The 42,759-nt window shown below is 33.0% G+C and carries 43 protein-coding genes and 1 tRNA gene (1 of these 44 only partly in view); 21 read left to right on the top strand and 23 right to left on the bottom strand.

Annotation, left to right across the window (positions count from 1 at the left end):
• Positions 1 to 368: 368 nt before the first annotated feature.
• Positions 369 to 1,007 carry a tRNA (guanosine(46)-N7)-methyltransferase TrmB gene (gene trmB, locus DWW68_RS12625; protein ID WP_021953582.1) on the bottom strand — a complete coding sequence of 213 codons (639 nt, stop codon included), beginning with the start codon at positions 1,005 to 1,007 and terminating at the stop codon, positions 369 to 371.
• A 428-nt stretch (positions 1,008 to 1,435) separates the two neighbouring features.
• Here trmB and DWW68_RS12620 point away from each other — a divergent pair, with 428 nt between their 5' ends.
• From DWW68_RS12620 to DWW68_RS12570, 11 genes are all read left to right on the top strand, one after another.
• Positions 1,436 to 1,759 (top strand): hypothetical protein, encoded by a 324-nt coding sequence (locus tag DWW68_RS12620; protein ID WP_021953583.1) that lies wholly within the window; start codon positions 1,436 to 1,438, stop codon positions 1,757 to 1,759.
• A gap of 4 nt (positions 1,760 to 1,763) precedes the next feature.
• Positions 1,764 to 2,819 carry a V-type ATPase subunit gene (locus DWW68_RS12615; protein ID WP_118590214.1) on the top strand — a complete coding sequence of 352 codons (1,056 nt, stop codon included), beginning with the start codon at positions 1,764 to 1,766 and terminating at the stop codon, positions 2,817 to 2,819.
• Positions 2,819 to 4,738: a V-type ATPase 116kDa subunit family protein gene (locus DWW68_RS12610; protein WP_118590212.1), complete on the top strand. Its 1,920-nt coding sequence runs from the start codon at positions 2,819 to 2,821 to the stop codon at positions 4,736 to 4,738. Before DWW68_RS12615 ends, DWW68_RS12610 begins: the two co-directional genes overlap by 1 nt.
• A gap of 27 nt (positions 4,739 to 4,765) precedes the next feature.
• Positions 4,766 to 5,188 carry an ATP synthase subunit C gene (locus DWW68_RS12605; RefSeq protein WP_118590210.1) on the top strand — a complete coding sequence of 141 codons (423 nt, stop codon included), beginning with the start codon at positions 4,766 to 4,768 and terminating at the stop codon, positions 5,186 to 5,188.
• A 21-nt stretch (positions 5,189 to 5,209) separates the two neighbouring features.
• On the top strand, positions 5,210 to 5,518 hold the full coding sequence (locus DWW68_RS12600) for a V-type ATP synthase subunit F (protein WP_021953587.1): 309 nt from the start codon (positions 5,210 to 5,212) through the stop codon (positions 5,516 to 5,518).
• Positions 5,519 to 5,534: 16 nt separating this feature from the next.
• Positions 5,535 to 6,107, top strand: coding sequence for a V-type ATP synthase subunit E (locus tag DWW68_RS12595; protein ID WP_118590208.1), 573 nt, complete (start codon positions 5,535 to 5,537; stop codon positions 6,105 to 6,107).
• 11 nt (positions 6,108 to 6,118) lie between these two features.
• Positions 6,119 to 7,885 carry a V-type ATP synthase subunit A gene (locus DWW68_RS12590; protein WP_118590206.1) on the top strand — a complete coding sequence of 589 codons (1,767 nt, stop codon included), beginning with the start codon at positions 6,119 to 6,121 and terminating at the stop codon, positions 7,883 to 7,885.
• Between the two features lie 12 nt (positions 7,886 to 7,897).
• Positions 7,898 to 9,280: a V-type ATP synthase subunit B gene (locus DWW68_RS12585; RefSeq protein WP_021953590.1), complete on the top strand. Its 1,383-nt coding sequence runs from the start codon at positions 7,898 to 7,900 to the stop codon at positions 9,278 to 9,280.
• Positions 9,281 to 9,360: 80 nt separating this feature from the next.
• Positions 9,361 to 9,975 carry a V-type ATP synthase subunit D gene (locus DWW68_RS12580; RefSeq protein WP_118590204.1) on the top strand — a complete coding sequence of 205 codons (615 nt, stop codon included), beginning with the start codon at positions 9,361 to 9,363 and terminating at the stop codon, positions 9,973 to 9,975.
• A gap of 243 nt (positions 9,976 to 10,218) precedes the next feature.
• Entirely contained in the window at positions 10,219 to 11,670 is a 1,452-nt protein-coding gene (locus DWW68_RS12575; RefSeq protein WP_118590202.1) for a D-alanyl-D-alanine carboxypeptidase family protein, read from the top strand.
• A 26-nt stretch (positions 11,671 to 11,696) separates the two neighbouring features.
• A complete protein-coding gene (locus tag DWW68_RS12570; RefSeq protein WP_021953593.1) occupies positions 11,697 to 12,434 on the top strand; it encodes a tyrosine-type recombinase/integrase in 738 nt (245 codons plus the stop codon).
• 52 nt (positions 12,435 to 12,486) lie between these two features.
• Here the strand turns inward: DWW68_RS12570 and DWW68_RS12565 are convergent, their stop codons facing one another.
• The 5 genes from DWW68_RS12565 to serS all read right to left on the bottom strand — a co-directional run bounded on the left by DWW68_RS12565 (position 12,487) and on the right by serS (position 16,312).
• Positions 12,487 to 13,491: a 3'-5' exonuclease gene (locus tag DWW68_RS12565; RefSeq protein ID WP_118590200.1), complete on the bottom strand. Its 1,005-nt coding sequence runs from the start codon at positions 13,489 to 13,491 to the stop codon at positions 12,487 to 12,489.
• 177 nt (positions 13,492 to 13,668) lie between these two features.
• Complete coding sequence (locus DWW68_RS12560) at positions 13,669 to 14,139, bottom strand: hypothetical protein (protein WP_118590198.1); 471 nt, start codon at positions 14,137 to 14,139, stop codon at positions 13,669 to 13,671.
• 40 nt (positions 14,140 to 14,179) lie between these two features.
• Positions 14,180 to 14,743 carry a VanZ family protein gene (locus DWW68_RS12555; protein WP_118590196.1) on the bottom strand — a complete coding sequence of 188 codons (564 nt, stop codon included), beginning with the start codon at positions 14,741 to 14,743 and terminating at the stop codon, positions 14,180 to 14,182.
• 138 nt (positions 14,744 to 14,881) lie between these two features.
• Positions 14,882 to 14,953, bottom strand: a tRNA-Arg gene (locus DWW68_RS12550).
• 75 nt (positions 14,954 to 15,028) lie between these two features.
• Positions 15,029 to 16,312, bottom strand: coding sequence for a serine--tRNA ligase (gene serS, locus DWW68_RS12545; RefSeq protein WP_118590194.1), 1,284 nt, complete (start codon positions 16,310 to 16,312; stop codon positions 15,029 to 15,031).
• 195 nt (positions 16,313 to 16,507) lie between these two features.
• On the opposite strand from serS, the gene DWW68_RS12540 reads away from it, so the two are divergent.
• A complete protein-coding gene (locus DWW68_RS12540; RefSeq protein WP_118590192.1) occupies positions 16,508 to 17,245 on the top strand; it encodes a phosphotransferase in 738 nt (245 codons plus the stop codon).
• A gap of 66 nt (positions 17,246 to 17,311) precedes the next feature.
• On the opposite strand, the gene DWW68_RS12535 is transcribed toward DWW68_RS12540, so the two are convergent.
• The 17 genes from DWW68_RS12535 to rpmH form a co-directional block, all read right to left on the bottom strand.
• Positions 17,312 to 18,034, bottom strand: a complete 723-nt coding sequence (locus tag DWW68_RS12535) for a LiaF domain-containing protein (RefSeq protein ID WP_118590190.1) — start codon at positions 18,032 to 18,034, stop codon at positions 17,312 to 17,314.
• The gene (locus tag DWW68_RS12530; protein WP_118590188.1) at positions 18,034 to 18,495 is read right to left on the bottom strand and encodes a LytTR family DNA-binding domain-containing protein; all 462 of its coding nucleotides are present in this window, start codon (positions 18,493 to 18,495) and stop codon (positions 18,034 to 18,036) included. The genes DWW68_RS12535 and DWW68_RS12530 overlap by 1 nt, the downstream gene beginning before the upstream one ends.
• Before the next feature lie 175 nt (positions 18,496 to 18,670).
• Positions 18,671 to 19,561 carry a polysaccharide deacetylase family protein gene (locus tag DWW68_RS12525; RefSeq protein ID WP_158576908.1) on the bottom strand — a complete coding sequence of 297 codons (891 nt, stop codon included), beginning with the start codon at positions 19,559 to 19,561 and terminating at the stop codon, positions 18,671 to 18,673.
• Positions 19,562 to 19,594: 33 nt separating this feature from the next.
• Positions 19,595 to 20,455, bottom strand: coding sequence for an RsiV family protein (locus tag DWW68_RS12520; protein WP_118590184.1), 861 nt, complete (start codon positions 20,453 to 20,455; stop codon positions 19,595 to 19,597).
• 25 nt (positions 20,456 to 20,480) lie between these two features.
• Positions 20,481 to 20,969: an RNA polymerase sigma factor gene (locus DWW68_RS12515; RefSeq protein ID WP_207721411.1), complete on the bottom strand. Its 489-nt coding sequence runs from the start codon at positions 20,967 to 20,969 to the stop codon at positions 20,481 to 20,483.
• A 270-nt stretch (positions 20,970 to 21,239) separates the two neighbouring features.
• Positions 21,240 to 21,710, bottom strand: coding sequence for a DUF4446 family protein (locus DWW68_RS12510; protein ID WP_021953603.1), 471 nt, complete (start codon positions 21,708 to 21,710; stop codon positions 21,240 to 21,242).
• A 49-nt stretch (positions 21,711 to 21,759) separates the two neighbouring features.
• Positions 21,760 to 22,695: a ParB/RepB/Spo0J family partition protein gene (locus DWW68_RS12505; protein WP_118590180.1), complete on the bottom strand. Its 936-nt coding sequence runs from the start codon at positions 22,693 to 22,695 to the stop codon at positions 21,760 to 21,762.
• A 103-nt stretch (positions 22,696 to 22,798) separates the two neighbouring features.
• The gene (locus DWW68_RS12500; RefSeq protein WP_021953605.1) at positions 22,799 to 23,554 is read right to left on the bottom strand and encodes an AAA family ATPase; all 756 of its coding nucleotides are present in this window, start codon (positions 23,552 to 23,554) and stop codon (positions 22,799 to 22,801) included.
• 325 nt (positions 23,555 to 23,879) lie between these two features.
• Positions 23,880 to 24,353, bottom strand: a complete 474-nt coding sequence (locus DWW68_RS12495; RefSeq protein WP_118590178.1) for a hypothetical protein — start codon at positions 24,351 to 24,353, stop codon at positions 23,880 to 23,882.
• A 31-nt stretch (positions 24,354 to 24,384) separates the two neighbouring features.
• The gene (rsmG, locus tag DWW68_RS12490; RefSeq protein ID WP_118590176.1) at positions 24,385 to 25,104 is read right to left on the bottom strand and encodes a 16S rRNA (guanine(527)-N(7))-methyltransferase RsmG; all 720 of its coding nucleotides are present in this window, start codon (positions 25,102 to 25,104) and stop codon (positions 24,385 to 24,387) included.
• Positions 25,105 to 25,186: 82 nt separating this feature from the next.
• Entirely contained in the window at positions 25,187 to 27,070 is a 1,884-nt protein-coding gene (gene mnmG / locus DWW68_RS12485; protein ID WP_118590174.1) for a tRNA uridine-5-carboxymethylaminomethyl(34) synthesis enzyme MnmG, read from the bottom strand.
• A gap of 17 nt (positions 27,071 to 27,087) precedes the next feature.
• A complete protein-coding gene (mnmE, locus tag DWW68_RS12480; protein ID WP_118590172.1) occupies positions 27,088 to 28,464 on the bottom strand; it encodes a tRNA uridine-5-carboxymethylaminomethyl(34) synthesis GTPase MnmE in 1,377 nt (458 codons plus the stop codon).
• 115 nt (positions 28,465 to 28,579) lie between these two features.
• Complete coding sequence (gene jag, locus DWW68_RS12475; RefSeq protein WP_118590170.1) at positions 28,580 to 29,209, bottom strand: RNA-binding cell elongation regulator Jag/EloR; 630 nt, start codon at positions 29,207 to 29,209, stop codon at positions 28,580 to 28,582.
• A gap of 11 nt (positions 29,210 to 29,220) precedes the next feature.
• Complete coding sequence (locus DWW68_RS12470) at positions 29,221 to 30,468, bottom strand: YidC/Oxa1 family membrane protein insertase (protein WP_118590168.1); 1,248 nt, start codon at positions 30,466 to 30,468, stop codon at positions 29,221 to 29,223.
• A gap of 16 nt (positions 30,469 to 30,484) precedes the next feature.
• Positions 30,485 to 30,727, bottom strand: a complete 243-nt coding sequence (gene yidD / locus DWW68_RS12465; RefSeq protein ID WP_021953612.1) for a membrane protein insertion efficiency factor YidD — start codon at positions 30,725 to 30,727, stop codon at positions 30,485 to 30,487.
• Positions 30,728 to 30,808: 81 nt separating this feature from the next.
• Entirely contained in the window at positions 30,809 to 31,162 is a 354-nt protein-coding gene (gene rnpA, locus DWW68_RS12460; protein WP_021953613.1) for a ribonuclease P protein component, read from the bottom strand.
• Positions 31,163 to 31,214: 52 nt separating this feature from the next.
• A complete protein-coding gene (gene rpmH, locus DWW68_RS12455) occupies positions 31,215 to 31,349 on the bottom strand; it encodes a 50S ribosomal protein L34 (protein ID WP_021953614.1) in 135 nt (44 codons plus the stop codon).
• A 530-nt stretch (positions 31,350 to 31,879) separates the two neighbouring features.
• Here rpmH and dnaA point away from each other — a divergent pair.
• From dnaA to DWW68_RS12410, 9 genes are all read left to right on the top strand, one after another.
• A complete protein-coding gene (gene dnaA, locus DWW68_RS12450; protein WP_118590166.1) occupies positions 31,880 to 33,283 on the top strand; it encodes a chromosomal replication initiator protein DnaA in 1,404 nt (467 codons plus the stop codon).
• A gap of 290 nt (positions 33,284 to 33,573) precedes the next feature.
• Positions 33,574 to 34,674, top strand: a complete 1,101-nt coding sequence (gene dnaN, locus DWW68_RS12445) for a DNA polymerase III subunit beta (protein WP_118590164.1) — start codon at positions 33,574 to 33,576, stop codon at positions 34,672 to 34,674.
• Positions 34,675 to 34,691: 17 nt separating this feature from the next.
• Positions 34,692 to 34,895, top strand: a complete 204-nt coding sequence (locus DWW68_RS12440; protein ID WP_021953617.1) for an RNA-binding S4 domain-containing protein — start codon at positions 34,692 to 34,694, stop codon at positions 34,893 to 34,895.
• Positions 34,895 to 35,983: a DNA replication/repair protein RecF gene (gene recF / locus DWW68_RS12435; protein ID WP_118590162.1), complete on the top strand. Its 1,089-nt coding sequence runs from the start codon at positions 34,895 to 34,897 to the stop codon at positions 35,981 to 35,983. The genes DWW68_RS12440 and recF overlap by 1 nt, the downstream gene beginning before the upstream one ends.
• Positions 35,984 to 36,012: 29 nt before the next feature.
• On the top strand, positions 36,013 to 37,944 hold the full coding sequence (gyrB, locus tag DWW68_RS12430; protein WP_118590160.1) for a DNA topoisomerase (ATP-hydrolyzing) subunit B: 1,932 nt from the start codon (positions 36,013 to 36,015) through the stop codon (positions 37,942 to 37,944).
• 13 nt (positions 37,945 to 37,957) lie between these two features.
• Positions 37,958 to 40,486 carry a DNA gyrase subunit A gene (gene gyrA / locus DWW68_RS12425; protein ID WP_118590158.1) on the top strand — a complete coding sequence of 843 codons (2,529 nt, stop codon included), beginning with the start codon at positions 37,958 to 37,960 and terminating at the stop codon, positions 40,484 to 40,486.
• 54 nt (positions 40,487 to 40,540) lie between these two features.
• Positions 40,541 to 41,383, top strand: coding sequence for a fumarate hydratase (locus DWW68_RS12420; protein WP_118590156.1), 843 nt, complete (start codon positions 40,541 to 40,543; stop codon positions 41,381 to 41,383).
• Positions 41,384 to 41,473: 90 nt separating this feature from the next.
• Complete coding sequence (locus DWW68_RS12415; RefSeq protein ID WP_021953622.1) at positions 41,474 to 42,022, top strand: Fe-S-containing hydro-lyase; 549 nt, start codon at positions 41,474 to 41,476, stop codon at positions 42,020 to 42,022.
• A 25-nt stretch (positions 42,023 to 42,047) separates the two neighbouring features.
• Positions 42,048 to 42,759 carry the 5' portion of a lysophospholipid acyltransferase family protein gene (locus DWW68_RS12410; protein WP_021953623.1) on the top strand. It continues 5 nt past the right edge of the window, so the window shows 712 of its 717 coding nt (coding positions 1-712); its start codon is at positions 42,048 to 42,050; its stop codon lies beyond the right edge, outside the window.

The following is a 42,759-nucleotide window of genomic DNA, read 5'->3' as shown; positions in this document are numbered from 1 at the left end:
GCATATTTCCTACCGGGAATTTCTTATGAAATCAATCTTTTCCTGGTTTATTTTCAGATTATATTTCTCTCACAGCATCCAAATGATTTATGTACAGTTGAATTTCTCAATTCAAACTTTCCAACCGCCCCATACGACTATTTCCACCGGGGTTTACCTATACTTGTACAGTTGAATTTTTTAATTCTAGCTTTTCAACCGCCCCACATACCTATTTTCACCGGGTTTCACCTGCACTTGTACAGTTGGATTCCTCAATTCACACTTTCCAACCGCCCACGCCTAATTTCCAACCAGCTTCCATTTAGCCTAATTCCCCTATTTTCTGCCATTTTCCCTTTCTACCCATTAGCCACCGGCTTGCCCGTCTACCTGTTAGCCACCAGCTTGTGTATAGGATTTCCCATTTGAGAAAACTTGCTTTCATATTCCGTCATTACATTTCCTTTAACCATTTCGCTATCATTGTGAAGATCCCATGTCTGTGCTACCAGATTCCATCCTGCCTCCGGCACCTGCTCTAAGGAAAACTGGAAAAGCAAATCATTATCTGTCTTAAATTCCACCACTCCGTCTTTTTTTAGAATATTATCATATCTCTCGAAAAACTGCTTTGACGTAAGTCTTCTTTTTGCATGTCTGTCCTTCGGCCACGGATCTGAAAAATTCAGATATATTCTATCAACTTCTTCCTTATTAAATACATCACAAATATACTCCGCCTCCATTCTTATAAAACGGAGATTTGGTACCTCTATATCCTGGCACTTTTCAATTGCTCTAATCAAAACGCTGGAATACTTCTCAATTCCTACATAATTAATATCCGGATTTTCAAGGGCTAACTGTGTAATAAACCTACCCTTGCCCATTCCTATTTCTATTCTTATGGGATTATTATTTCCAAACTCTTCATTCCATTTTCCTTTTAAAACCTGTGGTTCATTTATTGCTAAATTGCTTTCTGCAATAGCTTCCCTTGATCCCGGTACATTTCTTAATCTCATGCCTGTCTCCAATCTGTAAAATACATAAATTTATTTGCCTGATATAGATATTAACTAATCACTTATTATAATGAAAAATTCTAATTGGTTTCATTAATTTTTTCAAGTTTTTATTGTAATTTTTACAAAAAGTGTTAAAGTAGACTTAAAGTCTAAGAAAGGGTATTTGAGCAAATCTGCCCTTGATGTGTAAGTCTCGGTAAGATTGTCACCGGGGCTTTTTGTCTATTATCTTTACTACATATTTTGTTAAATGTATTATTAATTATTATTTAAGGATAATAGTATAATAGAGGGGCAAATGTATTTTTAGTGCCACTCTGTTTTATGCCCAAAACCATATGATATAAAAATCTCACAACATAAAAACATATGGTATAAGATTATATGACATAAAACAATATAACTTAAAATGAAGGAGGCTGCACATGAGTCAGGATATTAACAAAATCATAAACGAATTGGCAGAAATTGATTCAGCTTCAGCTAAAATTATGCAACAATCGCTTAATGAAAAAGCAAAGTATGCAGATTATATTAATCAGCAAAAAAAGCAATACGACCGGGAACTTCAAATGGATGTGGACTCCTGTGTTAATGAATATAAAGAACAGTTAAATAAAGAAAACGAAATAGAAATAGATAAATGCCAAAAGGAATGTTTAAAGGATATAGAAAAGTTAAACAATCTCTTTGCATCAAAGGGTGAAGCCTTAGCGGAAGGTATATTTAACAACATTATAAAGGAGTGAGCCTATGAGAAACGGAAAATTAGTGGCTTACAGTGGCATGACTACCAAAATAAGGGCAATGAAAAAAGGTCTTATTTCCCAGTCTGAATATGATGAGATTGCAAACTTAAAAACCGTTCCTGATTTAATCAGTTATCTGCAAACCTTTCCATCATATGCAGATGTTTTGTCGGATTTAGATGCTTCCACAGCCCATCGTGGAGATGTGGAAAGCCGCATGACCTTTTCAACATACTATGATTTTTCTAAGATATTCCATTTTGCCGGAAACATGCAAAAACGATATTTGGAATTTTATTTTATGAAATACGAAATTGCCACTTTAAAGGCATCCATGCGAAATATTATGGACAGCAGAAATTCAACTATTCCTGTCCTTGTTGATAAACATTTCAAGCGACATTCAAAGCTTGACATAGATAATCTTATAAACTCCTCCAACATGGAGGAATTTGTAAACAATCTTTCAGGCTCTGTTTATGAAAAAACAATTAGAAAGGTTTACGAACTTGACAGTCCTACACTTTTTGATTACGAAATGTCCTTAGACCTTTTCTTTTTCAATTATGTGTGGGACAACAAAAATAAATTTATTCCAAAGGGTGAATGCAAATACTTCCTGGATTCCTTCGGTTCTCAGGTGGATTTGTTAAACATTCTCTGGATTTACCGCTGCAAAAAATACTACACGGTAACAGATTCCCAGATTTATTCGTTTCTGATACCCATTTATCACAATATTGAGAGAAACGACATAAAAGCCATGGTAGAAGCTGAAAATAACGAGGTATTTTTTGAGTTAGTAAACAGGAGCTATTACGGACGTACTTACGGGTTTGAGCCGGGAGAATCAATGGAATCCCAGTTTGGTGGAATTTTAAATACTATATATATGGAAGATTTCCGAACTGCTCCATACTCCTTAGCAGCTATAAATGCATACTTCCACCTAAAAAATTTGGAGGTTGCAAAGGTAGTAACGGCAATGGAGTGCATAAGATACGGATATTCTCCGGAAGTCATTACCCGATACATTAATCAAAAGAAAGGGGTTTTGTAATGATTGAAAAAATGAGTTTTGTGACTTTAGCCGGTCCCAAAAATGAAATCGATTATCTCGTAACCCACTATTTAAGTAAGCATGATATTCACTTAGAAAATGCTTTGGCAGAATTTAGTTCTTCCGACCAGTTCACCACTTACAACGAGGAAAATCCTTTTAAGGATGCCCTTAACAAAAGTCACGAACTTATGGGACTTGTGAAGAACCCTGAAAAGGTAAAAATTGAAAATATCAGTATTAAAAGTGCTGAAGGCTTTATAGATAAAATTGATGACAGGCTTTCAGACATAGAGGATGAGATTTCAAAGCTTAATACTCAGATTCAGGCTCTTGATGCCGACTTCAACTCCCTTGCCCCATTTAAAGGGCTTAATTACACATTAAAAGGAATTTATGATATGGATTTTTTCAAATACCGTTTTGGCAAAATTCCAAAAGTCAATTTTGATAAGTTTGAGTCGTACCTTGACCCTGATATTAACGCAATTTTTATTACTACTTTAGCAGAGACGGAATATGTTTACGGGGTATTTTTTGCACCTAATGAATATTTTGAAGAAGTTGCAAAAGATTTTAAGAACATAAATTTTGATGAAATTGCCATTGCAAAAAAATATAAGGATTTTCCTGACAAGGAATGTGAAAATATTTTAAGTCAGAAAGAAGATTTGCAAAAGCAGGTTCAGGCAAAGGAAGATTCCATAAACGACGTTATTGAAGAAAGCAAAACTAAACTTGTTTCCGCTATCAGACGAATAGAAACTGCATATAGTAATTTTGACGTAAGGAAATTATCAGCGGTTACAAGGGAATCCGGTGTGAATTTTCAGGTTTTATGTGGATGGATGGCAACTAAGGAGGCAAAAAAACTCCAGAAGGAAACCGACGACGATGTAAATGTTGTGTGCATTGTCAGCGATGATGTCACGGAGCATAAAACCAAGCCACCAACAAAATTAAAGAATTTAAAAATTGTAAAGCCTTTTGAATTGTTTGTAAAAATGTACGGACTTCCGGCTTACAACGAATTTGACCCTACTTTATTTTTAACCATAACTTATGCCTTTATTTTCGGCATAATGTTTGGTGATTTAGGTCAGGGGCTATGCCTTTTTATTGGTGGGGCCATTTTATACAAGGTTAAAAAAATGGATTTGGCAGGAATTGTCTGTGCCGCAGGAGTAAGCTCCTGTATATTCGGTGCCCTGTTTGGAAGCTTTTTCGGATTTGAGTTTGATTCCGTCATAAGCCCTCTTAAATCCATGGTAACGCTACCGTTTTTAGGAGAAATTAATATTGTTCTTGTAGCAGCATTTCTCTTTGGTTCATTTGTTATATTAACCACCATGGTGCTTAATATTGCCAATGCTATAAAGCAGAAAAACCTTGGCAAGGCATTGTTTGGGCCTAATGCCGTAACTGGTTTTATCTTTTACGCCAGCGTTATAGCAGTTATTTTACTTTACATGACAGGAAAGCCGTTGCCGGGAACAGTGTTACTTATAATAATGTTTGTTGTTCCCCTTGCTTTAATATTCTTTGAGGAACCTCTTAAGAATTTAATTGCAAAGAAAAAGCCTATAGATGAATCGGCAGGAATTTTTGCGGCAACAGCGTTTTTTGAATTGTTTGACTACCTTATAACTTATTTGTCAAATGCTCTATCCTTTTTGCGTATCGGAGTTTTTGCCATAAGCCACGCAGCCATGATGGAGGTTGTTATGACCTTAGCCGGTGCGGAAAATGGTGGCATGCCAAATATACTTGTAGTCATTATTGGAAACATTATTGTTTTAGGTATGGAGGGACTTGTTGTTGGAATACAGGTACTCCGTCTTGAATATTATGAAATTTTCGGACGTTTTTATGATGGAAGCGGACGTGAATTTGTTCCATTTAGGAAGAATAATAAATAAAAACATAAAAACCAGGAGGAAATTAACATGTTAATTAGTATTTTATTTTTAGTAGCTTTAGTACTTACAATTGTACTTCCAATTATTGTTTATTTTGTAGGTGAGCAGAATAAAGGTCGTTTTAAAAGAACAATGCTTACTAACTGCATTACATTCTTTAGCGTATTTCTTTTTGCAACTGTTTTCTTATTCACAAACACTGCCAGTGCTAAAGTAGCTTCAGATTCTACTATTTCAAGTGGTATCGGTCTTATTGCTGCCGGCCTTGCCATTGGACTTTCATGTATAGGTTCAGGTTATGCCGTTGCAAGCTCAGCCAGTGCAGCTCTTGGTGCATTAAGCGAAGATTCAAGCATTTTCGGTAAAGCCCTTATCTTTGTAGCCCTTGCAGAAGGTATTGCTCTTTGGGGATTCATCGTTGCTTTCCTTATTTTAACACACGTTGCATAAATAACGTTTTTGGAGGCGTATATGAAAATGTATTTAATTAGCGATAATGTGGACACTTTAACAGGCATGCGCCTTGCCGGTGTTGAAGGTGAAGTTGTACATGGTCGCAAAGAGACAAAACAGGCAGTTGAAAAGATTTTAGAAGACAAACATCTCGGTATTCTGCTTATTACGGAAAAATTAAGTTTTGAAATTCCTGAAATAATTGATGATATCAAGCTTAACAGGAAACGCCCTCTATTAGTGGAAATTCCTGACCGTCACGGTTCAGGAAGACAACCTAACTTCATTACCAATTACATTAATGAAGCTATTGGAATAAAACTTTAGAAAGGATGTGGCGCCAATGACTATAGAAGAAAAGATGGAGCACTTCAGAATGATTTCTCTTGAAAGTGCCAATAATCAAAGTGCTGAATCATTAAGCAGCTACAAAAAATCCTTAGACGATGATTTAGAGGTCTATAAGGACAATTCTAAACGACTTGCAGAAGAATCAAAGCGTGCAAGAATTAATCAGGTTAAGTCTGATTGCAAAAAGCAGCTTGCGTCTTCCCAAATGGCAATAAAAAAGGATTTAACAAAAAAACAGTCTGAAATTAAAGTTAAAGTTTTTGACATTGTCCGTAAAAAAATTGCTGATTACAGAACTACTCCTGAATACATTGCAAACATTAAGCATCAGATACAGTCTGTTTTAGATGAATATGGTGATTCTGAGCTTACGGTTTATATTGATTCAAATGACTCAGCTTTACTTGATGAATTAAAATCAGATTTTAACTGCAATATACAGGTTTATGATAAGGATTTTCTTGGAGGCACAAGAAGCATTATTCCTGATAAAAATATTCTGATAGACTATTCTTTTAAGACAAAGCTTATGGAAGAACAGGAAAAATTCGCAATTACATTGTAGGAGGCAGCCAATTGGAAAAAACAGGTATTATATATGGCATTAACGGGCCTGTCGTTTATATTAAAGGAAAAACAGACTTTAAAATGGGCGAAATGGTTTACGTTAGTTCTGAAAGATTAGTTGGTGAGGTAATCGGACTTACTTCAGAAATGACTACAATTCAGGTATACGAAGAAACCAGTGGTCTTAAACCCGGAGAATTGGTGTATGGTACTGACAGTGCTATTTTCGTTACACTGGCTCCCGGCATACTTGATAATATTTTTGATGGTATTGAAAGACCTTTAAGTGAAATAGAAAAACAGTCAGGAGCCTTTATTTCAAGAGGTGTCAGTGTAGATTCCCTTGATACTAAAAAGAAATGGAAGGTTCAGATTAAGGTTTCCGTGGGAGAATATGTTTCCGGCGGTACAATCATTGCGGAAACTCAGGAAACCCGGGCTATTGTCCACAAATCAATGGTTCCTCCATACATAGAAGGAACGGTTATTGATGTGGCTGAAGATGGTGAATATACCATTAACGACACCATCGTTACTATAAAGAAAGAAAATGGAACTATTGTAGACCTTTCTCTTACCCAGAAATGGCCTATCAGACAGCCACGACCTATTGCAAAGCGCTATGGAACAACACAGCCTCTTGTTACAGGTCAGAGAATTATGGACACATTATTCCCATTGGCAAAAGGCGGTACTGCTGCCATTCCGGGAGGTTTTGGTACCGGAAAAACCATGAACCAGCATCAGATTGCCAAGTGGGCTGATGCAGATATTATTATTTATATCGGATGCGGTGAGCGTGGTAATGAAATGACTCAGGTTCTTGAGGAATTTTCAGAACTTATCGACCCGAAATCCGGCAATCCTTTAATGGATAGAACAACACTTATTGCAAATACAAGTAATATGCCTGTTGCAGCCAGAGAGGCTTCTATTTATACAGGTATTACTCTTGCAGAATATTACAGGGATATGGGATATCACGTTGCAATTATGGCTGATTCCACTTCCAGATGGGCTGAGGCTCTCCGTGAGTTATCAGGACGTTTGGAGGAAATGCCTGCTGAGGAAGGTTTCCCGGCATATCTTGCCAGCCGTCTTTCGGCATTCTACGAAAGAGCCGGTTATATGGAAAACCTTAACGGAACTGAAGGTTCCATTAGTATTATTGGCGCAGTTTCACCTCAGGGTGGTGATTTTTCGGAACCGGTTACACAAAATACCAAACGTTTCGTACGTTGTTTCTGGGGTCTTGACAAATCCCTTGCCTACGCAAGACATTTCCCGGCCATTCACTGGCTTACAAGCTACAGTGAATATGTGGACGAACTTGCCAACTGGTACAACACAAATGTAGGCCCTGACTTTACCGAATGCAGAGCTAAAATACTTGCCCTGCTTAATCAGGAAAGCTCTTTAATGGAAATTGTAAAGCTTATTGGTAGTGACGTTTTGCCGGATGACCAGAAGCTTACTTTGGAAATTGCAAGAGTTATAAGACTGGGATTTTTACAGCAGAATGCATTTCATGACCAGGATACCTGCGTTCCGCTGAAAAAACAGCTACTTATGATGAAAACCATACTTTATTTATATGACAAGGCATCAAGTCTTATTTCATACGGCATACCAATGTCAGTTTTAAAGGAAAATAAGATTTTTGAAAAGGTTATTGCCATAAAATATGATGTTCCTAATGATAAATTAGGTATGTTTGATGATTATACAACCGCTATTAATAACTTCTATTCAGAAATAATGGAAGAGAATGCATAAGGAGGGTACCATATGGCTATAGAATATTTAGGATTAAGTGAAATTAATGGACCGCTTGTTGCATTAGAAGGTGTAAAGGATGCGGCTTTTGACGAAATTGTTGAATTTTCCATTAATGATGGTGAGGAAAAACGTCTTGGACGTATTATTGAAATATATGAGGATAAGGCAATAATTCAGGTTTTTGAAGGCTCGGAGGGTATGTCTCTTACCAATACCCATACCAAGCTTACAGGACACCCTATGGAAATTGCCCTTTCTCCTGACATTTTAGGACGTACTTTTAACGGTATTGGCCGCCCTATTGATGGTCTTTCACCTATCAATGGCGAAAAGCGTGATGTAAACGGCAAACCTTTAAATCCGGTAAGCCGTGAATATCCCAGAAACTATATAAGAACCGGTATTTCCGCCATAGACGGACTTACCACATTGATTCGTGGACAGAAGCTGCCTATTTTTTCCGGCAACGGACTTCCACATGACCAGCTTGCAGCCCAATTGGTAAATCAGTCTTCCTTAGGAGACAGTGATGAAAAGTTTGCCATTGTGTTTGCTGCCATGGGCGTAAAAAATGACGTTGCTGACTTTTTCAAAAAGTCTTTTGAGGAATCCGGTGCCTTAGAACATACCGTTATGTTCCTTAACATGGCGAATGACCCTGTTGTAGAACGTCTTATTACCCCTAAGGTTGCCCTGACAGTTGCAGAATATCTTGCCTACGAAAAAGATATGCATATTCTTGTAATTCTTACTGATATGACAACCTATGCAGAAGCCATGCGTGAGGTATCTTCTTCTAAAGGTGAAATTCCTTCAAGAAAAGGTTACCCGGGATATTTGTACAGTGAACTTGCTACAATTTATGAACGTGCCGGCATTATTAAAGGTGCCAAAGGTTCCGTAACCCAGATTCCGATTCTTACAATGCCAAATGATGATATTACTCATCCAATTCCTGACCTTACAGGATATATTACGGAAGGTCAGATTACTTTAGACCGTTCATTAAATGGCCAGGGAATTTATCCTCCTATTAATGTTCTTCCGTCCCTTTCAAGACTTATGAAGGACGGTATCGGTGAAGGATTTACAAGGGATGATCATCAGGATGTTGCAAACCAGCTGTTTTCGGCTTACGCCAAAGTAGGTGATGCCAGAGCTCTTGCTTCAGTTATCGGTGAAGATGAATTATCTCCAACAGATAAGAAATACCTTGAATTTGGTAAAGCCTTTGAGACTGAATTTGTAGGTCAGGGTCTTGGAGTAAACAGAAATATTATTGAAACATTAAATCTTGGCTGGAAGCTTCTTCATATACTTCCTAAAGAAGAACTTGATAGAATTGACACAAAGATACTGGATAAATACTATGATGCATTTGGAGAAAATTAAAGTTTTTCCACTTAAATTGCTAAATGTGATTACACCACTTTTGGTAATTATACACTTACTAAAATAGGAGTGGGTTTATTATGAATTTAAACACAGTACCTACAAAAGGTAATTTGATGTCCGCAAAAAGCTCCCTTACCCTTGCAAAACAGGGATTTGAGCTAATGGACAAAAAAAGAAATATTCTCATTCGTGAAATAATGGATCTTAACGAAAAAGCAAAAGGTATTCAAACAGAAATTGACATGACCTTTAAGGAAGCCTATAGTGCTCTTGAAAAGGCAAATATTGAACTGGGAATTAAAAACGTGGAAACTTTTGCTTTTAACGTTACTCCTGAGAATGACATAAGGATAAAATCAAGAAGTGTTATGGGTACGGAAATCCCTCTTGTAAGACATAAGGAAGAAATCCGAAACCCCGTATATTCTTTTTATGGCACTACGGAATCCCTTGATATGGCAAAATCCTGTTTTGAGAAGGTTAAGGATTTAACCATCAGACTTTCCATGATTGAAAATGCCGCTTATCGTCTTGCTTACAATATCAAGAAAACCCAAAAGCGTGCCAACGCCCTTAAGAATATAACCATTCCAAGCTATGAAGCATTAGTAAAAACCATTGAAAATGCTTTGGAAGAAAAGGAACGTGAGGAATTTACAAGACTTAAGGTTATAAAATCAAGGGTTAAATAAAAAAAACAGTAACCATTGGACAATATTAACTGTTCATTAGTTACTGTTTTTTATTATTCTTATACTATAGTTTACCCTTTACTACGTTAATATTATATACATACAACTATTTATTTCCACTACTTTTTTATCATTATTTTTTTATTCAATATATGATTTATCAAAAATATTTTGTAAATTAATTGCATTTTGCCTTTATTTTATGTAAAATATATTTTATATGATTATATTTTGGAGATTACAATGATTACATATAGATTTAAAAAATTTTTATCAGCATTGCTTATTATGATGCTGGTACTGGGAAATATTTTTATCCCAATTACTGATTTCAACACAGGATTAGGAATTGCAGATGTTTCTGCAGCCCCTAAGAAGACAAGCACCAGTTGGCCTAAGTCACCTACTTTGCACGGTGAAGCTGCTATATTAATTGATGCATCCACAGGTACTATTTTATATGATAAAAAGTGTAACAAAAAAATGTATCCTGCCAGCATTACAAAAATAATGACGGCACTTTTAACAATAGAGAATTGCAAATTAGATGAAACAGTAGTTTTTTCAAAAAATGCCATTAACGGATTAGAATATGGTGATGCCAATGCCGGTTGTCAAATTGGTGAAAAGTTATCTGTTAAGGACTGCTTATACGCATTAATGCTTACATCCGCCAATGAAGTTGCCACCGCACTTGGCGAACACATTGCCGGCTCCACAAAGGAATTTGCTGAAATGATGAATGAGCGTGCCGAAAAAGCCGGTGCCACAGGAGTTCATTTTGCCAATGCCAACGGTCTTCATGACCCAAATCACTATGTTACGGCATATGGCATGGCTATGATAATGCGTGATGCTCTTAAATATCAGACTTTCAGAGACATTATTAACACATCAGAATATACAATTAAAAAGAATAACAAAAGAAAAGAAAATTTTAATTCTTACCAGCGTCATAAAATGGTTAGACGCTACAGCGGATTTTACTACGATGGAATTATTGGTGGAAAAACCGGATTTACTAATCAGTCTGGGACAACCCTTGTTACCTCTGCCGAGAGAAACGGCATGACTCTTATTACAGTTGTGCTTAACTCAAATGGTAACAATGTTTACTATGACACCAAGGCTTTACTTGATTACGGCTTTGACAATTTTCACAAGGTTAATGTTGCCCAAAACGATTCCCGTTTCAAAAATACAGAAAGTGTTACTTTGAAATCACCTTTCTGTAACGACAACAGCAGCATTTCCATAGATGATTCCGCCTGTGTGGTTATTCCTAAAAAAGCAAAGTTTGCAGATTTAACATCTGAAATATCCTTTGGAATTTCTAATGATAAATTTGCAACTATTACTTACAAATATGGTTCAAAATCTGTAGGAACAGCTGGTATTAAATACACTAATACCGTTGCAGATACCCCAAACGAGTCATCTACAACTTCTGTTGCTGAAAGTGGAACCACAAACTTAAGTTCAGAAAGTGTACAAAGCACAACCGCTTTAGACACTGAAAATAAAACTGCAGCCGCAAATAGTGATAATTCAAAGAAATCTAACTTCAAGGTACCAAAAATTCTACTGCCTATTATTATTGGTATCGTAATTGTTGTTATTTTAATATTAATCATTGTTATGCAGCATAGAAGATTAAATAAAATAAGAGCGAATAAACGAAATAGAAATCGCTGATTATTAATTTAGGAGGTATTAATATTATGAATTGGGTAGCACCTATTAAGGACGAAGACACACTTCGTCTATTTGGCAACGCACTTAAAGAAGTTGACTATAAGTACTACATCATGTTTGAAGTTGGTGTAGGCACGGGACTTCAGCTTCAGGACATTCTTTCATTTAAGGTTAAGGATGTAAGAGACAAAGATGAAATAACTGTTGAAATTGGAACAAAGAACATTAAGAACATTTTTAAAGTTCCGGAAGATTTAAAGAAAACAATCCATACTTTCACAGAAGGTAAGGATCCGGATTCTTACTTAATATTAGGACATAACAATTCTAACAAGCCTCTTTCAAGAGAACAGGCATACAGAGTTCTTCGTGCAGCCGGACATAGCATCGGACTTAACTCTATTGGAGCTCAGACCATGAGAAAAACATTTGCATGGAAATATTACAATGAAACAGGAGATATTTACTATCTTCAGAATTTATTTAACCATGCTTCTCCATCTATCACATACCGTTTTATTGGAGAAAAACCTAATATGCAGGTTGTTTTAAAGAAAATGACTCCACAGGAAAATGAAAAGAGCCGTTATATGCTTTACTTAAATGGTAGTGGTAAGAAACGTCTTAATGCTGTTATTGATGCGGTAACTGAAATCCGTGACAAATTCGACGATCCTATGAACAACGATTCATTCTATGGTAAAGTTGATTGTCTTTTAACAGAACTTGAAGCTCTTATGGAGAATTATAAGGAAACTAAATAATAAACAAAAAAGTAGCTGCTTATCCTTTTCGGATATACAGCTACTTTTTTATTTAATCGTCATCCTCATTTTCATCCCATAACTCATCTATGACGATTTCTTTATCCAGAGACCTCTGTCTTCTCTCACGCCTCTTTTCCCTAATAGATTCCTGTTTGTCGTAAATACTTTTCGCCCCTTCTTCGTCAGTGGATTTCATAATTTTAATTGCAAAGAAACTGTCATCTTCCACTTTCTTTATCTTAATCTTTCCTCTGACATAACCATGCACGGCACATTTTCCTAAGCAATAATAAGTCTTTCCACAGTCGGAAAACCAATCCAGTTCCTTTTTCAAATATTTGCCACATTTATTACATTTCATGTCGCTTACATCTTTATCTTCGAACATTTCTTCTTTAGAAAGGAATTCCCTTGTTACTAACTTGGTATACTCATCAATCCTAACGAAAATCTCTTCTTCCTTAATTCTAGGTGAATAAAATGTATCAATAGATAATCGGTTCTTATATTTGTCAAAGTCCATGGTCTGCATAACTCTGGCCGTGTAATAGGCATCGCTCAAAGCCCGGTGGAATTCATGATCCTCATCAATTTTCAAATATTCAACAGCACTTGTGAGAGTTCGTTTCATATGTCCATCGTCATATCGCAAACTAAACATTTTCTGCAAATCCACAAAAAATAATGGGAAATCCAGCACTCTCTCTAACCTGTAATGTTTCATATTCTTCTGGAGTTCCGTTAAATCCATAGAACCCCATGTACAGAACATATAATCATCTCCGCACCAGTCAAGAAATTCAATAATTGCTCTCTTGAAATCCTTTCCTTCCTTCAATTCTTCTTCAGTAAAATGAGTTATTTCCCGAATTTTATAATGAAGTTTCTTATATACTCTTGGTCTTATAACCTGTTGGTAAGAATCCAGTATCTCTCTGTCCTCACTAACTCTCACTGCACCAATTTCTATGATTTCAAATGGCAGGTCCGGATAATAATTACTTTTTCCATATGGATTTTGATTCCACTCTAAATCCATTACAATATAGTCCATTATCAATCTCCATATTTAGTTTTATATCAGATAATTATACTACGATTGTAGTAATATTTCAACTTGCGACGTTTTTGGGTATAACCACCCAAAATTAAAATTTTAAATTCCACTCCCGCATCTTACAGTGAAATTTTCTTTTATAAATCAGCTATGTATAATTGTGAATTTTGTATTTTACTTTCCACTATATATTTCGGTTACCTCTTCCATATCTTTTCTCTCATAACCTTTAAATATGCCTATCATAATGAGCGTAAAAAGCAAAAAAAACAATGATGTAATTCCTTCAGTTTTTATTATTTCCATATTACTTTCATCAATTCCATCTAAAATTATAGTCAATAAAGTAAAAAGCAAAAATAAAAATGTCATTAAACACATTGCAAAAAATGGTAATGATATCATTTGTGTAACATGAATAACCACACCATTTTCTGTTTCTTCAAATCGTCCCACATTTACCGGTCTTGCGATATTTTGCCTAATAAAATATTCCGTACTTCCATTAATTGATATTTTAAAGCCCTTATTATTGACTCTCCCAAAAAAATTGGCTTTTCTGTAGTTTCCTAATTTAGGCAGATTTTCTTTTGTATATTCTATACACTGTTCTTTAGACATATTTGTATTAATAATGTATTTCATCTTATTCACCTCAATATATCATAATTTATTTTCTCAACTTTTATCCTCTTGATTTAATGTACTCAATGATTCTATTGTCACTACTTTTTACTTTTTTTAACAATGATATTATTCCAAATAATATTAAGTACCCTATTAAAGCTCCAATAGTATTAAAAATTAAATCATTAACATCAAAGGTTCTAAAATTATATCCTATTAACATATTCACTAACAGCTGTGAACTCTCGACTACAAGACTTAAAATAAATCCCACAATAATAGTTTTTTTCCAATTATTCTTTACTACAAATCCCTGCAAAAATCCTATCGGAATAAACATAACAATATTCAATAGACTTGTCATATGAGCAAAATCTTTAAAAGGAATCAAATTAACATCCCTACCCAATTTTATTCCACCTAATTCAGTTTCCATAACATCATTATTAATAAAGATTGGAAACTGAGTTTTATAAATTATCAAAATAAAATAAAAGCATATTAATAATAAAGCATTTGTTTCTTTAAAATTCTTATTAAATATTTTTTTACACAATACAACTAAAATCAACGATAAAATTATTAAACAAATTAATATTTTAAAATTAAAATCATAAATCATGTTTCATCTCTCCAAATTAATCTTAATTTTTGTAGTCCAAATGGAAAAGTATATTAATGTGCAGAAAATTTATCTTCCATACAAACGTATTAACATAAAATGCAGCAATGAATCTACAACCATTGCTGCATTTTATAATGTTCCCAGCGGGAATCGAACCCACAACTAGTGCTTAGGAGGCACTTGTTATATCCATTTAACTATGAGAACAAGTGCCGGCTTAAGACTATGGAAAAACCCGTAATCCATAACCGGCATTTTATTTTTTAACCAGTATATATAATACTATTTTGCTTCTATTTTTTCAAGTCCACCCATGTAAGGTCTTAAAACTTCAGGAATTACAATACTTCCATCTGCCTGCTGATAATTTTCCAAAATAGCTGCTGTTGTTCTTCCGGCTGCAACGCCACTTCCGTTTAATGTATGAACAAATTCAGCTTTATCACCTGCATTATCCTTATACTTAATGTTTGCACGTCTTGCCTGGAATGTTTCAAAGTTACTGCAACTTGAAATTTCAACATATCTGCCGTAGCTTGGCATCCAAACTTCAATATCGTACTTCATTGCAGCTGTGAATCCTAAATCTCCGATACAAATCTTAACAACTCTGTACGGAAGTCCAAGCATCTGCAATACATCTTCTGCATCTCTTGTAAGTTTCTCTAATTCATCATATGAATCTTCCGGCTTACAGAACTTAACTAACTCAACCTTGTTAAACTGATGCTGTCTTATAAGTCCTCTTGTGTCTCTACCTGCTGAACCTGCTTCAGCTCTAAAACATGCTGTATATGCACAGTGCTTAATTGGAAGCTGTGAGCCATCTAAAATCTGGTTTCTATACATATTAGTTACAGGAACTTCTGCTGTAGGAACTAAGAAATATTCCTTTCCATCTCCCTGTACCTTATATGCATCTTCCTCAAACTTAGGAAGCTGTCCTGTACCTGTCATGCTCTCACGGCTAACCATAAATGGTGGAAATACTTCTGTATAACCATGCTTTGATGTGTGTGTATCAAGGAAGAAGTTTACAATGGCTCTTTCAAGTCTTGCACCTAAATCTCTGTATACTGTAAATCTTGAACCGCTTATTTTAGCTGCTGTTTCCGGATCAAGTATTCCTAAATCCGCACCTAAATCCCAATGTGCCTTTGGCTCAAAATCAAAATGAGTAGGCTCACCGAACTTTCTTATTTCTACATTATCTTCATCTGTCATTCCTGCCGGAACAGAAGGATGAGGAATATTAGGTATTGTAAGCATATAGTTGTTTAAGTCTTCTTCTGCTTTACTTAAATCAGCGTTTAATGTCTTAACCTTATCTGAAATTTCTTTCATTTCTGCCATAATAGGTGCAACATCTTTTCCCTCTTTCTTATACTGTGGAATCAACTTAGATGTAGTATTCTGCTTAGCCTTTAATGCTTCAACCTCACTTAAAAGATTTCTTCTCTTTTCATCAAGGTCCTTAAAAAGACTTAAATCAAAATCTTCGTTTCTTGTAGATAAAGCCTTTGCAACTTCATCAAAATTATTTCTCAATAACTTTATATCTAACATTTCTCCTCCTACGAGTCACTTTTCTATTTGTGTTATTAACACGGAATGACTCTTATTAACAATCTTTTCACGGTATTTCGATTATACCCCTAACCTCCTATTTTTGCAAGGATTATGGCAAACATCGTCAATATATGTTATACTATTCTTAATTTCATTATAATAATACATTTTATTTAGGAGAAGGTAAAACATATGAATCTTGAATTAGTAAACGAAAGACGAAATAACAGTATTTATACTGATGGAAATAATACTTATAAGATTTTTAATAAAAATTATAAGAAAACTGATGTATTTTTGGAATCTTTTATTACATCTATGGTTGAAACAACAGGCATCAATGTTCCTTCTATAGAAGAAGTATCTGTGATGGATGGAAAATGGTATTTTAAATCTTCTATTATAAAGGGCACTACTTTGTTTTCCATGATACAGTCAGACCCTGATAATGCTGATAAATATTTAGATAAAATGATTGAAATTCAAACATCAATTCATAAAAACAGACTTGATAAACTGCCATTCCAAAAGGAAAAATTTGCAGATTATATTAAGTTTTCCAACTTGGATAAAAATCTTAAAATAGACCTTATTGACATGTTAAACACCTGTCCACGTCATAGGAAATTGTGCCACGGTAATTTAACACCTCATAATATTATTATTAATGAAGGTGAGGCTTGTGTTCTTGACTGGAATCATGCATCCCAGGGAAATGCCAGTGCCGATGTTGCCAGAACATATTTGTGGATGAAAATTAATATGCCTGATTTGGCAGAATCATATCTGGATAAATTCTGCGAAGCAACAAGCACAAGCAAGCGTTACGTTCAAAACTGGATTCCTATTGTTGCCGCAGCAAGAATTGCAAAAAATAATCCTGAAGAAATAAAAATATTAAAAAGTTTCATATCAGTTGTGGAATATTAAAATTTTCATTGAAAAAAGCAGAGTTTGTAGAAACCCTGCTTTTTCTATGCTAAAAATCATTTTATTTTATACCCTTACTATTTCCACTGCTCCTAATTTAATAGTACCTGATAAAACAACAACAGTATCATTTACTGCATCTCCTTCATAGTGCCCGGTTTCATCCAATGCCCCTAAAGTCGCTGTTGTAAGATTTTTAACCTTCCAGCTTTTTGGAATATATATTTCAACTCCGCCACACATACATTCAACTCTCACGTAAACCTCATTGCCCGCCGGAACTGCCTTATCCATATAAATTTCGCAACCACCAAACTTATTTATAATTTCCACACTTTTTAAATTTTTAGAGTCAATATACTTTTCAGCCCCTGAAAATTTAGTTACGTGAACTATATTTTCTCCCTCTGCATGACTTGAGGTAAAATTTCCATACCCATCTTTTTCGTCATATCCCTTTTTACACGCCTTTTTCCAGTTACGTCTTTCCTTGTTTCCGAATATAAGTGAAAATCCTATACTTAACAATATTGCCGAGCCTACAACCGGCCATGGAGTGATACTTTCTATTTTTAATTCATGTTGCCATACAATTCCAAGAAAGGCAATACTCATAAAAATAGAGAAAAACCCTCTATCCAAAATTCCCTTTACAAGCCATGCTGCCCACAGCAATGTAAACGCTATTTTTCCAAATTGCACACCGGGAAATATATCTAATTTGGTAATTATCCATATTACCGCAATAGCTATAAGTGCTATTCCCCAGAAAATATTTTTTCTTTTCATTATTCTTTACTCCTTATTTCATCTAATTTACTTTTTAAAGGTTTAAAATATCCTCGTGAAACAAATACGTGTTTATGACTGTCTTTAAATTCTATTTCACTTGAAGCAGTTATATTTTTAGTAATTGCATATACCTTTTTTACGTTTAATATTGCAGACTTTGAAATTCTGCAATATGTCCATGGCAATATTTTCTCAAGTTCATAAAGTCTGTAACCTGTGTCAAAAATATCATCCCTTGTATGTGCCTTAACCATGTCTCCTTCTGTCTGGAAAAACAAAATGTCCTCAATATCAATATAATAATCCTTCTGATCCTTATATAGCTCAAGTTTAATGTTTTCAGATAAACTATTGCTTATATTTCTTTGAAGCATGGCAATTTTTTCGTCAAATTTTAAACACTTTATTATTACCTGGTTTTCTATGCAATTTTCATCAATATCAATGATAACCTTCATATAACTTTCCTACTAATTAAACCTCTCTGTTTCTAATTAGAATTTTATTTTATTACTATATAAATGTAAATAGTATTTAGGCAACAGGTTAATTATCTCCTGTGACAGGTTGATTTTTTGCATATAAAAACCGCCATGCTAAGTTTTTAATTTAACATAACGGTTCTTATATCTATTAGAATTCAAAATATGGCTTTCCATTTTCCAGTTTGCAGCCTTTAGCCTCTGCCATTTCAGACACTGTAACTAACTGATATCCCTTTTTTAGTAGTTTTGGAATAATCTTTTTTACTGCATCTACTGTCCATCCATGAATGTCATGCATTAACACTATATCTCCATCATGAGCATCATTCATAACAGACCTTATTGTTTCCTTTTTACTTTTTGTCTTCCAATCCAATGTATCCACAGACCAGCAAACCATAGGTGCCTTTACATATTTGCTTACCTTCTTATCTCTGATTCCTGCTCCGTAAGGTGGTCTCACAAATTTAGCTCCATGTCCTACATGTTTCTTAATTAAATCATTAACCCCTTCCACTTCCCATTTAATTTTTTGGGAGGATAATGTTGGCAATGACTGATGATCCATTGTATGATTTCCCATGTCGCATCCTAATTCATCCATTTTCTTTAAAATTTCTTCCACCTTTATATCGTTTCTGGAAAGACTTGTGCCACACATAAAAAATGAAGCTCTCACATTGTATTTTTCCAATGTTTCCAACAATTCCAGGGTTCTCTCCCCCGGTCCGTCATCAAAGGTTAAAGCAATCATAGGTTTATTAGGATCAATTACTCTTTTATTATCTTTTGTTGTTTTCTCTTCAGTTTTACTGGTTTCTTCCTTTGTTTCAGTTGAAGTATTTTCACTGTTATCTGCAACATTCTTTGTTTTTTCAACAACTCCACCATTAACTCTGACAACTTTTTTACTCTCTTTATTTTTTTCTATTAAAGCGCAACCGCCTGCTACAATTACCAAACAAAATATTAATAACGTGGATATCACACGTATTTTAAGTTGTCTTATTCTCCTTTGTTTTTTTTCATTTCTTGTCATCTTATTCATCTCCATCATTTATATTTATGTTTCTTAATTATTTAAAATTTTTTTTACTATATCTTTTGATATTACAAACTTAGGTGCCCCTGTACATCCTGGTCCTACTTCGTACTCATCAAATGCTATTACTATATTTCCCTCATTATTTATATAATAGTTTTGATTACCTGAGATTTCTTTAAATCCTGTAGAAATACCATTATCTTTAATAAAATATACAACGTCTTTAGTCAACATTTGCTGTTTCATTTGTCGTTTTATATCATTACTTATAATCTTTATATAATCAGATTTTTCCTTAAATATATCTTTTAGACTAACAATTTTTCCACTTGATTTATCTATATTGTAATATCTATGAAATTCATATCCACTTGCTCTGGTTTCGTTTATTGTAAATGCTATTGTAAACCACTTATCATTATTAATAACAATTTTATAATCCATATATAAATCACTAAATCCACTTGAACCTAAATCAACTTTATATTGATTTACTATCTTGTTTGTATATTTTTTTATATCATTGTTTAACTTTTCAACTGTTTTTTTATTTTTAATATCTCCATTAGAATCTATTTTTGCCATATTAATTTTGATATTTTTGTCTTCATCATATTTTCTAACTGTTATTACACTAAAAATATTTCCCACCAAAGGTATATTTTTTAAAGATGATGCTAATGTTTCATTTGTATTTGGCATAATTACAACTAACAACAATGCAGCAACAGAAATCATCCATCTTGTAATTATAACTTTTTTTCTTTTTCTTTTTCTATCTATCTTAGCATACTCTAAAATTTCATTTAATTTATTTTTTTCATCATCAGGAACTTCAACTCCAATATATTGATCTTTTAGTTTTTTTAACATTTCATCATTTACCATCTTAATTTCTCCTTCATATCACAATCTATTTAACTATCATATACTCTTTTAACTTTTCAAGTGCCCTATATATTCTACTTTTTACTGTACTTAAGTTTTCACCTAAAATGTACGCAACATCATTTAAACTCATTTCTTCAAAATATCTTAATACAATTACAGCCCTTTCTTTATCTGTTAATTTATCCAACGCCTGTTTCAATTCAATCTTATCGTCTTCAATTTTAAACATATCTTTTTCATCTTTCATTTCACTTACAATATCTTTATCCCAATTAAACCTGTTTTTTTTGATATAACTAATTGCTTCATTTATAATAATTTTACATATCCATGTATCTGCATATTTTACCTGACGCAATTTTTTCGAATTATATATAGCCTTATATGCTCCTTCTTGTACTATATCCTGTGCATCATTTTTATTTTGTGTATAACTATATGCTATGTGATAATATTTGTCATAATTATTTATAAGAAGTTTACTAATTATATCTTCTTTTTTCTCTTTCAATTTTATCTCCTTTATTCTTTATATTATTTAGACTATTCAAAGTACCAAAAAGTTTCATTTTTTTTAAAAAATTTTTCTTCTACACTTCAACTCCCCTATCTTCCAATTATGAGAGGTCATTCAATATATCCTATAAACTTATTGCCTATATTCATTACTATTATTTTTTTCTCATAATATATAGTCTGAACCTCCCACTTTTCATATAATTACAACTTTTTATAAAATAAAAAAAGAATGTAGCATTTTTGTACCACATTCTTGTTTAAATTATGAATTAATTGCTTTTTCTAAAGCTTCCTTTTCTTCTTCACCTAGTGTTGCGTACGCCTCACCTTTTATAATTTCCTTTATGTAACTGTAACTACTGTCACGTCCATGCATGGTGTTTAAAATAAATCCGGTGTTTGTATCATCTAACAAACAAAGAGCAAAACTTAAATTACCACCCATTTCCTTAAAGGCATCATACTTAACAATTCCCAACTTATGAAATGTTGTTGTTATATTTTGAAGAGCCTGCTCCATCTTTAATTCATTTTTCTGATGTGATATTTCCAGTTTATCCATTTGCTGAAAATTCTCTTCTATTGCATCTGCAAGATTTTCAGCATTTTTTCCTTTCATAAACTTCTCATATCTGTTCATAAGTCTCTTTATTTTGTTATTTTGTTTAATATGAAGAATAATAAATATTACAAACATTGCGACTATTATTCCCATATATATATAATCGTTCATTTCTAACTCCTTTTCTGATTATAGATTAGTTATAGTTTATAACATTAATTTAGTTTTGTATACCATTAAATAATTCCAATAATCTCTCTAATTCTTCCTGAGAGTAATATTCTATCTCAATCTTACCTTTTCCGCCTTTTTTGTGATTAATTGAAACCTTTGTACCCATAATTTCCTTTAATTTATCGGAAAGTTTTGAATATATAGCCTCTTCACTGCTAGGAATTGGAAGTTTTGACTGTTTTGGATTCAAAATTGACTTTACAAGCTTCTCTGTATCTCTTACACTTAAGCCTCTTTCCATAATTGTATTTGCAGCATCAACCTGTAAATCCTCTAATTCTAATGCCAGCAATGCCCTTGCATGTCCCATTGAAATCTGACCTTCCACCAGCATATTTTGAACCGGTTCAGCTAATCTAAGTAATCTCATGGAATTTGCTATAGCTGCTCTTGACTTTGAAACTCTTTTAGCCAGTTCATCCTGTTTAAGATTATATTCATTAATAAGACTCCTATATGCAAGTGCCTCTTCAATAGGATTTAAATCACTTCTCTGAATATTTTCAATAAGGGCAATTTCCATTACCTCCTGAGGAGTATACTCCTTTACAATAACGGGAACTTCCTTTATTTTAGCCAGCTTTGCAGCTCTCCATCGTCTTTCTCCTGCAATTATTTCATAATAATCATCCTTTTTCTGAACAACTATAGGCTGAATAATTCCAAACTGTCTGATAGAATCTGCCAGTTCATCTAATGCCTCTTTGTCAAAATTTTTACGTGGCTGATCTCTATTAGGCTCAATATCTGAAATTTTCATCATAGTTTCAGCCGGAACAGGAACCTTTACTTCCTTTACAACCTCTTTTATTACTTCTTTAACAACCGGCTTTTCCTTAACCTTTTCTTTTTTATTACCTGTATCTGTCTGAGGAATTAACGAATCAATTCCTCTTCCTAAACCTTTCTTTTTTACTGCCATACTTTTTCCTTTACATTTTAGTTATAATAATAATAATATATATTTGATAATTTTATTGTGATTTTTATATATTAATATCATTTTAACTTTATAATTAATATTTTTATTTTATTATTTCCTTAGCAAGATTCTTGTATGCAACAGCTCCTGCTGACTTTCCATCATACATATGTATTGGAAGACCAAAGCTTGGTGCCTCTGCTAATCTTACATTTCTTGGAATAACTGTATCATATATATTTATATGTACATTACTTTTTACATTTTCAACTACATCTGATGATAAATTTGTTCTTGAATCATACATTGTAAATACAATTCCGTCAATTTCCAAGTCATTATTAAGTCTGTCCTGAATCAGGTTAATTGTATGAATTAACTGAGACAGTCCCTCTAACGCATAATATTCACACTGAATAGGGACAATTACCGAATCAGCTGCAGTCATGGCATTAACTGTTAATATATTTAATGAAGGAGGACAATCAATTATAATATAATCATACAAGTCCTTTATCTGGTCTAGAACATTCTTCAAAATATATTCTCTGTTTTCAACTCCAATTAAATCAATTTCTGCACCTGACAAATTTACATTTGACGGAAGTACATTTAAATTATCCACAACGCTTTTTGTTAAACACTCTGATATGGTACATTCATCAAGAAATAATTCATAAACTGTATTTTCTAAATTTTGTTTAATAATTCCAACCCCACTTGTTGCATTTCCCTGAGGATCAATATCAACCAGTAATACTTTCTTTCCTAAATCTGCTAAACAAGAAGACAAATTAATAGATGTCGTTGTTTTTCCAACTCCACCTTTTTGGTTGGCAATAGCTATAATTCTACCCATATAACCTACCTATCTCTATATAAAGCCAATAAATTTGCACAATTTTCTATTGACTTCTATCCTTTCATTAATTTTAGTATTCCTTATGTTTCCTGCTGATATATTTTATCATATGTAAATAGGATTTTCCATAACATATCTCCAAATTTGTGCTAAATATTTCTTATTTTTAATGTTTCACGTGAAACAATCCTTAAATATGCCTATTTTGCCATATATTAACCCAAATGTTGTTCTTATTTGTGTTTCACGTGAAACATAATAACACAAGGATTATTATCAAAAAAGGATATGCCCTAGGGCATATCCTCAATATTTTATGTACTTACGATAATAATTTTAATATTTCATCTAATTCAACTGCTGCTCTTTTGCTATCCACAGAAACAATGTCCTTGCAAAGCTTTAATTTATCCATAACCTCCTTCTTAATTGTAGGTCTTCTTCTTTTATACTTTGTTTCACGTGAAACATAATCACTTTTGAATTCATTAATACTATTTTGAATATCAACTAATTCTTTTGATGCTTTTGCCATCTTAATTTTCAAATTATTATTTTCACATTCTATTAATTCTATCTTCTCTTTAATTTTATTAACTTCATTGTTTTTATGTTCACTATCAATTCTGGCTTTTGAAGAAAATATTTCTGATGCCTCATCTATAAGAGAATTTAATTCATCTATCTTATTATAAGCTTCCTCTTTTTCAATTTTATTATGTTCCAGCAATTCAGAATATTCATTTATTCTATCAAGCATCATTTGTTTTCTACTATTTAAATATTCTTCTAACATATATCCTCCATTTATTAAAGAAATAAATCAATTATAATGGCTCCTTAGATGGAGTACCTGCTTTTCTTGGATATTTTTTTGATGTACATTTATCCTTTTTAATAATTACTATATTTCTCTTTACCTCTGTACCAGGTAAAGCAATTTCACATACCTTACTAATACTTCCACCTAATATTTTAATGGCGTTTTTTGAATTATTTATTTCTTCTTCACTGTCTGATGCCTTATAACTGGCAAAAACACCATCTTTCTTAATAAAAGGAATACAATATTCACTTAAAGTAGATAAATTAGCCACTGCCCTTGAAACACATAAATCATATTTTTCTCTGTATAAATCATTATTTCCTAAATCTTCAGCACGTCCATGTACAGTTTCAATTCCATCAAGTTCCAGTTCACTTATAACATCATCTAAAAATTTCAATCTTTTGTTAAGAGAATCAATTAATGTAACTTTTAAATGAGGAAATAATATTTTAATAGGGATTCCCGGAAAACCTGCACCTGTTCCCACATCCACTAATGTATAAAAATCAGACATATCTAAAACATTTGAAATTAAAACACTGTCTAAAAAATGTTTTGTCATTACTTCATTTAAATCTGTAATTGTAGTAAGATTCATTACCTTATTTTTTTCTATTAACAAGTCATAATATTTCATAAATTGTTCAATCTGTTTATCAGTAAATTGAATATTTAATTGAATTAATCCCTGTTCTAGCAATTTACGCCCCTGAATCATCTATTCCTCCATTAATTTTCATTAAATCATATTAGTTTACATAATTTTATTTATATTAACCAGTTACGGTTTACATAATATTCTAGTGTTTTCTGTTCATTTGTTCCATATAAATCAGCAAAACCGAAATATCTGCCGGTGAAACTCCGGAAATTCTTGATGCCTGTCCTATATTAACAGGTCTATAAAACTCCAGCTTTTGTACGGCTTCTATGCGCAGACTTTTTACCTTTTTATAATCAAAATCTTCAGGTATCTTTTTATTTTCCAATTTTTTAAAATTCTTTACCTGCTTCTTTTGTCTCTCAATATAACCATTATATTTAATATTTATGTTAACCTGTTCTATTACATCATAAGGCAATTCTTTTCTATCTTTATCCAACTCTTTTATTAAATCATAATTTAACTCAGGTCTTCTTATTAATTCCCCTAAAGTTGTAGCTGTCTTAAGAGGTGTAGTTCCAAGTTTCTCTAATATCTCCTGATTTTCTCTTGCTGCACCTACCTTATAATTTTCCAAACGTTTAACTTCTTCTTCAATTAACCTTTCTTTCTCACAAACATACTTATATCTTTCCTCAGAAACCAATCCGACTTCATAACCAATCTTTGTAAGTCTCAAATCAGCATTGTCCTGTCTTAACAATAACCTGTATTCTGCTCTAGAAGTCATCATTCTATAAGGTTCATGGCTCTCTTTAGTTACCAAATCATCAATTAAAACTCCAATATACGCCTGAGATCTGTCCAAAATAATTGATTCCTTGTTCTGAACAAAACGTGCAGCATTAATTCCCGCAATAATTCCCTGAGCAGCTGCCTCCTCATATCCCGAACTTCCGTTAAACTGTCCTGCACTAAACAATCCCTTAATATTTTTAAACTCCAAATTAGGTAACAACTGTCCATATTCTATACAATCGTACTCTATTGCATAGGCATTTCTAACTATTTTTGCATTTTCAAGTCCGGGAACTGTATGATACATTGCATATTGAACATCCTCAGGCAGTGATGATGACATTCCACCTAAGTACATTTCATTTGTATACAATCCCTCTGGCTCTATAAATACCTGATGTCTGTTTTTATCTGCAAATTTAACTACCTTATCCTCAATTGATGGACAATATCTTGGGCCGGTACCCTCTATCATTCCTGAAAATAACGGTGAACGGTTAATATTTTCTTTTATAATTTTATGAGTTTCCTCATTAGTGTAAGTAAGCCAACACGAAACCTGTTCCTTTTGTACACTTTCAGGGTCTGTTGAAAATGAAAACGGCACTACCCTTTCATCCCCAAACTGCTCTTCCATTTTTGAAAAATCAACAGTTCTTTTATCCACTCTTGCAGGGGTTCCCGTTTTAAATCTTCTCATTTTAATTCCATTCTTAATCAAAGAATCTGTTAAATGATTAGCTGCCATAAGTCCGTTAGGGCCGGTGTACTGGAACACATCCCCATAAATACACTTAGCTTTCAAATAAACTCCTGTAGCCAAAACTACTGATCTAGCGTAATAAGTTGCACCGGATACAGTCTTTACGCCCTTTATTACACCATCTTCCACTACAATTTCCGCAACTTCACCTTGTCGCACTGTTAAATTGTCAGTATTTTCAAGAGTTTTGCGCATTTCTCTTGTATAATCCTGCTTATCAGCCTGGGCTCTAAGGGAATGAACTGCTGGTCCCTTTGATTTATTAAGCATCTTTGACTGTATAAAAGTCTTGTCAATATTTTTACCCATTTCACCACCTAAAGCATCTAGTTCTCTTACCAGATGTCCTTTAGATGTTCCTCCAATGTTAGGATTGCATGGCATTAAAGCAATACTGTCAACACTTACAGTAAAAACAATAGTATTAAGTCCAAGTCTTGCTGAAGCTAAGGCCGCTTCACATCCTGCATGACCTGCACCAATTATTACAACATCATAATTTTCAACTACATTCGGCATTTTTTTATCTCCAATAATTATTTTCCCATACAAAATTTAGAAAAAATTTCATTTACAAGGTCATCTTCCACACTTTCCCCTATTATTAGTCCCAAGCTTTCGTAAGCATCCATTAAATCAATTGAATAAAAATCCTCCGGCATACCTGCGTCAACTGATTCCTTTACACGACACAAACTATCATATGCATTATCCAGTGCTTCTTTATGTCTTGCATTAGTTATATAAATTTGGTCATTGTATGTTACTTTCCCTGAGTAAAACATCTTTTCAATTTTATCTTCAAGTACATCAATTCCATGACCTTCCTTTGCTGAAAAAAGTATTACATCCCTTTTTGAACTTTCTTTTAAGGCATCTATGTCAATAACCGTGTTAATATCTGACTTATTTATTAATATAATAGCCGGTTTATCTTCAATAATGTTAATAATATCCCTGTCATTATCATCTAACTCTTTAGAACCGTCTGCCACAAAAATAATAAGGTCTGCATCCTTAGCCATATCCTTTGCTTTGTTAACACCTATTTGTTCCACCTTATCATCAGTATTTCTAATTCCTGCAGTATCTATTATCTTAAGACTTATTCCTCCAAGGTTAATATTTTCCTCTAAAGTATCACGGGTAGTTCCCTCAATATCCGTTACAATAGCCCTTTCCTCACCAAGCATTAAATTAAGAAGTGATGATTTTCCTGCATTGGGCTTCCCAAGAATAACAGTTTTAACTCCTTCCTTCATTATTTTTCCATTATCAAAGGACTTAATCATCTTCTTTATTCTTAAAATATTATCATTTAACATTTCATTTATTTCATCCTCATATCCATCTAAACTGATATGCTCCGGATCATCTAATGCTGACTCAATAAAAGCAATGTGATATATTATGCTGCTTCTTAATTCCTTTATTTCCTCAGATATATTTCCCCTTAACTGATTAATTGAACTGTCAAGGGCAAAATTATTCTTTGAATTTATTAAATCCATAACTGCTTCTGCCTGAGACAAATCCAACTTTCCATTTAAAAAAGCTCTCTTTGTGAATTCTCCCGGTTCTGCAGCTTTAGCACCGTTCTTTAATACCAGTTCTAATACCTTTTTAAGTATAAGCATTCCGCCGTGGCAATCAATTTCCACCGTATCTTCCCCGGTATAAGAATGTGGATTTTTTAAAACAATAACTAAAACCTGATCTATAATTTTATCTCCATCAACAATATGTCCATAATGAACCGTATGGGAATCTACATCCTTTAACCTAATATTTTTATGGGATTTAAAAACTCTGTCTGCAACTTCTATTGCCTCATCACCGCTAATTCTTATTATACCTATTCCTGAATTTCCAGCAGATGAAGATATCGCTGCAATAGTCTCTGTTATCTTCATAATACACCTTTTCTAAATTAAACTTTACTAAATTTAAAGTATATCACATATATACAATTTAGTAAAAGAAAAATGCCCTCCACTTTATGTGAAGAGCATTTAAAATTCCATATTATTATTTTTTCAAAACAACAACTACGTGTCTGTAAGGTTCTTCTCCCTCACTTCTTGTTGTACAATATCTGTCATTCTGAAGAGCTGAATGAATGATTCTTCTTTCATATGGATTCATTGGCTCTAAAGCAACCGGTTTTCTTATTCTCTTAACCTTAATTGCAATGTTCTTTGCAAGATTTTCAAGGGTTGCTTTTCTTCTTTCTCTATAATTTTCTGTGTCAAGCTTAACTCTTATAAACTTGTCACTTTCTTTATTTACAACTAAACTTACAAGATACTGTAATGAATCAAGAGTCTGTCCTCTTTTTCCAATAAGGATTCCAACATCATCACCAATAACATTAATGTTTGCAATGTTTTCTTTTTCTTCTTCCCTTATGTCAATGTCAACCTTAACTGTAAGTTCCATTGCCTCGAATACTTTGCCAAGAAATTCTCTGATAATACCTTCTGTAGAAGCATTCTTTCTTGCCTTTATTACAGCAGGTTTACTACCAATTCCTAAAAATCCGTTACTTCCCTTTTCTATAACTTCATATTCTAACTTTTCTGTTGGTACACCAAGGTCTACACATGCTTTTGTGACTGCCTCGTCAACATTTTTTCCATTATATTCTTTAAATTCCATTATTTTTACCTCTATTTTTCATTACGTTTATTATACTCATTAACCATATTCACTTTAGATGCCATAGAATTTGGCTTATTTGCTGCAGCTTCCTTTGCTTTTCTGATTTTTTCTTCTTTCTCAGAAGCACTTATCTTAGAATTACCGGAAATATTCTTTGTATTTGTTTTTGAAGCTTCAAGAACCTTATCTCTGTAAATTCCTTCTTTCTGCTTACGCTTTTCAGCCTTTGCAGCTGCCTTTTCCTTATTTGCCTCAATAATATCATTAACATCTATTTTTTTCATGTGGATATTAATAAATATCTGTTGTAACATCATAATAAGTGAACCTGCCATCCAGTAAAGACCAATACCTGTTGATAAAATCCAGCACATATATATTGACATAAGTGGCATCATAATGTTCATTATCTTCATTGAACTTGCCATTGGATTATCTGCTGAATCCATAGCAGCTCCATTAAGCTTCTGTGAAAGCTGAACACTTAAAAACTGGAATAAACCTGATAAAATAGGAATAATAAGTGCAACAATAATTGAAATCATTCCTGCATTAAACATTCCACTAGGTGACATACTTAAATTTAATCCAAAGAAATTATTAATTCCTTCTATCTTATCTGCTACACCTTTGTCGGCAACCTCTAAGATTTTACTTAATGTAACACCATCTGAAAGTTTAACTCCACTACCTGAACTTGTGTAGCCTGACATTGCATCAATACAACCGTTTATCTTATCCTGAGATAAACCGGATGCTAAACCATCAATTCCGAAAAACTGCTTCATCTGTGTAGCATTTAATCCGTTAAGAACCTGTAAATATAAATCCTTAACCGGCTTAACATATGCCGGAACGTTCATAATAACTCTGTAAAGTGCAAAAAGAATAGGCATCTGTATTAATAACTGTAAACAGCTTCCTGTAGGAGATGTTCCATACTTATCATATACTGCTTTAATTTCTTCCTGCTGTGCCAACTGGGATTGCTGGTCTTTCTTTCCCTGATACTTCTTCTGGATTTTCTGAATTTCAGGTGTCATTACTGAATTAAGCTTTGAAAACTTCTGCTGCTTAATCTGCATTGGAAGCATAAGCATTCTTACAACAATAGTAAATAATATAATACAAAAACCAATATTATAAATTCCCATTGTTGAAAACAAATCATAAATAATTTCAAGTATTTTACCTAAAATCCATGCAAAAGGTTTTAAAATACCACCTGTCTGTGTAGCTAATATTAAATTATCCAATTAATCCTCCTACCTTTTAAGGAACTGGATCGTACCCACCCTTATGTAAAGGATTACATCTGAGTATCCTTTTAATGGCGAGATATGACCCCTTTAATGGTCCATATTTTTGTAAAGCCTCTACTGCATACTGGGAGCATGTGGGAATATACCTGCAATGGCATGTTCTCTTCATGGGAGATAAATATTTTCTGTAAAACTTTATCATTCCTATTAATGTATAATTGATTGCCTTAGATATTAATTTAAAAATCTTCATATTAAATCCTCTAATCAATTAAATTATGCAGTCAAAAGCCTATTTTCAAATTAGTTACAAATTTAATTTCAAATAATCAATTTAAATGTTATTTAAAATCTTCTGAATTTTTCCTAAGTGCATTAGTGCACTTTCGATTTCTTTATAAGATTTGTCCCTGGCAGTATTTCTCACTACCACGACTATGTCCAAACCACTATTGAACATACTGCTATTTAATCTGTAGCTTTCTCTGATTAAGCGGGTCAGGTGATGTCTCACTACACTATTTCCTACTTTTTTACTTACTGAAATACCTAATCTGTTAATGCTTAAATCATTAGATAAAACATACATAACTAAATACTTATTTGCCATTGACTTTCCGTTTGCGTAAACATTTTGAAAATCACTATTTTTTTTTAATGAATCATAATTCTTTTTTAAACTATTCATAATAATTTTCTCCTGTTAAATGGCAAAGAAAAAAGGTCACATTGAATGCGACCTAAGCTGATAATTTCTTTCTTCCCTTTGCTCTTCTGCTGGCAAGAACTTTTCTACCGCCTGCTGTGCTCATTCTTTTTCTAAATCCATGAACTTTTGATCTCTGTCTTTTCTTTGGCTGAAATGTCATCTTCATAATCCGGCACCTCCTTTTCTGTTCTATAGTAAAACATCATTACAATTATAAATGTAAGAATATTCGTAGTCAAGCATTAATTAAACCACATTTCTCCATTAATTTCAACCCTTTTTCACACTTTTACCCAATATCCCCGATTTTTTATAATTCTTTGATTTTATTTAATTTTACATTTGATTTACATAATTTTACCTCTACTTAACATAAGTTATCAACGCGATGTTAATAGAATGTTAATAACTTGCCCATTTTTTTAACTTTTATGCCCATTTTTTCGGATTTTCCATTTTTTAATGTTAATAACTTTTAATTTATTTTGTCGATAACTGTCGATATTATGTAAATCCAAAATAATTTTATGTAAATCGCATTAAATAATCCTCAAATTGTTAATTGTTAAATATGACTATTATATCCTGCTTTTTTTCTTTCTTCCTATTATTTATATCTATTGAAAATGAACCTTTTTTGGTGTATTATATTACTGTATGGGCTTTTGAGCCTTTTTATCATTTTAGGAGGTCTTTATGATAGACATTTTACAACAAAAATGGTCTGAAATATTGGATTTTTTCAAACAGGAGTATGATATACAGGATATTTCTTTCAAAACGTTTATTTTACCACTAAAAGTAAAATCTTTTGAAAACAATGTCGTGACTCTTGTTTTTACCGGAAGAAGCGGAAGCGCAAGTCTTCAATATATTAATAAAAAATATTTCGATTTTCTTCAGATTTCCATTTCCGTGGTTCTTGAAGAAGACATCGAATTACAAATTGTATTGCCGGGAGATGATGAAGAAAAGAAAGTTTCATCTATTCCTGCAGTAAATGATGAGGATTTAGTACTTGAAAAGAGAATACACGAAGCTCACTTAGATTCAAAGTATACTTTTGATTCTTTTGTAGTTGGTAACAATGCAGCCGCTCAGGTTACATCCCTTGCCGTTGCAGATTCTCCGGGAGAAGTATATAATCCCCTTTTTATCTACGGAGGTGTAGGTCTTGGAAAAACCCACCTTCTTCAGTCTATAGGAAACTATATTTTGAAGCAGGATAAAAAAGCAAAGGTTTTGTACACAGATACTGAATCCTTTACCAACGAAGTTATTGATTTACTTCGTGCTAAACAGACAAGTCAGGAAGAAATTATTGAATTCAGAAATAAATATCGTAACGTTGATGTTTTGCTTATAGATGATATTCAGTTTATTTCAAAAAAAGACAGAACCCAGGAAGAGATATTTAACATTTTTAACAATCTCTTTTTAAAGCATAAACAGATAGTTATAACATCAGATAGAAGACCTGAAGAAATAGAAGATATTGCTGACAGACTAAAAAGCCGTTTCCAGCAGGGACTTACAGTAGATATGCAAAGTCCTGACTATGAAACCCGTATGGCAATTCTTAGAAAGCATGCTGAATCAAAGGGATATATTCTTACAGATGACAAGGATGATACTTTCAGTGTTAATTTCTTAAAGGCACTTGATTACATTGCCACACACTTTGTATCAAATGTCCGTGAACTTGAAGGTTCCCTTAATAATGTTATAGCTTTTTCTAAGATTAACAATGATTCTGAAATAACTGCGGAATTTGCAGCTGAAACATTAAAGGTTGAAAATAAAGAAAACAAAATAACATGTGATTACATTATAAATATTGTAGCAGAGCATTTCCAGATTTCTCCTGCGGACATTTGTTCTAAGAAGAAAAGCAAGGAAATTGCATATCCACGTCAGGTATGTATGTATCTGTGCAGAGTTTATACTGATGAGAAATTATCAACTATAGCTGCAGCCCTTAAAAAGAATAATCACGCTACCGTTAGTTTTGGATACGAAAAGATTAAGAACGAAATTGAGGAAGATGATAACGTTAGAAACATGATTGATGTTCTTAAAAAGAAAATTAACCCAAATTAATGTTAATAACTTTGTTAATAACTCGCGTTTTTACGTTAATAACAGTGATTATAGCATGTTAATAACGTGATAATAACTTTTTACGGATGATAATTACTTAACATTTAAACCATGGGTTATTGTTAATATCTTGTTAATTATTTTCATGTTATTAACATGTTATTATTTTGTTTTTCCCTTTATTATAAAGGAACTTCTAAAGTTTTTAACATATTAACACAGCTTATTATTATTATTAAAATATTATTTATATATTTATAGCTAAATTTTCTAAATGAAGGAGAGTACTTATGAAGTTAGTTTGTAAAAAATCAGATTTGATATCAGGTATTAATATTGTAATGAAAGCCGTATCATCTAAAACAACCATGTCTATATTAGAATGTATTTTGATTGATGCTACTGAAGGTGAAATTAAAATGACAGCCAACGATATGGAGCTTGGTATTGAAACAAAGGTATTAGGAGAAATTATTGAAGCAGGAAGTATTGCTATTGATGCAAAGATTTTTTCAGAAATTGTAAGAAAGCTTCCTGATAATGATGTATTAATAGAAGTAAATGATGAAACAAAGGCTAATATAACCTGTGAAAATGCTAAATTTAATATTCTTGTAAAGTCTGCAGAGGATTTTTCTTATCTCCCTGTTATTGAAAAGAATAACAAAATCACAATTTCACAGTTTTCTCTTAAAGAAGTAATCAGACAAACAAGTTTTGCTATAAATGATGCTGAAAAAAATAAACTCCTTACAGGTGAGTTATTTGAAGTTCATGGAAATAAATTAAAAGTTGTAGCTCTTGATAAATTCCGTATTGCCATTAGAAATATTGAGTTAAAAGAAGAGTACGGTGATTTTAAGGTTTTAGTTCCGGGAAAATCATTAAATGAAATTAGTAAAATATTAAACGGTGGAGTTGATGATGATGTTAATATCTACTTTACAAATAACCATATTTTGTTTGAGTTTGATGATACAATTGTAGTTTCAAGATTAATAGAGGCAACTAATTATTTTGACACTGATAAAATGATTAGTAACGATTATAAAACAAAGATCACCATAAATAAAAAAGAAATGGCTGACTGTATTGACAGAGCCACACTTCTTATAAAAGAAGGTGACAAGAAACCGGTATTTTTGACAATTAAAGATACTGAAATGGAATTATCCATTAATACATTTATAGGTTCTATGGATGAAAGTATTCCTATATCTAAAGAAGGTTCAGATATAATGATTAGTTTCAATCCTAAATTCCTTATAGATATATTGAAGGTTTTAGACCAGGAACAGGTAAGCATTTTCTTTACTAATCCTAAAGCACCATGCTTTATCAGAGATGAGGAAAACAGCTACATTTATATCGTGCTTCCTGTTGTACAGTAGCGGAAAGGAAGATTAAAATGGAAATAACCATTAAGGATGAATATATAAAATTAGGACAGGCTCTTAAACTTGCAGGTCTTGTAGGTTCAGGAGTTGATGCAAAGTTTGTAATTCAGGATGGACAGGTTAAGGTTAATGGAGAGGTGGATACCAGAAGAGGAAAGAAGCTTTACTCCGGTGACAATTTTGAATTTGAAGGAACATTGGTTACAGTAAAATAATGATAGTTACAAAATTAGAACTAAGTAATTTTAGAAATTATAAATTATTAGAGCTGGATTTAGATAAGCAGACAAATATTTTATATGGTAACAATGCTCAGGGAAAGACGAATATACTAGAAGCTATATATATGTGTAGCACAACAAAATCTCATAGAAGCAACAAGGATTTTGAGTTAATTAATTTTGACAGTGATGAAGGTCACATAAAACTTCACATTAACAAAAATGGAAGAGAACAGCGGATAGATATTCATTTAAGAAAAAATAAGTCAAAGGGAATTGCCATAAATGGTATTCCCATAAAAAAGGCAAGTGAGCTATTTGGCGTTTTTAATGTAATTATTTTTTCACCTGAAGATTTAAATATCATAAAAAATGGTCCTTCTGAAAGAAGAAAGTTTATAGATATGGAGCTTTGTCAGTTAGACAAGATATATGTGTATAATCTTGTAAATTACAACAAAGTTTTAAGCCAGAGAAATCAACTTCTTAAAGATTTATATTTCAAACCGGAACTAAAGCAGACCTTAGATGTCTGGGATATGCAGTTAGCAAAATATGGTGGTGAAATTATAAAAAGAAGAGAAGAATTTATAAAAGAAATAAGTAATATTCTTATACCTATTCACAATGAACTGACGGATAATCAGGAAGATATAGAAATTATATATGAGAAAAATTGTGAAACAGATGATTTATATGAGAAAATAGTGACAAATAGAGAAAAAGACATAAAGTATAAAAACACTTCCGTTGGCCCACACAGAGACGATGTTTTGTTTTTTAACAGGGGAAAAAATATTAGAACTTACGGAAGTCAGGGACAAAAAAGAACAATAGCCCTATCACTTAAATTAGCGGAGATAGAGTTAGTAAAATCATTGATAAATGATACACCTGTGTTGCTTTTAGATGATGTTTTATCAGAATTAGATTCAAAAAGACAAAATCATCTTCTTAAAAGCCTTGATAATATTCAGACTATTATTACATGCACGGGACTTGATGAATTTATAGAGAACAGATTCAAAATTAATAAGGTTTTTCAGGTTACGGAAGGTACCGTATCTGAAAAAATGGTTTAAAAAAATAGTTAAACGGAAAGGAGTTACTAATGGGTAACAACACAAACGTTGAAAATGAATATGGAGCTGATCAGATTCAGGTTTTAGAGGGACTTGAGGCAGTTAGAAAAAGACCTGGTATGTATATCGGTTCAACATCTTCAAGAGGATTACATCACTTAGTTTATGAAATAGTGGATAATGCTGTAGATGAAGCTTTGGCAGGTTACTGTGATACTATTGATGTCCAGATTAATAAGGATAATTCAATTACAGTAAGAGATGATGGTAGAGGAATACCTACGGATATTAACACAAAGACAGGTAAACCGGCTGTTGAAGTTGTATTTACTGTTTTACATGCCGGAGGTAAGTTTGGTGGAGGAGGATACAAGGTATCCGGTGGTCTTCACGGAGTAGGTGCGTCAGTTGTAAATGCATTATCAAAATGGCTTGAAGTTAAGGTTTGCAGAAATGGTAAAGTTCATTATCAGCGTTATGAATATGGTAAGGTAGTTGAACCATTAAAAATCATAGGAGATTGTGACGAAAATTTTACAGGAACAGAAGTAACATTCCTTCCTGATGATTCAATATTTGAGGAAACACTATATGATTATAAAACTCTTGAAATAAGACTTAGGGAAACGGCTTTCCTTACTAAAAATTTAAGAATTGTTTTAAGAGATATAAGAGAAGAAGGTGAAATAGAGAAAACTTTCCATTATGAAGGTGGAATAAAGGAATTTGTAACATACCTAAACAAAGGAAAAACACCTTTATATGATGATGTTATTTATTGTGAAGGAACGGTAAATAATGTTTATGTTGAAGTTGCAATGCAGCATAATGATGCATATACAGAAAATTCTTTAAGTTTTGTAAACAATATTAATACACCTGAAGGTGGTACACAGGTTGAAGGATTTAAGAGAGCAATTACAAAAACATTTAACAACTATGCAAAACAGAATAAGATTTTAAAAGAAAATGAAGAAAATCTTTCAGGTGATGACTTTAGAGAAGGTCTTACAGCTATTATTAGTGTAAAAATTGAAGACCCGCAGTTTGAAGGTCAGACAAAACAGAAACTTGGAAACAGTGAGGCAAGAGCTGCAGTTGAAGGTGTAATGAGTGAACAGTTAACTTATTATCTTGAACAGAATCCAACTATTGCAAAAATGATATGCGAAAAGGCTGTTTTGGCAAAGAGAGCAAGAGATGCTGCAAGAAAAGCAAGAGAAGCAACAAGAAAAACTGCATTATCAGTGGCTGCTCTTCCGGGAAAACTTGCAGACTGTTCAGATAAGAATCCTGAAAACTGTGAAATATTCATAGTGGAGGGAGATTCAGCCGGCGGCTCAGCTAAAAAGGCAAGAACAAGAGCAACTCAGGCTATACTTCCACTTAGAGGTAAGATTCTTAATGTGGAAAAAGCCCGCATTGATAAGATTATGGACAATGCAGAAATCAGAACAATGATTACAGCTTTTGGTACAGGAATACAGGAAGATTTTGACATAACAAAACTTAGATACAACAAGATTATTATTATGACTGATGCCGATGTAGATGGTGCTCACATTGATACACTTATGCTTACATTCTTCTACAGATTCATGCCTGAGTTAATTAAGGACGGCCATGTATACCTTGCAATGCCACCACTTTATCAGGTTACAAGAAATAAGAAGAATTACTATGCGTACAGTGATGAAGAGTTAAATAAAATACTTACTGAAATCGGTCGTGATAATCAGAATAAAATTCAGCGTTACAAAGGTTTAGGAGAAATGGATGCAAGCCAGTTATGGGAAACAACAATGGATCCTAATACCAGAATTTTAAAGCAGGTAAAAATAGACGAAGAAAAATTATCAGAAATGGATCAGACATTTACAACTCTTATGGGTGATGATGTAGAGCCAAGAAGAGAATTTATTGAGGCAAATGCTAAATTTGTTAAAAACTTAGATATATAGGAGGAAAATATAAGTGGACGATAAGATATTTGACAAAATTCATGAAGTAGACTTAAAAGAAACTATGGAAACCTCTTATATAGATTATGCCATGAGCGTAATTGCATCAAGAGCATTACCTGATGTAAGAGACGGTTTAAAGCCGGTTCAGCGTAGAGTGCTTTACTCAATGGTTGAACTTAATAACGGACCGGATAAGCCACACAGAAAATGTGCCCGTATTGTTGGTGATACCATGGGTAAATTCCATCCACATGGTGACAGTTCTATTTACGGTGCCTTAGTTAATATGGCTCAGGAATGGAATACAAGATATCCTTTAGTTGACGGTCACGGAAACTTTGGTTCAGAAGATGGCGACGGTGCTGCCGCAATGCGTTACACTGAAGCACGTCTTAGCAAAATATCTATGGAAATGGTTGCAGACATTAACAAGGATACTGTGGAATTTACGCCAAACTTTGATGAAACAGAAAAAGAACCATCAGTTCTTCCATCAAGATATCCTAATCTTTTAGTAAACGGAACCAGCGGTATTGCCGTAGGTATGGCTACAAACATACCACCACATAACTTAACAGAAACAATAAATGCAATTGTAAAAATAATTGACAATAAAGTACAGGAAAACAGAGACACAACCATAGAAGAAATTATGGAAATTATTAAGGGGCCTGATTTTCCTACAGGTGCTACAATCTTAGGTAGAAAAGATATTGAGCAGGCTTACAGAACAGGCCGTGGAAAAATAAAAACACGTGCAGTTTCTGAGATTGAAACTATGGACAATGGAAAAAGCAGAATAATTGTAACTGAACTTCCATACATGGTTAATAAAGCAAAATTAGTAGAAAAAATTGCAAGTCTTGTAAAAGAAAAGAAAGTTGATGGAATAACAGATTTAAGAGATGAGTCCGACCAGGACGGTACACGTGTTGTAATTGAAGTTAGACGTGATGCCAATGCCAATGTTATTTTAAATCAGCTTTATAAACATACACAGTTACAGGATTCTTTTGGTGTAATTATGTTAGCGCTAGTTAATGGAGAGCCAAAAGTATTAAATCTTCTTCAAATGTTAGACGAATATTTAAAGCATCAGAAGGATGTTGTAACAAGAAGAACAAAGTTTGAATTAAACAAGGCAGAAGAAAGAGCACACATTATTAAAGGTTTATTAATTGCCCTTGATAATATTGATGAAGTAATAAAAATAATCAGAGGTTCAAGGACAACTGCTGATGCTAAAAATAACTTAATTGAAAGATTTGGTCTTTCAGATGCACAGTCACAGGCTATTGTGGATATGAGACTTCGCCAGTTGACAGGTTTGGCAAGAGAAGACCTTGAAGCAGAATATGCTGAATTAATGGCAAAGATTGATTATTTAAAATCTATTCTTGCAGATGAAAACAAGCTTCTTACAGTAATAAAAGAAGAAATGGAAATTGTAAGAGATAAATTTGGTGATGAAAGAAGAACAAAAATAGGAATTAATGTGGGAGATTTATCTGACGAAGACTTAATTCCGGAAGAAGATACAGTAGTAGCCATGACTAACTTAGGTTATATAAAGAGAATGACTGTAGATAACTTTAAGTCACAGAACCGTGGTGGAAAAGGTATAAAGGGAATGCAGACTATAGACAATGATTTTATGAAAGATATGTTTATGGTTTCAACCCATGATTATATATTATTCCTTACCAATACAGGACGTATTTATAAGCTTAAATGCTACGAAATACCTGAAGCAGGAAGAACTGCAAGAGGAATGGCAATTGTCAATCTTTTACAGCTACAGCCTGGAGAAAAAATATCAGCTATGGTTCAGATGCGTGAATTTGAAGAGGACAAGTACCTTATAATGGCAACAAAAAATGGTATTGTTAAAAAGACACCTGTAAGCGCATATACCAATATTAGAAAGAGCGGAATTCAGGCAATTACACTAAGAGAAGATGATGAGTTAATAGATGTGATGATATCTGATAATTCTGACAATATTATGTTAATAACTAAGAATGGTCAGGGAATAAAATTCCGTGAAACAGATGTCCGTGAAACAGGACGTTCTGCAATGGGTGTAAGAGGCATAGAATTAAATTTAGGCGATGAAGTTATATCTATGCAGCTTGAATCACAGGGCGAATGTATATTAATTGTATCTGCAAACGGAATGGGTAAACGTACACCGTTTAGTGATTTTAAACTTCAAAACCGTGGCGGAAAAGGTGTAAAATGCTATAAGATTACCGAAAAAACCGGTGAGGTAATAGGTGCAAAAGCAGTAAATAACGGAAATGAAATTATGATGATTACCAATGAAGGTATTATCATAAGAATGTTTGTTGACGATATTTCCATACTTGGAAGGGTTACATTAGGAGTAAAACTTATGAATACGGGAAATGACAATGATATTGTTGTAGCAAGCATTACAAAGGTAAAAGAAAGTGTAACTGAAGCTGACGCACAGGCAGCAATGCTCGAAGAATCAGAAGAAAGTGAACAGACAGAAGAAGATTCTGAAAATTATTAAAAAAAGGCGGCTGAAATAAGTCGCCTTTAATGCGTTAAAAAGAGAGGAATATATATGAGAATTATAAATACTGATGAAATAATCAATAATATAAAAGAAATGTGTATAGAAGCAAATCATTATCTTGCACCGGATATGTTAAATGTATTAAATAATGCACGAAAAAATGAAAAATCTCCTCTTGGAAGTCAGATTTTAGAACAATTAGATGAAAATTTGAAAATAGCTGCAGAGGATATGATACCTATATGTCAGGATACGGGAATGGCTGTGGTTTTTATGGAAATAGGACAGGATGTACATATAGAAGGTGAAAATTTAGAAGATGCCATAAATGAAGGTGTAAGACGTGGCTATGTAGATGGGTATTTAAGAAAATCAGTAGTAAGCGACCCTATAATAAGAGAAAATACTAAAGATAATACACCGGCAGTAATACATTACAGCATTGTTCCCGGAGAAAATATAAAAATAACATTGGCACCAAAGGGATTTGGAAGTGAAAACATGAGCCGTGTGTTTATGTTAAAACCTGCTGATGGAATAGAAGGTGTAAAGGATGCTGTAATTACAGCTGTAAAGGATGCAGGACCGAACGCCTGCCCTCCTATGGTTGTAGGTGTAGGAATAGGTGGAACATTTGAAAAATGTGCTATTTTAGCCAAAAAAGCATTAGCACGTCCTGCAGATTTATCTTCCCACATACCATATGTAAAGGATATGGAGGAAGAATTGTTAGAAAAAATAAATAAATTAGGAATAGGACCGGGAGGATTAGGTGGTACCCAGACAGCTTTGGCAGTTAATGTGGAAACCTATCCTACCCATATTGCAGGTCTTCCTGTAGCAGTAAATATATGTTGTCATGTAAACAGACATGTATCAAGAACATTATAACAAAAGCACAATATATAGAATAATGTAATTACACATTATAATAGGAAGAAACTAATAACAAATCACAATATATAGATATAAGGAGATAATATGGATAAGAAAATACAGGCTCCAATAAGCAATGAAGATGCAAATTCATTAAGAGCAGGAGATTATGTTTATATAACAGGAACAATATACACTGCAAGAGATGCTGCCCATAAAAGGATGTATGAGGCATTAGAAAAAAATCAGCAATTACCAATAGAAATGGCTAACAATATAATATACTATATGGGGCCATCCCCTGCCAGGGAAGGCAGACCAATAGGTTCAGCAGGACCGACTACTGCCAGCAGAATGGATAAATATGCTCCAAAACTGTTAGATTTAGGATTAAAGGGAATGATAGGAAAAGGAAAAAGATCTCAGGCAGTCAGAGACGCCATAGTAAGAAATGGAAGTGTATATTTTGCTGCTATAGGAGGAGCCGGAGCAATATTATCAAAATGCATAAAGAAAAGTGAAGTAATAGCATATGATGATTTAGGAACAGAAGCTATTAGAAAATTATATGTAGAAGATTTTCCTGTAATAGTTGTAATTGACAGCGAAGGAAACAACTTATATGAAACAGCTATAGAAAAATATAAGGAATAAAACATATCTAAGAGGTAATAATATAATGAAAATGAATAGAATAGCTTATCTTTTTACAAGGAGATTCTATAAAGTTCCATGGTTATTTCACGAAATAGGAAAAGCAGGAAATGAAAATAAATATACAATAGAAGAAAGATATAATATAGTAAGAAACGTGTGTAAAAAGGTAAACAGATATGCCCACGTGGAAATTGAGTGTTCAGGACTTGAAAATATTCCTAATGAAAATGGTTATATACTTACGCCAAATCATCAGGGATTGTTTGATGTGCTGTTAATTTGTGACACTCATAAAAATCCTACGTCATTTGTAATACGAAATGATTTAGCAAATGTTCCATTACTTAAACAAACAATAAAGGCATTAGATGCAAAAGCAATAGATAGAGGTGACCCAAGACAGGGAATGCAAATTATAAAAGAAATGACAGAGGGAATTAAGCAGGGGCGTAATTATATAATATTTCCTGAAGGTACCAGAAGTAAAAATGGAAACGTACCGGGAAACTTTAAAGGGGGATCATTTAAAAGTGCGTACAAAGCAAAAGCACCAATAGTTCCGGTGGCATTAATAGATTCTTTTAAACCATTTGATATAAAGGATACTAAAACAGTTAAAGTTCAGATACACTATTTAAAGCCTTTATATTATGAAGATTATAAAGATATGAAAACAACGGAGATAGCAGAGCTTGTTAAATCAATGATAGTTAAGACAATAGAAGAAAAGCTAT

Source organism: Eubacterium sp. AF16-48 (assembly GCF_003479405.1).
GTDB lineage: Bacteria > Bacillota > Clostridia > Lachnospirales > Lachnospiraceae > Eubacterium_G > Eubacterium_G segne.
Note: the sequence above shows the minus strand (reverse complement) of the source record. Positions and strands in the feature narration are given on the sequence as shown.

Bases quoted from the DNA above. Each gene is read 5' to 3' on its own strand.
- DWW68_RS12560 (WP_118590198.1), bottom strand. From the start codon at position 14,139: ATGAAATACATTATTAATACAAATATGTCTAAAGAACAGTGTATAGAA.
- mnmG (WP_118590174.1), bottom strand. From the start codon at position 27,070: ATGCCGAATGTAGTTGAAAATTATGATGTTGTAATAATTGGTGCAGGT.
- DWW68_RS12615 (WP_118590214.1), top strand. From the start codon at position 1,764: ATGAGAAACGGAAAATTAGTGGCTTACAGTGGCATGACTACCAAAATA.
- jag (WP_118590170.1), bottom strand. From the start codon at position 29,209: ATGGAATTTAAAGAATATAATGGAAAAAATGTTGACGAGGCAGTCACA.
- DWW68_RS12535 (WP_118590190.1), bottom strand. From the start codon at position 18,034: ATGAAAAGAAAAAATATTTTCTGGGGAATAGCACTTATAGCTATTGCG.
- DWW68_RS12495 (WP_118590178.1), bottom strand. From the start codon at position 24,353: ATGTTAGAAGAATATTTAAATAGTAGAAAACAAATGATGCTTGATAGA.
- DWW68_RS12580 (WP_118590204.1), top strand. From the start codon at position 9,361: ATGAATTTAAACACAGTACCTACAAAAGGTAATTTGATGTCCGCAAAA.
- rsmG (WP_118590176.1), bottom strand. From the start codon at position 25,104: ATGATTCAGGGGCGTAAATTGCTAGAACAGGGATTAATTCAATTAAAT.
- DWW68_RS12520 (WP_118590184.1), bottom strand. From the start codon at position 20,455: ATGGTAAATGATGAAATGTTAAAAAAACTAAAAGATCAATATATTGGA.
- DWW68_RS12530 (WP_118590188.1), bottom strand. From the start codon at position 18,495: ATGAAGGTTATCATTGATATTGATGAAAATTGCATAGAAAACCAGGTA.
- DWW68_RS12575 (WP_118590202.1), top strand. From the start codon at position 10,219: ATGATTACATATAGATTTAAAAAATTTTTATCAGCATTGCTTATTATG.
- DWW68_RS12570 (WP_021953593.1), top strand. From the start codon at position 11,697: ATGAATTGGGTAGCACCTATTAAGGACGAAGACACACTTCGTCTATTT.
- DWW68_RS12510 (WP_021953603.1), bottom strand. From the start codon at position 21,710: ATGAACGATTATATATATATGGGAATAATAGTCGCAATGTTTGTAATA.
- DWW68_RS12540 (WP_118590192.1), top strand. From the start codon at position 16,508: ATGAATCTTGAATTAGTAAACGAAAGACGAAATAACAGTATTTATACT.
- DWW68_RS12600 (WP_021953587.1), top strand. From the start codon at position 5,210: ATGAAAATGTATTTAATTAGCGATAATGTGGACACTTTAACAGGCATG.
- gyrB (WP_118590160.1), top strand. From the start codon at position 36,013: ATGGGTAACAACACAAACGTTGAAAATGAATATGGAGCTGATCAGATT.
- mnmE (WP_118590172.1), bottom strand. From the start codon at position 28,464: ATGAAGATAACAGAGACTATTGCAGCGATATCTTCATCTGCTGGAAAT.
- yidD (WP_021953612.1), bottom strand. From the start codon at position 30,727: ATGAAGATTTTTAAATTAATATCTAAGGCAATCAATTATACATTAATA.
- dnaA (WP_118590166.1), top strand. From the start codon at position 31,880: ATGATAGACATTTTACAACAAAAATGGTCTGAAATATTGGATTTTTTC.
- dnaN (WP_118590164.1), top strand. From the start codon at position 33,574: ATGAAGTTAGTTTGTAAAAAATCAGATTTGATATCAGGTATTAATATT.
- DWW68_RS12620 (WP_021953583.1), top strand. From the start codon at position 1,436: ATGAGTCAGGATATTAACAAAATCATAAACGAATTGGCAGAAATTGAT.
- DWW68_RS12500 (WP_021953605.1), bottom strand. From the start codon at position 23,554: ATGGGTAGAATTATAGCTATTGCCAACCAAAAAGGTGGAGTTGGAAAA.
- DWW68_RS12505 (WP_118590180.1), bottom strand. From the start codon at position 22,695: ATGGCAGTAAAAAAGAAAGGTTTAGGAAGAGGAATTGATTCGTTAATT.
- recF (WP_118590162.1), top strand. From the start codon at position 34,895: ATGATAGTTACAAAATTAGAACTAAGTAATTTTAGAAATTATAAATTA.
- rpmH (WP_021953614.1), bottom strand. From the start codon at position 31,349: ATGAAGATGACATTTCAGCCAAAGAAAAGACAGAGATCAAAAGTTCAT.
- DWW68_RS12595 (WP_118590208.1), top strand. From the start codon at position 5,535: ATGACTATAGAAGAAAAGATGGAGCACTTCAGAATGATTTCTCTTGAA.
- DWW68_RS12585 (WP_021953590.1), top strand. From the start codon at position 7,898: ATGGCTATAGAATATTTAGGATTAAGTGAAATTAATGGACCGCTTGTT.
- trmB (WP_021953582.1), bottom strand. From the start codon at position 1,007: ATGAGATTAAGAAATGTACCGGGATCAAGGGAAGCTATTGCAGAAAGC.
- DWW68_RS12420 (WP_118590156.1), top strand. From the start codon at position 40,541: ATGAGAATTATAAATACTGATGAAATAATCAATAATATAAAAGAAATG.
- DWW68_RS12565 (WP_118590200.1), bottom strand. From the start codon at position 13,491: ATGGACTATATTGTAATGGATTTAGAGTGGAATCAAAATCCATATGGA.
- DWW68_RS12525 (WP_158576908.1), bottom strand. From the start codon at position 19,561: ATGACAAGAAATGAAAAAAAACAAAGGAGAATAAGACAACTTAAAATA.
- rnpA (WP_021953613.1), bottom strand. From the start codon at position 31,162: ATGAATAGTTTAAAAAAGAATTATGATTCATTAAAAAAAAATAGTGAT.
- serS (WP_118590194.1), bottom strand. From the start codon at position 16,312: ATGTTAGATATAAAGTTATTGAGAAATAATTTTGATGAAGTTGCAAAG.
- DWW68_RS12555 (WP_118590196.1), bottom strand. From the start codon at position 14,743: ATGATTTATGATTTTAATTTTAAAATATTAATTTGTTTAATAATTTTA.
- DWW68_RS12440 (WP_021953617.1), top strand. From the start codon at position 34,692: ATGGAAATAACCATTAAGGATGAATATATAAAATTAGGACAGGCTCTT.
- DWW68_RS12605 (WP_118590210.1), top strand. From the start codon at position 4,766: ATGTTAATTAGTATTTTATTTTTAGTAGCTTTAGTACTTACAATTGTA.
- DWW68_RS12415 (WP_021953622.1), top strand. From the start codon at position 41,474: ATGGATAAGAAAATACAGGCTCCAATAAGCAATGAAGATGCAAATTCA.
- DWW68_RS12610 (WP_118590212.1), top strand. From the start codon at position 2,819: ATGATTGAAAAAATGAGTTTTGTGACTTTAGCCGGTCCCAAAAATGAA.